The sequence below is a fragment of the Virgibacillus sp. genome, from assembly GCF_013393565.1.
Lineage (GTDB): Bacteria > Bacillota > Bacilli > Bacillales > Amphibacillaceae > Virgibacillus > Virgibacillus dokdonensis.
In genome coordinates, this window is the sequence record NZ_JABXHF010000001.1 from 1 (window position 1) to 57671 (window position 57671).

The window sequence follows — 57671 nt, forward strand, 5'->3', positions numbered from 1 at the left end:
AATAATGTAGAATGCCTTTCTTGAAATACATCGTTAAAATGTCCAATACTTTCTAGAAATGTGTTCATGGAAGGCTTTAAACTACTTGTCCAATACGTAGCGTTGTTTTTAGCATCGGCAAAATGATTGTTTATGTTACGTTTTAATTTGTCACTTACAGCATTTAAATTTGTTAAATTGGGTTTTGGTTCGTTTTGGATAGTTGTTGCATAGGAGTCTATACTCGCTATACTAGTAGCCAATTCTTCTAAATTCTTTATTATCTTTTCTGAATCGGGTTTCATTGTTTCTGTTTGTTCAGCTGCATAAATCATTGTTTGTGGTAACGAATAGGTTACTAAAAAAGTTGTTATGATGGAGCAAATAAATATTTGTTTCATTACTTTGGTTTGCATATTTATCACCTGTTATTCCGAATATAACGTGCTGTAATCTGCCTTTAGGTTAATCTAAGTGGAAGATTACAGCATGAACTGCGTGTTTTGTTAGCGTTCTTTAGATTTTAAAGTATAAGCAAAAGTTTAAGCTACCAACAATCAGTGAAGGAGGGATGAACTCCTAGACTGATTGTTGGTTCATTTTATATCCTAAGTTGCATTTTATTGATTATCGACAACTTTAATTTCTTCTACATATAATTTTTGCGCATAGTCTCGAATATTACTCCAACTCATTTTAGCAATAGATAAGTCTTCCTTAATAAGATCAAGGTCTTCAGGACTCATAAAATCAATATCGCTAAGTAAACTTCTATATTTTGCATCCATCGTACTCCACTGCGTTGAAATGTTTTGTAAAGAGTCAATTGCTAGATCAATCGTCTTGGTTAAATTATTCGTCTGTTGTTTTATTCCTGTTGCTAACGCTAATTGAATTTCTGTATCTGTTAATTCTTTGGTTATAGATTTAATTTCTGACTCTGCTTCATCAATTCCTTGTTTGGCTAATACAATACCCGTAATTCCTCCACCAGTTAGTCCAGTTCCGCCTGCTATAAGAGCAACACCAAGTGGCGTTCCTGCGCCTGTAGCAATTACAGCGATTCCTCCTGCAATAGCTATAGGTCCTAATGATGTAGAGACAGAAGAGGCTATTAATACTTTGTTATATTTACTAATCGCATCATGGTAAGATTCAATTTGTTGTTTTAAAAGCGGTATACCTGCATCTTCGCTCGTTAAAATAGAGGAAAGCCTATTTGTATCTTCTTTTAAATTTTGTGTATCAGACTGTAATTTTTGTCTGTATTCTTTTAAATCGACAATTAATTGGTCGACTTCTTGTTTGTTTTTGGAAACGCTCCTCGATAGTCTTTTTATTCTAGCTTCTAAGGCATCTTTATCTTTGTTTTCTGCGGCTTCTATTAGCTTATCATAGTACCCTTCGAAACGATTATCATAATTTATAATATTTTCATTCGTTTTAATTAATTGTGGTTTTAATTGATCTAACCATACTTTTGCATTCTCTCTTGCAATACTTTGATCCGATATGATTTTATTTTGTAAGTTATTGTCGATGATAACAACATTAGTAAACTTGATATCTGGCTGTTTTAAAACTGTCAAAGCATATAAATCCATAACCAGCGCATTAGATCCTGTTGTCTCGAGTGCTTGTCTTAGTCCTTCTGGCCCTAGTTCATATTTTTTATATTGATTGGCTAAGTCACTAACTTTGTCTGCTTGGTGATTATTTTCAGCTACACTAGCAGAAGCGTAGGAAGGAGCAACGCTACTAAATATTAATGTTGCTGCCACTGCTACTTGTAAAATAGGTTTTAAAAATTTTTTTGCCATTCGTATTCCCTCCTAACACAAAATGATTAGTATTTAACTGATGTAGTAAATTCTTCAAATTGTCCTGTTTGCTTATCTATTTCATCCATTATATCTTTGTAATATCTAAGTTGTCGCTTTATTTCAGATGGAGTAATGTTGCCTTCTATAATATCTTCTTTTAAATTGCCCATAATATGATTTAGTTCAGTAAATTCATTTACTATATAATTAAAGATAGTGATTTGGCGTTCAACCATGGAAGAAAATCCAAATAGTTGATCTTCTGTAATGGTAACCTCTGTTGCTTGATGTTCAATTTCCGATAGCTGTTTCATTAATGAAGTAACGGTTTTATGTTTTTGGCGAATAGTAGAATAAGATTCTTTTGTATCCAGATCTTCGGAACTCATTAATGTTTTTCCTAAAGCTTCAATAGACGCTACATCTACCGTTTTGGTTTCCGCTCCCGTTTTCACCGTGTTGTAAATCTCTGTACCTAGTTTAAAAGAGAAGTCATATACTTCGTCCGGGTTATTGAGTATTTTTACTAGTTCATTTTGAATATCTTCCATATTTGCTTTGATAGCTGATCTTATTGTTGTTGCTTTGCCATCTCCGCCGTTCAATGAAGCAATTGCTTGATCTGCTTTTTTGGAAAAATTGTTGCTATCTTCTTCTAATAGGTCATGATAAGCTTGTAAATTCATGGAGGTTCTTTCCATTTTGTATTGTACATCATCCATGACTCTCTGTAGTCGGTTATATCGACTTAAAAAGGAATTTTTAGCCTGTTCATTACTATCTATTTGTTCCGATAAATCATAAAGGCGGTCGTAGTAATAATCGACTCTTTGTGTTAATCCATTCATATTTTCATTAATGTAAATGAGTTTTGAACTGTATTCATCTAGCCATTCACGAACGTTATTCCTTGCTATATACTGGTTATTTGATAAGCTACTCATGTTTTTGACGTTTAGATCTGGCTGCTTTAAAATTACTAATCCATAAGCTTGAAGCAGTGGGTATTGAGAACCTAATGTCCTTATCCAATTGGAAAAAGTCACGTTCCGCAAACTCTCTTTTGATTCTGCAAATGCGCTTTGGGGTATAAAGACAGTAAATAGAACAACTAGAATCATTAAACATGATAGTATTTTTTTCTTCATAAAAAACGCTCCTTTCTAAGTTCAGTGTTTCTTGAATTGATGTAAAATGTTAGTTTAGTAGCAGCGATCATTTACTAACAAACGTTCGGCTTACAGGGGTTTTTACCTTTCAAACCCATAGTTATATTGTGATAAATTTCACAAATTATTTGTGCTTGAATTTAGGTGCTGAAATTAATTACCGTTTTAGTTCAATGAAAGTTGGTTTTGTATCATTATTCAGAAAAAATATTTTTATTTCACCTCCATTTGTTATTTAACCTTTGGATGCTTGCATTTGAAAGGAGAGGAGAGGTCAAGCCAAATCAACCCATCTGATTAAAAAATTCCTGCCAGTTAAACGATTCCAAAAGTTAATATCATGTTGTATAACACTTCACATTATAGCTTCATTTCACCTCTTTCTTTATCTTTTTATTGTTCAAAATTAATATACAATGGAATAAAAAGGTGAGTCAACCACTTTTTTTAGGTAAATAGAACTGTTTTTTATTATTAAATAGTTATATATACTTATATTTTTACATATAATTACATTTTTTTATAAAAAACATATACAATTTAAAGATTTTTTTCTGTTCTTTATTGAGATTTCCTAAAGTATGTAGAAGGAAAATAGTGAGTAGAGTAGTATGGAATGGTACATTTGAATGAAAATGTTTAATAAAAGTAAAAAAGTGGTAAATCTAACATATGGATCAAATTATACAATATATACGAGGGGGAGTTACACATGAAGATCCTAGCACTTTTTCCAGAAGCTACAACTGCTACACAATTATTATCCAAAGAAAAGACATTGGGGCTAGATGAATTCCTAAAGAATACAGAGCATAAATTAACGATTGTTACCAGTGATAAAGAAGTGGACGATTACATTGAAGATGTGGATGTAGTCATTTCATCACCATTTCTTCCAGCTTATATTACGAAAGAAAGGGCAAATAAAGCGAAAAACTTAAAGCTAGCTATTACTGCTGGAATTGGATCAGACCATGTCGATCTTGATGCTGCTATAGACAAAGGGATTACAGTAGCCGCAATACCTGGGAGTAATAATGTAAGTGTAGCGGAGCAAAACGTTATGGAAGCACTGTTGCTACTAAGAAATTATGAAGAAGGACATAGACAAGCTGAAGAAGGAGAGTGGGATTTACCTAAAGTAGGTGCTAAAGCACATGACATGTTTGGTAAAACAATTGGTATTTTTGGATTTGGTCGTATTGGCCAATTAACGGCAGAGAGATTAAAGCCATTTGAGGTACATTTACAATATAATGATCCTTATCGTAAAGAAGATATAGAAGAGAAGCTAGGAATTAAATATGTTGATTTTGATATTTTAGTAAAAACATCTGATGTAATTATTATTCAATCACCGTTAACAAAGGATACGAAAAATAAATTTGATAAAGACGTCATTTGTAACTTGAAAGATAGTGCTGTACTTGTGAATTGCGCTAGAGGTGGAATTGTAGAACGAAATGCTATTGCAGAGGCAGTTAATCGTGGTAAGGTTCGTTATGGTGGTGACGTTTGGTATCCACAACCGGCACCAAAGAACCATCCTTGGCGTTCTCTTGAACAAACAGGTCTTACTGTTCATTATTCAGGTATGACTGTAGAGGCTCAGGGGAGAATACAAAAAGGTGTTTTTGAAATATTAACAAGCTTTATGGAAAATAATCCAATTGAAGAAACCTATCTAATTGTTGCCAATCATAAGGTAGCAAATAAAAGCTATCAAACCCAAAACTAAGTTTCTAAGAAAGAACAGCGTTAATAAATGGTGATAAATAAAGGAATAAAGCCATCCGTAGTTTTAATGCGGGTGGCTTTGTTTACTCTATAGTAATTTTTAAGGTTGTAGTGTTTACCGTATTGTAGGTCATCATGGATTGTACTTGCAAAAACTCATCTTTTAGAATAGGCATTGCACGTACAGGCGAGTTTCTATTCAAGCTGAAAAGATTTGGAGATAAAGATGTTTTTTCAAAGTTTCAAAGAGAGTCGGGTAAAAGAAAAATAAAGGAGACGGCTTGGATTGCCGTTCACCTTTATTTAACTATAGGAAAGCATGAATTTTTTAGAGTTTTGACGCTTTATTGTCATAAAGATTTTGGCGATAGCCAAGTTTTATGAAATGTAAATGAATGACATCATTTAACGTAAATTTCGAATGATTTCTTGCTCAATACGTTCATTTTCTTTTTCGACCATACCTGGAACTAAGAATAGATCGATGAAAAGCCATATGCCCACGATAATAAGAGGGATAAACCCAATAAGAATGATTGCTGTAAGCCCACCTACAACACTGAGTATAAGTTGCGTAATAGCAGTCCCTTTTTTGTCAAGGTAGAATCGATGTATACCTAAGGTACCTAAGAAGATAAGTAATACATACGCTAAAAGCATGTTTTTACCTTTTCGGTTCAATTCTGAGCTTACGAGTAGTTTTTCGTGATCTGTTAATGCCAAATTCCTCTCCCCTTTTATTACTTCATTTATAAATGCCCATTCATTATATCATGAAATGAGCTATTATTTTTAGGGTTTTTCCATTTTTTTAGAGGCAATGGACTATAGGTATAGGAAGGAAAAAGTGCTTTAAAAATGTCTCTAGCTTATATATAGATCAAAGAATATTTAAACAGTAAAAATATAACCACTTCCATTTTTATGAGCGAGAATAACAAAGCATGATTTGTAAAATCGAATGATACCAATTCGATCCTTTTGTTCTTATTTTTGTCTATAGACAACGCAAATATTAGGCTTTATAGTATAAGTGAAACGATGGATTCAGCTTTAAAGATTCTGAGGTAGCCAGTTTAGGTATTTGGGTATTCTGTTATTCTTTAATGGAGGTGATAAAAATGGCAGAACATCGTTTTCATTTAACTGCAACGTGGCCTGGTGGAAGAAATTCTAGCGGTTATATTGCATCAGGAAATTTACGGACTAACGTATCTATCCCCCCGGAAATGGATGGGCCGGGTATTGGGACGAATCCAGATGAGATGCTGTTAGGGGCAGCGGCAACTTGTTACCTTATTACACTTGCGGCCATGATTGAACGTGCTGCGGCTTCCTTTAGAAGAAATGAGCTTAGACTCAGAAGGAATTGTTGATGTTACACGAGGTGTATTTACATATCAAAAAATTGTTCACCGACCAAAGGTTACCCTAAAGGTAGAAGCGACCGAAGAACAAAGAATTCAGCTGCAAAAGCTTGTTGAAAAAGCGGAGAAAAGCTGTATGATCTCAAGAGCTATACAAGGAAATGTAACAATAGAACTAGAGGCTGATTTAAAGTAGCATACAGGGGGGAATATTTTTCCGGTTGCTAGAATTTAAAATTTTTGACACAATGACTGCTATGTTAATTGTCTTCTACTTATTAATTAACGCCCTCATAATATATATTCCTAAAATGGCAGATTCTACTGTTAACCTTTGCAGTAATCCAGCATCCATCCAAAATGTAGTTTCAACGTTTGTTTTCTCTTCTTTATAGATGGACAACCTTTTGTTAAAGAGGTTTTTTGTTGTATGTTTTACCAGCAAGCTATTTTCCTGTAAAATCTTTTGTATAGGTGTTTTACAACCACTTGACGAGGGGGAGAACATAAGGCTGACAAAGGTATGTCATTAAAATTAGGAGGCTAAAAATGATTTCTATTAATGCTATTTTGGAAGAATTCTTAAATGAACAGAAACAACGGTTAAAACCGAAAACATTTCGTGATTATGAAAGTGTGGTGTCGTTATTTAGAATCTACTTAAATGATTACGCGCATAACTATTTAGATGATGCGAATTTGGAGTGTTGGGAGAAAGAGATAGAAGAGGATATGGAAAGCTTTACGCGTATATTTGGAGCAGAACAATTGTCAAGTAAAGTTTTTGGCGAGTTTTTAGATTACTTTATTATCCGTAAAGTGATGAGTAGCGAAGATTTTATGAAAAAAGCAGTTCGTGTTATGAAAAAGTTAGTCAAATGGTTATATGATAATCAATATATTCATCAAGCTGTTTATGCAGAACTGAAAGAATATTTCTCAGAGGCGAGTAATTTGCCTACCGTTGAAAAAGTATCCGATCTTATTTACGAGGAAACAAAAAAATCACCACAAGTAATGTATGAAGAAGAAGAGGAAGGGTACTTTTATATTGACCACATTGAAAGCGGGAAGCTGTGGCTACAACCAATGTTTGGTGGGAATAAGGTAATTGGACCATTGTCCGTACCAAAGAAAATAACAGATTTATGTGAGGAAGGCTGGCAACTAAGTGGAGTAGTCGGAAGAAGTCAGGGGAAATGGTATTTTATTGAAAGTGGTAACGTCTATCGTTAAAGAAGGTGCGGATATTTTTTTACACTACAGGAAAGAAAAGTAGTGTTTTTCTAAAGCCATAAAGATTAAAAACAATGTAAACAGAACTGCTGTAGGGAGGATAGCTATTTGGTAACGATTAAGGATATTGCAACAATGGCAAATGTGTCAAGGTCAACGGTTTCTCGTGTGCTAAATAATTCAGGCTATGTGAGTGAAGAGGCTAGAAAAAGAGTAGAAAAAGTAATTGAGGAAACGGGTTATGTACCGAGCGGGTATGCTAAATCTTTGCGAACAAAGCAAACAAAAGTAATTGGAGTTATTTTACCAACCATACAAACGGAAACGCCAAGCAGAGTTGTAACAGGTCTGGGAAGGGAATTATCTAAGCACGGATACCAAATCTTACTTGCGAATACGGATCATGATAAGGAGAAGGAACTTGAATATTTGGATCTCCTTGTTAGACAAGTAGATGGTATTGTATTAATAGCGACTAACACAGAACCAGAGCTCACGCAAAAAATAAAAAGCATGAACCTTCCATTTGTAATGGTAGGTCAGGAAGCAGAAAATGTGATATGCGTGACGTATGATGATTATCATGTTGCCAGAGACGTGACAGCTTTTTTAGTTGATAAAGGACATACACAAATTGGATTTATTGGCGTGGATGAAACAGATCAGGCTGTAGGCTGTTTTCGTAAAAAAGGTTTTTACGATGAAATGAAATCCCACGACTTGCCTATTGAAGAAGCTTGGGTGCAAAAAGGTGTGTTTGATATTGATTCTGGTTGTAAAGCGATGAAGAAAATTATAGAGGATTCCAAACAGCGACCAACAGCGATTTTTGCTGTTACAGACAGACTTGCAATCGGGGCGATGAGTTATGTAAAACGGATTGGTATGGAGATACCTAAAGATATTGCCATTGCAGGCATTGGTGCTTCTGAACTATCTCAATATGTCGATCCGCCTTTGACGACAGTGGATTACAAAAACGAAACAGCAGGAGAAGAAGCGGCTAAACAGCTACTAGCTTTTATTCAAGGTGAAGATTATCAAAAGAAATTTGTATTAGACTATAGACTTCTATCTAGAGATAGTGTATGATAAAGGTGAAATCGATTTCACCTATTTTTATGCGGTGTGGTATCGATCCCACAATGGAATCATGCACCGTTTTATCTTTAAATCCCTCTTTAAGAATAGAGAGGGAATAGTCAATATTCGTTTGTTCCACTATAGGAAAGTATAGAAACTTTAGGGGTATAGCGGAAAAACTAGGGCGTTTTTCCGCCATAAGATTTGCCCCAAGGTCAAGTTATTCTATTGAAAATTTCACTTATGCGAAGGTGAAGCGTTGCAATATTATATCTGCTTTGTGGGATCGATACCACAAAATTAGGAGGGATAAAATGTTAGATAACAAACAAATAGCTGAAGCACTGTTGGAAGCTGTTGGTGGGAAAGAGAATATTTCATCGATCGCACATTGTGCAACTAGGTTACGTTTACTGGTGATGGATGAGGACAAAGTTGACCGTGAACAGGTGGAAACCATACCAAAAGTGAAAGGGGCATTTTTTCATTCTGGACAGTTTCAAATTATTTTTGGAACTGGTACAGTAAATCAAATTTATGAAGAAGTAGAGATGCTTCATGTTTCTACGATTAATAAACAGGAGCAAACGAAGAAAGCTAGCAAGAGCGGAAATAAGTTACAACGTGCAATTCGTACATTAGGAGACGTGTTTGTACCCATTATTCCAGTACTTGTAGCAACAGGTTTATTTATGGGGCTACGTGGGTTACTTATGCAGGAGAAAATTTTAGCTTTATTCGGATTCGTTCCAGCAGATATTCCCAATAATTTTATCTTGTTTACGCAAATATTAACGGACACGGCTTTTATCTTTTTACCAGCACTCGTTGCTTGGTCCACGTTTCGTGTATTTGGCGGTACACCGATTATAGGAATTGTACTTGGACTAATGCTTGTTAGCCCCTCGTTACCAAATGCTTGGGGAGTTGCAGAAGGTGCTGAACCATTACTGTTTTTTGGCTTTATACCTGTAGTAGGTTATCAAGGATCGGTACTTCCAGCGTTTATTGCTGGAATTATTGGAGCTAAATTGGAGCGTGCAATTCGTAAGCGTGTGCCGGAAGCATTGGATTTAATTATAACGCCGTTTTTAACGTTACTTATAATGATAGGTGCAGCTCTGTTTATCATTGGACCCATTTTCCATGTGGTAGAAAATTATATTTTAGATGGTACACTTGCTGTTTTAAATTTACCATTTGGGTTAGCTGGTTTGCTTATCGGTTTTTTGCACCAAATTATTGTCATTACGGGTGTTCACCATATTTTTAATCTTTTAGAAATAAAACTGTTAGAGGATGTAGGAAGTAATCCATTTAATGCCATTATTACCGCTTCTATTGCTGCGCAAGGTGGTGCAGCACTTGCAGTTGGTTTAAAAACAAAATCAAAGAAATTGAAAGCTTTAGCTTTTCCATCTTCATTATCTGCCTTCTTAGGTATAACGGAACCAGCTATATTTGGGGTGAATTTACGCTATGTAAAACCATTTATTATGGGGTTAATTGGTGGTGGCGTAGGAGGTTTTTCCGCTATGCTATTAGGATTAAAAGGGACTGGAATGGCTATTACCGTAATTCCAGGTACATTATTGTATTTGGATGGGCAAATTTTATCCTATTTACTTGTTAATATCATTGCAGTTGGAGTAGCATTTGCGCTAACTTGGTTATTTGGATTTTCCGATAAGCAATTGAAAGACAATGGATAAAGGCTATCAAAATTAAAATAAGTGATTCCTGCTTTACTCTAATTTTGAAGGGGAGCACTTATAGATTGAAGTTTCATTGTATCATATATAAGTTTAGGAGTTTAGAATATGAATAATAACGTAACAAAAGATATGGTATGTAAACAAATGGAGAAAAACCAACCTTTAATAGCAAGAGATCCCTATCGTTTGCATTACCATTTAATGCCTCCAGTAGGACTATTAAATGATCCAAACGGTTTTGTCTTTTTTAAAGGAAAATATCATATTTTTTATCAGTGGAATCCTTTTGCTGTTGAGCATGGTGTGAAATGTTGGGGGCATTCTATATCTAAAGACCTTATTCATTGGCAAGAAGCACCTGTTGTTTTACTCCCTGATCAATGGTATGACCAAAATGGATGTTATTCTGGAAGTGCTGTTGTATACCAGAATCGACTGTACGTTTTTTATACGGGGAATGTGAGGGATAATGAAGGAAATCGGCAATCTTATCAGTGTTTGGCAATATCGAATGATGGAATCCATTTTGAAAAAAAGGGACCAATTATTCAAGTTCCAGACGGTTACACTGCTCATTTTCGTGATCCAAAAGTATTCTATATGAATGAAGCCTGGTGGATGGTGCTTGGTGCACAAACAGAGGAGAAAAATGGAGAGGTTGTGTTATATCGTTCTGCTGATTTATGGAATTGGACATTTGCAGGAACGTTAACTGGAAACGGACATCAAGGGTTAGATCACTTCGGTTATATGTGGGAATGCCCTGATTTGTTTCGATTAGGAAATAAAGATATTCTGCTCGTTTGCCCACAAGGAATACCTGCACAAGGCTTTCAATATCAAAATATTTATCAATCTGGTTATTTTGCTGGGGAGATAGAGAAAAAAACGATGTCTTTTGAGCATGATGCTTTTGTGGAATTGGATCGAGGTTTTGATTTTTATGCCCCTCAGACGATGCAAGATCAGGAGGGGAGAAGGATATTGATTGGGTGGATGGGAAATGCCGAGGAAGGGTCTTCCCAGCTTCCTACAGCAAATAATGGGTGGGTCCATGCTTTGACCGTTCCGCGTCAATTGGATTGGAAAAATGGAACATTGCTACAATATCCTGTGAAAGAGTTTCAGCAGTTACTGGAAAACGAAGTTCGTTTTAATGAAGTTGTATTAAATGCGCAACAATTGTTATCATTATGCGTTGACAAGGCATTTGCTGTATATTTAACTGTGGAAGATATGAAGCAATCCTGTTTAAATATACAAATAGCTGGGTCTCAAATTATATATGATTCGTTATTAAAAGTTTTCACTTTTAAACGAAAAAGCTTTACAAGTTATCAGACTATGGAAAGCAGACACTGCAAATTAGATACCCTAAGCGACATACTTATTTTAAAAGATACGTCCTCTATAGAAATTTTTCTAAATCAAGGAGAGGAAGTGTTTACTTCTCGGGTATTTGACGATGAGAACGAAGAGAATGTTCTGTTTACAGCGGACGGTGAAATAAAGCTTGATGTGAAAAAATGGGATGTACGTCGAGTTATGGATATTTAGACATGAAATGGAGATAAAATTAAGAAAAAAATGTTGATTTTCCCCGCTTATAGGAGGTAGATGTTTATGTTAATTGGAGCAATTGAAGCAGGTGGTACAAAATTCGTTTGTGCGGTTGGCGATGAAAATGGAAACATTCTTCAAAAGACGAGCTTTCCAACTGTTTCTCCAGAGGATACACTAGCTTCAGCAAAACAGTTCTTTTCTTCATTTGAGATGGAAGCGCTGGGTGTAGGTACGTTTGGGCCTGTTGATTTGAATAAGAACAGCAAAACATATGGCTCCATTTTAAATACCCCGAAAACAAAATGGCGTTACTATCCGCTTCTTGAAAAATTGCAAAGCGAATACAATATTCCTGTATATTTGGATACGGATGTGAATACAGCTTGTCTGGGTGAGTATTACTACGGTGCTGGTAAGCATGCGGAGAGCTGTTTATACATGACGGTAGGAACTGGAATTGGAGCAGGATTTGTTGGGGAAGGGAAAGTGTTTCAAGGAAAAAATCATCCAGAAATGGGACATATGTTACTAAAGCAACACCCAAACGACACTTTTGTAGGTAGTTGTCCGAGTCATAGGTCATGCTTGGAAGGGCTTGCTTCTGGGACGGCGATTGAAAAACGATATGGTAGAAAAGCAAATTTACTTACACATCTTGATGAGGTATGGGAGATAGAAGCGTATTATTTAGCGCAAGGGCTAATGAATATCTATGTTATTCTCTCCCCGGAGAAAATGGTTATTGGTGGCGGAGTATTGAAACAGGAAAGGCTTTATGCAATGGTTCGCGAGCAGTTTATGAAGTTGTTAAACGACTATTTGGAAGTGAACGATGTAGATGAATTAATTGTTCCACCGAAACTTGATGATGAACAAGCAGTTAAAGGTTCGATTGCTCTAGCAGTGAAAAATAAGAGATAGATGTTAAGAACTATTAAGAAATATAGGAAAATAAAAGACGGCTTATGTGCATGACGCTACTGGGTCGTCTTTTTTTGTACTATGAGGGAGTAAAATTCTATATTCTAAGTATAAGTAAACCTAAAGCTATTGCCATAAAAATTCGGTAATAAGCCAAGTTTTTTTAATAATTTCTACTTGTACTGGGAGGTTAGAAAATGGAAATTCATGTTTGTCCTTTAGAGCCTAGTCCGCTTTTAAGTCATTCATTTGTTAAAAAAGCATCTTTTGGGGAGATGAAATTATTTTATACGGAAACAACGATCTATTTATTGGTTTGTATCTGTCCGGTGAGTGAAAATATGGAAAATATCCGACATCTTGGTGGAGAATTACGAAAGAAGGTGGACAAAGAATTTTTGTCTCAGACAGTTACTATCAATTTTAACGGCTTGTTTAAAGGATTGGAACTTGTAATGGAGGGAAGCAATGTTGCAAGTTATGTTACCGCTCTTATGGAAGGTTGGTATCTGGCTGGTTATCGATTTCAGTACTATAAGCGTAATCGTTTAGAGATGGACTATGTGCTAGAATATAATTATTCATCTTATGGCGCATATGTTGCATTGGCCAAAACTAAAAGTGATGCTGTATGTTTAGCTAGAGACTTATGTAATGAGCCTCCTAGTAAACTGACGCCAGAAGCTTATGCAAGCAAAATAGTAGAAATTTTTAGAGATACAGATGTAGACGTGGCTATTTTGGATACAGCTGATCTTACGAAACATGGTTTAGAAGCTGTTAAAACGGTCGGAAAGGGAAGTGTTCATCCTCCTAAAATGGTCGTTCTTACATTAAAAAATACAGTAGGAAAGCATGTAGCGCTTGTCGGTAAAGGAGTGACCTTTGATGCAGGAGGTGTTAATGTAAAAACAGGGACTGGACTTTGGGAAATGAAAATGGATATGGGGGGCTCAGCGGCTGTCGTAGGTGCGATGAAGCTTTTATCTGATCTGAATAGCTCTGTATACGTTACCGCAGTTATTCCATTAGTAGAAAATGTAGTAGGGAAAAATGCATACTTGCCGGCAGATGTAATTTCTTATGCAAATGGAATGCATGTGGAAGTAGGTAACACGGATGCAGAAGGTAGACTAATTTTAGCCGATGGTATTTTATACGCTCAAGACGTAGGAGCGGAAACTATTATTGATATTGCTACACTCACAGGCTCTATTGGTCAAGCCTTAGGGTTAAAAACAGCTGGTGTTTTTACTAATAACGAGAAGGATTTGTGGACATATAAAGAAATTGGCGAAGAAACTGGGGATCATGTATGGCCTATGCCATTAATTGAAGATTATAAAGCATATTTGCACAGTGATTATGCAGACTTAAATAATAGGAGTGCTTCTAAATATGGTGGTTCGATTACGGCAGCCATTTTTTTGCAACAATTTATAAAGCGACATATGAAATGGGTACATATTGATATGGCAAATACGGTGCGACCTTGGAAGGTGTATGGCTATCATGTCGAAGGGGCTACTGGTTTTGGAGTCCGATTATTAACCAAATTGGTAGAAAAGGAGTTGGGGAAACGAAATGCAATTGGAATTGATTGTACAGAATAAACACGATGCATTGCAAGCTGAAAAGCTAGGAGCAGATCGATTAGAGCTTGTTTCAGCTATACAGGAGGGTGGTTTGACACCAAGCTTTGGAATGATAAAAACAGTCTTACGAAGTGTGCACATACCTGTTCAAGTCATGATACGGCCACATAGCCATGATTTCTATTATCAAGAAGAGGAATTTGCAGTTATTTGTGAAGATATAAAGGCACTGGAGAGCTTGCAATGTAATCAGATTGTATTTGGCGCACTAAATGAGGATCTTACAATTAACGAACAAATGCTTCATGATCTCATTGAACGCTTTCCGGGAGTAGATATTACGTTTCATCGTGCTTTTGATGAAGTGAAGGATATGTATGCAGCATACAAAACGTTAGTAAAGTATAAAGATCATGTAAAACGTATTCTAACATCTGGTGGAAAGCAAAGCTGTGAAGCAGGAAAAGAACAGCTCGCTCATTTAGTTCAGTATTCTTATGAAACAGGAGGACCTATCATTATGCCTGGTGCAGGCCTCACTCCGGATAATATTGCTGAAGTCAAACAGACAACAAAAGCAGAGCAATATCATTTTGGTAAAGCAGTTCGTGAAAGACAATCATTTGCAAACGCGATTTCAGCGCAAGCAGTGGAGAAAGTGCTATCGACTTTGAAATAAAAAGCAGTTACTTGTATTAGAAACCTTTATGGCTCGTATTGGGACAGCCGCCATCTAATATGAACAGCACTTGTAGGTGAGTTATTTCATGCAAAATTAAGCCAAAACGATAGCTATTGCTAAGTATCTATGCAAAAGCTATCGTTTTTTAAAACTAAAAAAGGCTTCAGTTATTATTTATAACTGAAACCTTCTAAACTAAACTTGCACCATTTTACGAATTGATGGTGGGACGTCTAAATAGTATAAATCTTGATATCGCTGTGAAGTGCTTAGTAGTTCTTGGTGCGAACCTTGCATTTCAATATAGCCGTTTTCTAAAAAGACAACTTCATCCATACGCTGCATACCAGCTAAATGATGTGTAATCCAAATAACGGTTTTATCATCAAGCGTTAAAAAAATGGTTTTTAACAAGTCAGCTTCTGTTTTTGAATCTAAGCCGACTGTCGGCTCATCGAGAATAACGACAGGAGAGCCTTTTAATAATATTCTTGCTAATGCTACTCGTTGTTGTTGACCGCCACTAAAGATTTGTCCTGATTCTTCCATCATCGTGTTATAACCTTTTGGCAGGCTCATAATATAATCATGGAGCTGTACCTTTTTAGCAGCTTCTACAATTTCTTGGTCTGTTGCTTTTTGGTTGCCGAGTCGTAGGTTATTGGCGATCGTCGTGTTAAATAAATGAGGTCGTTGATTTAAAATCGATACGATTTCAAATAGAGAATCGCCGTAAGCTGTTGCATCGATGCCGTTAAGTGTAACATTTCCTTTTGTCGGTGCATAAGAACCACAAATTAGTTGGATGATACTTGATTTTCCAGCACCACTTTTTCCCAACAAAGCTAATTTCTTTCCTTGAGGTATCGAAATGGAAGCATCTTTTAAAATTTGTTTGGCAAAACCCGGATATTGAAAGGCAACATGATCAAGCTGAATATCTACAGAATCAGATGCTTCTGGTAAAGATATGTGTGACTTAGTAGCAACCTTTTCTTGATCTGTTTCTTCGAGCGTTTCTAATCTTGAAAGCGATTCTGTGTATTCTGGAATTTGTTCTAAGGCTTCGGATACGGGCAAAAAAGCTTCTGCAATAGCCAATGTAACTAAAACGAAAGCAGCAATTAATGTCACGTGCATGTTTCCTTCAGCTACCATCGAACTTGACCAGTACACCATGGAAATCACCATCGCACCAATGATGAGCTGAAGGAATAAGTCGCGAATTCGTTGCTCACTTTTAACGCGTCGCTCAACAATGGCAACAGCTTGATCTTTTTTTGCATCATGCTTCGTAAATTCATCTGGTTTTCCAGCAATCATCCAATCTTTAATGCCAAGTAATCCATCTGTTAATATATGATATTGATCATAGCGCCCCTGTTTTATTAATGCTGTACGTTTTCGACTAGACCACAAAGAAAACAACGGAATGAACACAACGATACAAAAGAGATATATTGCCATAAGTGAAGCAAATACCATATCAAACCAGCCTAGACAAGCAATAGCGATGCCGTACATACCAAGTGCAGTGATACTCGGTAAAATCGTACGAATAAATAAATCTTGCAAATGGTCGATATCATCTGATAATACGCCTAGTATCCTACCAGTCTGGAAACGAGAACGAATAAAAGCTGCTTGTGGCTCTAAAGTCTGATACAATCTGCTACGCATATTTGCTAGTACGCGCAGAATCGTATCATGGCTCGCTAATCGAGAAAGATAGTGAAATACCGCTCGAAAAATACCAAAGGCTCGCACTGAAACAACGGGAATATAGACCATTAAAATATTTTCAGGTCTTAAGGCGGATTTGGAAATTAAGTACCCAGATGTAAACATAAGCGCTGCACCACAGGCTAAAGCTAATAAACCGATAATAATGCTGGCTGCTAGCCCTTTGTAATGCATTTTTACATATGGAATAATCCATGCTTTCATTGTACTCCCTCCAATTGTGATAGCACGAGGTCATAGTATTCTCCGCGACGAAGCAATAATTCATGTGGTGTCCCCACTTCTACGATGACACCATCTTTTAACACAATAATTTTATCCATTTGCTCCATCCAATGCAGCCGATGCGTTGCAAAAAAGACTAATTTATCTTTAAACAATGTTGTCATCGTTTGTTTCAATTCGTATTCCGTTTCAATATCCAAATGGGCAGTCGGCTCATCTAATAACAGGATAGGACGATTACCAAGAAAAGCTCGAGCCAAAGCGACACGTTGTTCTTGACCGCCGCTAATTGCACGTGCGCCAGTACCAATTTCTTGTTCTATACCATTTGGAAAGGTATGGATTAATTTATCCAATTCTGCATCTTGAACAGCTTGCCACACATCTTCATCCGATGCATTTGGTTCATAAAATCGAATATTATCTGCAACCGACTGACTAAAAATATATGGGCGTTGTGGAATGTATGTGATTTGACGCTGCCAAGCTTCTGTATTTAAGCTATCTAAAATTTGCTGATTGACGCGAAAACTCCCTTGATCAGGTGTTAAAAATCCACCTAATATATCAATTAAAGTCGACTTTCCTGCACCGCTTGCACCAACAATACCAATATTTTCAAAACCTTTTACTTGCATGGAAATGGTAGATAGAGCTTGTAAGCCGTTATCGTCATGGGAATGACTAACAGAAGAAAGCTTTAAGGTACTGTTAGCTGACCATGCAATGGAGTTGGTAATAAATGAATGATTTTCATGAACAGGCTCTGCTAAAATCCGATCAATTGCTTTGGCTGCTTCTTGTCCATTTAATGTTGCATGGTAGTCTGCTCCAACTTCTTTTATAGGAAGAAAAAACTCTGGAGCTAAAATTAATACGACTAATGCAATATCTAATAATAGGTTTCCTTCAATGAGACGTAATCCTAGTCCTACAGCAACAGAGGCAACCGATAACATCGTAAAAAAGTCAAGTGCAAAAGATGAAAGAAAAGCAATTCGTAATGTTGATATAGTGGATTTTCGGTATTCGTCACTCACTTTTTCAATTGTATCTCCATGTGATTTACTTTTACCTAAAAACTTTAATGTTTCTAACCCCCGTAAAGAATCAATAAAATGGTTGGATAATAAATGATAGGAATGCCATTGACGCTCCATTTTCTTATTCGCAGCTAATCCCAATAAAATCATAAATGCAATAATGATAGGAACGGTTAAGAGTAAAATGATACTTGACAGTTTATCCTGAAAGAAAACGTAAATGAGTACTATTGGTGGAATAATACATGCAGCAATCATCTTGGGAATAATTAATTCTAAATAAGTACGTTGTTGGTTTGCGCCTTCCATGGCTAAATTAACTAACTTGGCTGTACCATGTTTATTCGTGTAGCTAGGGCCAAGCGCAAAAAGCTTGGCCAATAATTGTTTTCTTTTTTCCACTCTTGTTTTTTCAGCAAACTGGAAGGTTATTTTTTTCTTTAATGTACCCATAAGATACCTTGTAACAAAGGCAATAAGAAAAAAAACGCCTAGCTTCCATGTTTCTTGAAATAATTCGCCGTTAAATAAGCGAAATAGCCATTCTGCTAACCATTTTGCTTGCAGAATGATGGCTATTGCTTCCACGATTGTAATGGAAATAACAATGGCAAGTGTCGGTCTTACCCCTTTGTACGTTAGTAAATGATTACGCATCATTTTCTTCATTAGTATTCTAAATGCTCCTCTTCTTTAATACGTTTACGGAATACATAATAACTCCAGATTTGATAACCAAGTACAAAAGGTAATAAAGTGACGGCTACAATGGTCATGACTTTTAACGAATAGTCTCCTGAAGCTGCATTGTGAATCGTTAAGTCAAAAGCATGATTTAAGCTACTTACCATTACACGTGGGAATAAACCGACGAATACAGACGTTACCGTGAGCGCGATAGTTAATCCGGTCATTGTAAATGCCCAGCCATCACGACTTTTCTTAGCAAAACTTCCAGCTAAAACAACTGCCAATACAATAAGCGCGAAAATGGGAATTAATATGGCACCTCTCACCTCGAAAATATCTGTGTAGAAATAAGATGCAACCACAAAGGTAATTAAAGCTATACCAACACCGTAAACAATTTTTTTGGCAGTTTCACGAGCTCTACTTTGTAGGTCACCTGTAGTTTTCAACGTGATAAAGAATAGCCCGTGTAAAAAGCAGAGCAATGTAATTGCAATTCCACCAATTAACGTATACGGTGTGATGTAATCAAAGACAGAAGCGTAAATATTCATCTCACTATCAATTGGTAAGCCTGCCATCAATGCGGCGAACACAACTCCCCATAATAATGGGTTCAATAGGCTACTAATAAAGATTGTCCAATCCCAAGTGTCCCGCCATTTAGGATTATCTAGTTTACTTCTAAACTCAAATGCTACTCCCCGCCCTATGAGCAAAAGAAGCATGATTACTAGTGGCATGTATAAGCCACTGAACAAAGTGGCATACCAATTTGGGAACGCAGCAAACATCGCCCCACCTGCTGTAATTAGCCAAACTTCATTTCCGTCCCAAACAGGGCCAATTGTATTAATTAATACCCGACGTTCAACTGGCGTTTTAGCAACAAAACGCATCGCCATGCCAACACCAAAGTCAAAGCCTTCCAAAAACAAGAATCCGACAAACAATACAGCGATTAAAATAAACCATACCTCACTTAGCATAGGAACCATACCCTTCCTCTCCAAAAGGATCTGTTGTTAGTTTGACATCTTTTTCTTCTTCAACAGGGCCTTTTTTGATTACTCGAACGAACAAGTAAGCCATCACAAGTGCAAGGATCAAATAGATTGCACTAAATGAGATGAGTGAGAATAGGACTTGCCCAGCGGTTACGTTCGGTGAAACTGCGTCTTGTGTTTGCATTTCTCCAAATACGACCCAAGGCTGTCTGCCAATTTCTGTCATAATCCAGCCGGCTGTACCTCCAATGAACGGTAAAGCAATTGCCCAAAGCATCGTTTTTAAATATTTCCTGCTTTGTTCTAGCTTTTTACGTTTTATTAAGTAAGCACCATAAAGTCCTAATACGATCATTAATCCGCCTGTGAACGTCATAATACGGAAGCTCCAGAATGTTGTTTTAACTGGAGGGATATAGTCTCCTTCTCCATACAACTCTTCATATTTGGCTTGGATGGATTTCATTCCTTCCACGCTTCCGCTAAATTCGCTGTAGGAAAGATAACTTAATATATATGGGATATTGACTTCAAATGAGTTTTCTTGATTTTCTGTATCAATGTTAGCAAAGACTGTCCATGGAGCTGGATCAGCACTGTCTTCCCATAAACCTTCTGCTGCTGCCATTTTCATTGGTTGTGTTTCTACTAAGAATTGTGATTGAGCATGACCAGTAAAGGCAATACCTAAACCAGAAATAATTGCAACGACTAAAGCGATATGAAATGATTTTTTAAAGAAATACGTATCTTGTTTTTTAAGCAATTTCCAAGCACTTACACCAGTAATTAGAAATGCTCCTGTGGCTAATGATCCAAACACAGTATGTGGGAACTCCACCCATACTTGACCGCTCGTAATTAATGCTAGGAAGTCATTCATTTCGGCGCGACCATTGTTAATTTCATAACCGACTGGATATTGCATAAATGAGTTAGCGACTAATATCCAAAACGCAGAAATAATTGTTCCAATGGACACGAGCCAAATACATAGGAGATGTACTTTTTTAGAAAGTCTTTTCCAACCGAAAATCCATAAACCTAAAAAAGTAGATTCCATAAAGAAAGCTAATAGTGCTTCAACTGCGAGTGGTGCACCGAATACGTCACCGACAAAGCGAGAATAGTTAGACCAGTTCATCCCGAATTGGAACTCCTGTAAAATACCGGTAACGACTCCGACAGCAAAGTTAATAAGAAATAAGTGTCCCCAAAACTTTGCCATTTTTTTGTACTTTTCTTGCCCTTTTACAACGTACAATGTTTCCATAAGTGCAATTAAAAATACTAAACCAATGGATAAAGGCACGAAAATAAAGTGGAAAATAGTTGTAGATGCGAATTGAATTCGCGATAACATAATAACGTCCATAAAGGTTCTCCTTCCTCCCATTTTTTGTGGGGTTAAGCTTTTTTCAGTAAATCTCATCATTCGAATAGTTAGTGGAATGTATATCTTGTTTGAACATCCCCTCATGGAGTGAGCCAAATGTGAAAAAGAAATAATTTATTACGTTCCGTATGTCTCACAATGTTCGCTATTGAACAATATGAATGAAAAGCATTCTGTTTATGAAGATATAGATTTTATAATCATTTCAGATGTATGGAAAGTTTTGCATGATACATGTATGTGATCGATAAGACCTATGTTCGGTTGCAAGCGAAAAAAATAATTTCCAAAAATAACATGCGAGCAAAATATAGTTAATGAGAATATCTCTAATATAAGGATATGTGGACATTAATCTCTCGCCTGCATGATTGCATCCTACTATGAAAGCAAAAATGGAACTTTATAAACAGAATTAGCCCAATTCTACTATGACATTTGGACCTCCTGTTAATACTATACAATTAAATCCCTGTTTGTAACGACGGAAATATTGAATTTTTTGTAACGTACTTTCGACAAAATTGTTAATGATTGTATTATGTATTAGCAAAAAGTGTTACTTTTGGGTTACTCAGTAAAGGTGTAAGTGATGAAAGAACAGTCACTATTTTAGAGACGTGTAATTAACACATGTCTCTAAAAGGAAATTATTGGTTGATGGTGTATGTGTAACGTGATATGATCAATTCAAAAGGCGTATAAGTGGAAATTTTAAAATAATTGAAAGGGGATTTTTAAAGGAAAGTATTTCAATTAAGGGGGAAAGCAATGAGTAAGGGAATAAAGAAAAAAGAACGGAAGGATAAGCTGCCATTTCGATTGAATTTGTTATTTTTTATTATGTTTATTATGTTTGCAGCTTTAATTCTTCAGCTTGGTATTGTGCAAATTCTGAAGGGCGAAGAATTTCAGAAAGAGATCGATCGCACGGTAAACGATACAACGAAAGTGCCAGTGCCGCGTGGACAAATATATGATAGAAATCATCAACTAGTTGTTGGAAACGAACCGCGATATGCCATTACTTATACTCCAGCTAAAAGAACACAGGCGAAAGAGAGATTAGAGGTAGCTGAAAAGTTAGCTAAGCTCATTTCAGTTGAAGTAAAAGATGTTGCAGACATTAATGAAAGACTGAAAAGAGAGTATTATTACTTGAATCATAAAGAGGATGTAATAGAAAGACTTACGGATGAAGAAAGAAAGAAATTAGATGATACAGAAGAATATGATCTTGCCCTAGAACGAATAAAGAAGCACGAGATGAATGACTTGTCAGAGCAAGATAGGTTAATTATTGCCATTAAAAAGGAATTAGATAAAGCATACGCATTAACGCCACAAATTGTTAAGAATGAAGGTGTAACTGCCGAAGAGTACGCCAAAGTGTCTGAAAATTTAAGTGATTTACCTGGCGTCAATGCGATTGCAGATTGGGAACGTAAATACCCATATGAAGAAACTTTTAAAAGCCTAGTTGGTAAGATTACATCTCAAGAACGGGGACTGCAAAAAGAAAAACTGGAATACTATTTAACAAGAGGATATAGTCGGAATGATCGCGTTGGAATTAGTGGGATTGAAGAATATTATGAACACGTTTTACGAGGTAGAAAGGAGCAAGTACAATACACTACGACGAAAGATGGAACCACAATAGGTTCAAAAGTAGCTGTAAAAGGAATAGCTGGGAAAGATCTTATATTAACCATTGATATGGATTTACAAAAAAAAGTAGATGAAATATTACAATCAGAGTTACAGAAAACCATTCAAAAGCATCCTTATCAGCATCAGTACATGTCAGATGCGATGGCGGTAGTTATGAATCCAAAAACAGGAGAGTTACTCGCTGTCAGCGGTGTATTGTATGATAAGGAAAAAAATGAATATAATAACGCTCCATATAAAGCAATTCATGATGCGCATTTGCCAGGATCTTCTATAAAAGGGGCGACCGTTTTAGCAGGTTATGAGTCAGGCGTTATTTCTCCAGGGCAAGTATTTCATGACAGGAAAATAAAGATTGCCTCTGGTGCTCCGAAAGGATCTTATAGTGATTTAGGTTCAGTAAATGATTTTGATGCACTACGTCGCTCATCAAACGTATATATGTTTTATATTGCATTAAAAATGGGAGGGGAACATCGTTATCCATTTCCCAATGGAGAAAGTGCTGCATTTGATGTAGCAGCATGGGATGAAATGCGTAGCTATTTTCAACAATTTGGTTTAGGTAGCCGAACCGGTATCGATTATCCTGAGGATCCAAAAGGAGTAATTGGCGATAAACAATTTCAACCAGGTTTATTGATGGACTTTGCCATTGGGCAGTATGACAACTTCACCGCATTACAGCTAGCGCAATATGTATCCACAATAGCAAATGATGGCAATCGTGTTCGCCCTCGTTTAGTAAGGGAAATTCGTAATCCGTCGCCAACAGAAGATCAATTAGGTTCTGTTTATGAAAGCAAGGGGACAGAAGTATTAAATCGTATTGATATGAGCAAATCAAATATTGAACGTATTCAAGAAGGATTTAGGCAAGTGTTCAATGAATCACAAGGAACTTCCGTTCGTTTTTTCGGAACATCCAAGTATCGAGGTTATAAAGTCGCTGGAAAAACAGGAACGGCTCAAAACGCTTATTATGCCGATGGAGAAAAGAAGGCTGATACAGAAAATCTCACGCTTGTTGGCTATGCACCTTATGATGACCCTGAAATGGCTTTTGCTATTATTGTACCTCACACAGGGATTGTTAGTGGAAAACATCAAATTAACCAAACAATCGGGCAACGGATTATAGATGCTTATTTTACTGATAAAGAAGACTAGTAATCGTTTAATAACAGTAGCATACGTGCAATATAAGTTTTTTTGGTTGCGAAAATGCACTCTTTTAGGGGAAGACGACAACAGTTTTCCTAAGAGAGTATTGTATTATATGAAATGAGGCTTCTCATTCACAGGAGCCTCATTATAATAACGGGAAGAGGAGATAAATCCATGCGTGAAGTAGTAGTTATTCCATACCAAAGTCAGTGGCAGCAACTTTTTGGACAAGAAGCAACATATATAAAAGAGTTATTTCAAACGGAATTAGTTACGATACATCATATTGGTAGTACGGCTGTGCCGGATTTAGCTGCTAAACCAATTATAGATATAATGCCAGTAGTAAAGTCCATTGAGTAAGTAGGTGAGTATATAGAAGGAATGGAAAATCTAGGGTATCATGCATTAGGTGAATATGGTATCGAAGGAAGAAGATTCTTTATTAAAGGTGAGTACAAGCGGACGCATCATGTACATATGTTTCAACAAGGAGACCAGCATATCAAACGGCATATCGCATTTAGGGATTATTTAATCCATCACCCCTCGACAGCTATAGAATATGGAAACTTAAAACTGACTTTGGCAAAAAACTACCCAAATCAAATGGAAAAATATATGAGCGGAAAAAATGATTTTGTAAAAGATGTAGAGCAGCGGGCATTAAGTTGGTATAAACAGTAAAGAAGAAATGGAAAGGTGTTATGCTTGCTACTCATTTTTTGTACGCGGTAGGGCTTGAATGGATGAGTAACCATCGATTAGAAAAATGGCGTCCTGATCGATGTATTTTTTTCCTCCTGCAACTTGTTCGTAGCCCATAGATAAAAAATGTGGCAATAAACTAAGTTTTTCTAAAACTGCTTGCAATCGATGTGAGATGGAAGCATTTCTGTTGTTTGCGGATGTACACCATCTACAGGAGAAGTACGTTCTAAATCATAATCAGTAATTACATCTTGCAACCAAAACCAACATAATATAAGTACAATCATTGTAAAAATAATTACTGCGAAAACAGCTATCTTTCCTTTCATAACAATTTATCCCCCAATGTATCTTCATGTTCAATGGTATTAAATATAAAGTTAGCTTACCAAACCTTTATGTTAATGTAAATATGTTAATAAGATTACTTTTAACAAATGAGGTAGTATATCAAAGTAAATCAAAGTAAAATAAATATAGGTAAAAATGTACCCGCTTTCTTGCGTGTTTAGTGAAAGGTAATCTTATGCTATAATGCTAAGGTTAATTACGGATTTAAGCTAGGAGAGGCTTGAAGAATACTCATAGAAAGAGGTAGAACTATTTGATAGTACAAGATTGGAAGCGGGAGTGGTTTGGTAACGTTAAAGGGGATATTTTAGCTGGAATTGTGGTTGCCTTAGCATTGATTCCAGAAGCAATTGCTTTTTCTATTATAGCTGGAGTTGATCCGATGGTTGGATTATATGCATCCTTTTGTATCGCAGTAGTGATTGCTTTTGTCGGAGGGCGTCCAGGTATGATTTCCGCTGCAACTGGAGCAATGGCTCTTCTAATGGGGGGATTAGTTGCTGAGTATGGGTTAGATTATTTATTAGCAGCAACCATTTTAACTGGTATTATTCAAATTATTTTTGGGGTTTGCAAGCTTGCTAAAGTGATGAAATTTGTTCCCAGGTCAGTAATGATTGGTTTTGTAAATGCGTTGGCAATCTTAATTTTCACAGCGCAAATCCCACATTTTCAAGGTGAAAGCTGGGTAATGTTCGCGTTGGTAGGCGTAACTTTAGCGATTATCTACCTATTACCAAGAATTACGAAAGCAGTTCCGTCAGCTTTAGTGGCAATTGTGGTCGTAACAGCCCTTGTTATTTTCGGTGATATTCAAGTTGGTACAGTTGGCGATATGGGAGCACTAACGCAAGAGCTACCTGCATTTTTAATTCCATCTGTCCCATTTACATGGGAAACATTCATGATCATTTTACCTTATTCCTTTGCGTTAGCTGTTGTCGGGTTATTAGAATCACTACTCACATCAAGTATTGTAGATGATATGACAGATACAGAGAGTGATAAAAATAAAGAAAGTCGCGGACAAGGTATTGCCAATATTGCTGCGGGTTTCTTTGGTGGCATGGCAGGTTGTGCCATGATTGGACAATCGGTTATTAATGTGAAGTCTGGAGGGCGTGGGAGATTGTCGGCTCTAGTAGCAGGTGTGTTTCTCATGTTTCTTATCATTGCGTTAGGCGAGTTAGTAGTGCAGATTCCTATGGCCGCTTTAGTAGGCGTTATGATTATGGTATCTGTCGGCACATTTGATTGGAAATCTGTCAAGCATATACATCGAATCCCACGCACAGATGCCATCGTTATGCTTACAACGGTAGCTGTAGTTGTTTATACGCACGATTTATCTAAAGGTGTACTTGCAGGTGTTGTTCTTAGCGCCATTTTCTTTGCGGCGAAAATTTCCCATGTTACTGTACGGAGTAAACGAGTAAATGGTGAAAACAAGCGCATCTATTATGTGGTAGGACAGCTTTTCTTTGCTTCTGTCAGTGATTTGCCAAGCAAGTTTTCGTATACGGAGAATATTCAATGTGTAGAAATTGATTTGTCACAAACCCATTTATGGGACGACTCAGCAGTAGGCGCATTAGATAAAATAGAAGCCAAATTCGCTCAACAGGATATTCGTGTGGAAATCACAGGTTTAAATGAAGCAAGCAGAAATTTAAAGCAGAGAATTGGCGGTGTTTCTAACGCATCTGGACATTAAAACAATGTTTTTAGACTTTAAAGTATAAGTAAAACTTGACAGATAGCCAAGTTTTTTAAAAGAAATAGCGTATGTAACCGAAATCTGTAGTTCAGCAAAGTACGTTATTCTCTACGTTATACTATAGGGTTTATAGTATAAGAAAAAAGATAGCGTTTTTCCGCTATAAAGATTTGGCAATAAGCCAAGTTTTTATAAAAAATAATATGTGAGGTGAAAGCTTTGTTTCAAAATATTTTATTAGCAGCAGACGGATCTTCTCATTCGGTGAGGTCTGCTGAGTATACTGTGGAAATAGCTAAAAAGTTTGCTTCTAAAGTAGAAGTGGTATATGTGGTTGACGGTGAGACTGCAAAAGCAGATGTGCTACATGCTACAGATCATACGCAAGTAGAAAAAAACAGGCAAGAAAGGATGCAACCTGTAACAGAGGTGCTACAAGAAGGAGAAATAGACTATACGGTTACTGTTTTACATGGCGAACCAGGCCCGAAAATTGTAACTTATGCCAATGAACATGATGTTGATTGTGTCATTTTAGGGAGTCGTGGCAGGAATAACCTACAAACGTTTTTGTTAGGTAGTGTCAGTCACAAAGTTGCTAAAAGAGTGGAATGCCCTGTGTTAATTGTAAAATGAACGGGTTACTAGATTTTTAAGTAAGGTCGGATGGAATCAATAGATTATCTTTGATTTCATCCGACCTATTTTATTCTTAAAAACTCGATTCGTTCAGATGCATTAAGGTCCTACCTTTGGGATTCTAGACAATGAGTGGGGATGAAAGAAAAACGAAAATTGAATATGAACTTTATTTACCTATTTTACAAAACATACCCGCGAAGCTATTCCGTGGCTTCCTCAGATTAGATTAGGCTCGGTTTCTGATAGCGTTTCGTACATCATAAGGAGAGAAATCAATCTCTGGTTGTATATTCATTGCTAAACTTGCTAGCTGAGAACCAATAAATGGCCCCATCGTTAGACCTGTTGCTCCAAGTCCATTTGCTAATAGCAATCCTTGAAAACCAGCGAGAGCCCCAACAACTGGTAGATGTCCTGGCGTTACAGGACGAAAGCCAACTCGTGCTTCTACAATTGACGCATCCTTTACATGTGGTGCGAATTCCATCGCTTTTGTAATTATTTCATGCATTCCACCGACAGTTACCCGCCAATCGTAACCAACATTATTTTCATATGTTGCACCGAGGACAATTCGATTGTTTGGAAAGGTGAGCATATATTGGTTATTGGGTGGCTTTACAACGGGTGCAGTAGACAAGTCTACATTTTGGTTTGCAAGTTGTACGTGTAAAATTTGTGCTCGTTGCGCTTCAACTTGAAAGGAAATTCCTAAAGGAGAAAGTAATTCACGCATCCAAGCACCTGTTGCAGCAATAACGATATCTGCTTTTATCTCTTCTCCATCCTGTAGAGTAACTCCTGTAATTCTTTGTCCAATGTTTTGTAAGATTGCTTCTCCTTTGATTAGCTTTGCTCCGTGCTTTTGTGCTCCTCGAAGAAGTGCATCACGGAGCTTTCTTCCGTCAACACGTGCTGCTCCACTAACATATACAGAACGGTAGCTGTCGTCTAATAGAGGAAACTGTGCTTTCGTTTGTTCGGGAGATAATAGCTCTATATCCCCAATTTCGGGTGCATCTGCTTTTCGTTTTTCTGCTCGTTCTTTCATTGCGATTAATTTTTGCTCATCTCGATGTAAATGTAATGCCCCAACTTGTTGATACCCAGTTTCATTTTCTCCATCCTTAGCAAGCGATTTCACTAAGTTTGGGTACATTCTAGCACCTGCTTTGACCAATTCATACCATGCCTTATTTCTTCGTTGGGACAGCCACGGGCAAACGATCCCTGCTGCTGCGTCTGTCGCTTGTCCTTTTTCTTTACTATCAACAATGGTGACATCCCAATTGCTTTTGGTAAGGTAATAAGCAGCAGAAGCACCAACAATGCCACTCCCAATGATAATTGCTTTTTTTTTCATTAAAGATATTCCTTTCGTTTTCATACTGTATCTAAAAATAGTATTCTATACCATCATAAAAATAAGTGTGAAAAAAGTAAATCCATGGCTATTCTTTACGACTATTCTAATGAATTTTTGTTAAATTGCTATTCAAGCTAAATGAATTTTGATAAGCTAATAGTGGTAAAAGCTTATTAGAAGGAGAAATGATTGATGGCAAAGACGATAATTTTTGGACATAAAAACCCAGATACAGATGCAATTTGTTCTGCAATCGGATATGCGAATTTAAAACAGCAATTAGGAATGGATGTAGAGCCTGCTAGATTAGGTGCAGTTAGTAAAGAAACGCAATATGCACTTGATTATTTTGTAGCAACAGCACCTGCGCTAATGGAGGAAGTAGAGCCAGGAACGAATGTAATTCTCGTTGACCATAATGAATTTCAACAAAGTGTAGCGAATATTAAAGATGCTCGTATTACGGAAGTGGTTGACCACCATCGAATTTCCAATTTCGAAACAAGTGAACCGTTATATTTCCGTGCTGAGCCTGTTGGATGTACAGCTACTATTTTAAATAAGATGTATAAAGAAAATGGGGTTGCTGTTCCAAAGCAAATTGCTGGTTTATTACTATCAGCCATTATTTCTGATTCTTTACTTTTGAAATCTCCAACGTGTACACAAGAAGACATTGATGCGGCTTATGAATTAGCAAAAATTGCTGAAGTAGATGTGCATACGTATGGTCTTGATATGCTAAAAGCAGGTGCAGATTTAGGAGATAAGTCTATTTCCGAATTAATAACCATGGATGCAAAAGAATTTTCTATGGGTGGTGCAAAAGTAGAAATTGCCCAAGTAAATGCTGTTGATACAGAACAAATCTATGCAATGCAAGCAGAAATTGAAGCGGAAATTTCCAATATTATCAAAGAAAAAAATCTTGATTTATTTTTATTCGTTGTTACGGATATCTTGAACAATGATTCGGAAGTACTTGCTGTTGGGATTGGAAAAACAAAAGTAGAAGACGCATTTAACGTTGACCTTGACCAGCGTAGCCGTGCGTTGTTAAAAGGAGTTGTCTCACGTAAAAAGCAAATCGTAACAGCATTAACAGATGCCTATGAGAAATAAATAAGAATGCATAAGGGAAAAGGAATATACGCAAATAGACTAAATAAAAAAAGATATTATGCTCCACATGGGCATATATCTTTTTTAATTTAGAAAAGCTTCTTATAAAGTGTATGTTAGTTAGGATGATGCATATGAAGGGGAAACAGCTGAAAGCAAGTTCTGTAGAAAAAAATTCTATTTTTTGAGTTCATGTCAATAAATAATTTTAGGGAGAATTTGTATGAAAATAAGAACAGAAAGATTGCTTATACGTAATTTTGAATGGGGTGATTGATTATGACGGGTCTCGTTTAATTGAAATTTTTTTATACCTTTTTCTAATTCTATTCCTTATACATATTATTATCCCAAATGATCCTAAGACCATTATCTAGAACATCACGAAACGTCCAAGATATTTGACATACTATTTAAGGTCTTTACTCATTCGTGAATCCAAACCAAGTTACTTAGAACGGAGGGCGCGACTCCAGCGGAATAGCATGAGTCTTGAGACCCCACAGCGAAAAATTTTTGTGAGCGAAGAGGCTCAAGTAGCCCTGAGGAAAGCGTCCGCCTGCAGTGGAAAGTAACGGGTGCAAGAGCAGATACAATTTTTATGAATTAATCAGATTAAGAAGGCGAAAAAGTAATGCCTTAACATACTATCCGAGGAGGTATGAAATGCAAAATAATCTTTCCATTCGGCCGTTAAACAAGAAGCATCAAGCACTGCTAAGGAGTTGGTTGTGTGATCCTTCTGTTTTAAAATTTTATGGGGGGAGGGATAAATCCTATACTATGGAAATGATAGAGGATAAATTCTATACAAATAATGCTTTAATATCCCGCTGTATTATATATTGTAATGAAATTCCAATTGGTTATTTGCAGTATTATCCAATTAATAGCTGTACAAGTAATTTGATGCCCCTTGTAGGTTCAAGCGCTTACGGTATGGATCAATTCATTGGTGAAGGTAATTATCGAAATAGAGGAATTGGAACGGAGCTTATAAAAAAAGTAACGGCATTTCTCATGGAAGCGTACGGTGCGTCCAAGGTTGTCCTCGACCCACATGTAGAGAACGTTAGGGCAGTAGCTTGTTATGAAAAAGCAGGATTTCAACGTGTGAAAAAATTATTGCATTATGCGTTTCATGAAGGGAAATATCACGACTGTTGGCTATTGATGTATACCACTGATAAAAAAGCTCATCGTTCATAGTGTGGTGATATTTATTCTGAATTGCTAGAAATTAGAAACCTGGACAAATCCTATAATAGAGGATGGACGACACTTACAAGAGGAGGTAATTGATTTACAAAGTACAAAAGTATTAGAACAATTTCAAATAGCTGCTGAAAAAGAGCCCAAAAGTATTTACCCTTTTTCTCCCGTTTACCATGCCTCATATAAAGGGGAAGAGGTTATTGTGAAGAAAACGCAAAAACCACTTGAACGTGCCGAAGCATTAGCGAGATACACACGATTTTTACAAGAGAACGGCATTTATATTGTTACACCGATTAAAATGAACACAAATAATCAGCAAGAACTGGGAGATGCGTGTTACGTTGTGTACCCATTTATCCATGGAAAAGCGTATACAGCGACACATACACAAATATATGCATCGGGTTGTTTATTAGGGCATATTCATGCGTTATCACCAAAAGGAGAGCTATTTCAACTTCCAGAATATGATGTGTATGATTTCACAAATGAAGAAGTAGAGGAAAGCGTACGAGCGATCACAAATCATGCTAAACGGAACCGTGTTACTTTTCCTATAACTCAGTTAGAAGAAAAATTACTTTCCTGTGTAACCAAACAATCTTGTTTGAAGGAACTTTCCTTGCCCCATGTTTTAACACCGCATGATTATAAAGCGAATAACCTAGTCTTTACACCTGAACCTTATTTGATTGATCCCGACAATGCTGCAAAAGTTCCGCGTGTTTTTGATTTAGCTTTAGCATTACTATTATTTCATAATGAATTATCTTCTGCACCTGATCACGTATTTACCTTAGAACAATGGAAGGCGTTTTTATCTGGTTATTATCAGTTTGTACAATTGACAGAAGCAGAAAAAAGAGTATGGAAAATGGCTTTAGAGCATGTGTTTTTAGACGAAGTATTGTGGCTGATGGCGGAAGTTCCTGAAGACTGGGAAAAGCCATCGCAACGTCAGCTCTTTTTAAGTGTTGTTCATTTGCTTTTACATAGCCAGGCATATGAAATCTGAGATCGACAGGAGTAACTTTCGTGAAAAATTCCAATCGTGTTCTGCATCCTACTTACCATGATGAGCATGTTGCTAACAACCTGCACGGAGGATTATCTATAAAAGTAAGTAAAGGAAGTGACTACTCTCAGAAAAGCGTGTCAATAGTAAGCATTAAATGAGGAGAATAAAGGTACTTTGTAGCAAAAGTTAAGAGAAAGTTACCACATGAGCCAAGCGACAACAATTGTGGCAACTCTCTGCATTTGCTTAGTTTGAAAGTTCGTCAATGCACTCCTGAACGAGCGTTACTGCTTGGCTCATAGATGCTCCACCACCAAATGCTGCTGTAACAGCTGCCGCTTCTAAAATTTCCTGCTTTGTGCAACCTTGGTCCAAGCATCCTTTTGTGTGATAAATAATACAATACTCATCTTGTGCATGTAAGCTAATACCTAGACCTATTAACTGCTTTGCTTTAGCAGAAAGCTCTCCTTCTTGAAAGCAAGCTTCTGTAAAATCATGATACTTTTTCGTAAATGCAGGCATTTGTTTTAAAAAGGTGTCTACACCCTTTTTGTACGCTAATAACGTCTGTTCAATCGAATTTCGATGATGTGCCATATATTACCACTCCTTTTTCGCTATAGATGTATAAAATTTTTTGGTATATCGTATAAGAAAAACTACAGCTTTCGCTATGCGACTTAGCGACAGTTTTTCTAATAGTTGTATGTTATTAGTATGACCAATTAAACAGCGAATATTTGCGAGGATTTGTTTGGTGGCGGTTAAAAAAGGGAATGAATTTTTAATACATAACGAAGGTTTGTCAAACAAGATTTCATTTAATTGTAATTTGCGATAAACTAAAGTATAAATGGGAGGGTTTGGGATGAAGAAATTAATTCGAAAATTAATTAAATATGGACCAGTCATATATCCAGTAGTGAAGAAATACCTTGATAAACGTAAATCGACTAAAACTTATCATGGTGAATGATGCTATATACATACTTCCTGTTATAGTAAATAGTGTATAGAAAAAAATATATAGACCATATTTGGATAAAGTGACGATCACTTCATTTAAAGCAAGTTATTCAGGCAAATGATGACTCGCTCTTTAAAAAAACGTATGCGCTTTTATCCAATAGGAAACAATCACTCCATATACATATTTGAGCGGAGGGGAAAGATGATGAAGGGAATAAATCACGTTTTATTTTCTGTTTCCGACTTAGAAAGGTCGGTTATATTTTATGAACAAGTCTTCGGGGCAAAGCTGTTAGTTAAAGGGAGGAGCACTGCATATTTTGATACGGATGGGCTGTGGCTTGCGTTAAACGAAGAAAAAGATATTCCGCGGCAAGAAATCCATCAATCTTATACGCATCTCGCATTTTCCATTGATGAAGCAGAGTTTGACAGAGCATATGATTTATTATGTAGGTTAAATGTGAATATTTTGCAAGGAAGAGAAAGAGATGTGAGGGATAAAAAATCCATCTATTTTACAGATCCTGATGGGCATAAGTTCGAATTTCACACAGGTACTTTAGCAGATCGATTAACTTATTATAAACAAAATAAACAGCATATGGAATTCTTTGAATAATTTTTTTCAGAACCAGACGGATTTAGTGAAAAGCCAAGTTATTCTGTATGTCACTAATTGAAGGCTCCCTTAATATAAGTAACAGCATCTCTATAAGCGCAAGATGCTGTTACTTAAATGGGCTATCTGCGGTAGTTATAAAACTTCCAAAATATTACTTGAAACTCGCTTTGAAGTCTCCATTAAAGAACAGTTCACCCGACTACAGTTCCAATTGTTCAATTTGATTTTGCAGTGATTGGATATTTTCAATCGTACGATAAAGCTCTGTATCTGTAAAACTGTTCAACTGTTATCTCCCCTTGATCCATTAAATTGTTCGTTGTATCTAATAATTGTTCACTTCTACTTTTTAATTCTTGGTGTATGTCTTCAGCGATGGCAGGTGGGTCGATATCAATAAAGTCAGTTATTGTAGTTTGTAGATTTTTCAGTTCTGTTCTTAATTCATCTGCTTCTAAAGTAGAAGCTTTTTCTAAAAAATTGTTTAAATCATTAACGTAGGCAGTTGCTTCCTCTGCATAATTTAAAGAATTCGTCGTTTCCTCTAATAGGGCACAACCACTCAACAATAACAAGGATAGGCTTAACAAACCGAGCATTACTTTTTTCATATGTATTCCAACCTTTCTTTGTTCGCTATAGAAAAACATAAAATCTTTAGGATTTATAGCAAGTTTTTCTAAGATTATCGCATAACCAATTTTGGGAATTATTTCTGAATTAAATGGAAGGCATTTTGGTAATAAGTAGATTTTTTAAAAAACTTAAAAGTATTTATCGTATATTCTATTCTAATTACCATTGAAAATAATTCCGCTTTAGCGAGTATGGAAGTATCTGTTATTCCTTACTATTACTATGTACGAATAATCATCCAGAAGGTTTCAAGTAATTGGTATAATTGTGGCTGACTAATTTGGCAAAACTACATATTTGAGAGCACTAACAACAAAGGATGGTTCGTATGCAAAAAAAAATGTGTGTATCGATATGTGTGATTTTGATTTTGCTTTTAACAGGTCAACAAGCAATAGAAGCTTCTCTTCATGAACTGTTAACAAAATCCGATCCAACTAACAATAAAGAACAACAGCGTTATAATAAAATGTTATTGATGTATACGGCGAAGGAAATGGGCATTCAAGTGGAAGGGAAATCTAAAGGAACATTACAAAAGGAAGTAGAGCAGCTAATTATAGAACAAGCTAGGAAAAAATATGCCATTCAGGCAGAAGGAAGAAGTAAAAGAGAGCTACTAGAAGCGATTCATTATACGCTAGTGGTTCAAAAAGCAAAACAGCTTGGTTTAAAAACAACTGGAAAATCGGCAGAACAATTAGCGAAAGAAGTATATGATAAACAATTAAGGAAGAAAGCCAACCAATTGGGGGTTGTATGTGAAGGTAAAACGACAGAACAATTAAAACAAGCATTAATCCAATTTGAGGTAGAGGTAGAAGCCAGGCGATTAGGAATAAAGCAACGTGAAAAAGGCATAGATCAGCTAATTAAAGAAGTACATGAAGCTAAATTATACCATACTGCCGAACAATTAGGGTTACTTACAATGAATAAAACTCCTGTTGATTTAATGGAAGAAATTATTGTTAACCATGCAACAGAAGCAAAAGAATTACAGTTATACCCATTTCAAAATGGGGAACTTCATAGCTACCTTCACTTTAAATTTGAACTAGAGGATCGTTTTATTATGATATTTACAAACAACTGAAAAAATTTTTGTGAACAAGATTGAGTAGGCGTATGCAATTGCCCTTTAAAGGTGTGATTTCCATATTTTTCATTTTGTATGGAACGTTTAGCTAAGAATTCAGATCCAACTACTTATGGCTACTGATTTCTTGTCAATGAATGTTATTATAAATAAATAGAAATTCTACAACGTTACACTACTAAAAGTATCCTTCCTGTAATTTGGATTTTATACTTTTAAACCATAAAAACGTATTGGTTTGTATCATTTTTATCATATGGTATGATGTTAATTATGTCACATAGTGAGTGAATGTTGATTATGATTAAGTTTTTCCTAATAAAAGTGGGCTTTAGAATTGGGAGATATAAAATGCGAGGTAACAACATCTAAATCTCCTATCTCTTTAGCTACCTTTAGTTCATACGATTGCTCCCATAGAAAAACATAGGACAAACAACAGCGTGGTTATCTTACATTATAGGAAAGTTAGGGTTTATCGTATAAGCAAAACGACCATGTTTTTCGTCATAAAGACTTGACAATAGCCAAGTTTTTTAAAAAAAGAATGAGGGATAAATCAAGTTTTCTAACAAGCAGTGGGATGATAAGTATCTCACTGCTTGAAGACTCACTTTATCGTATAAGAAATGAATTTTTTCACTGTGCAATGTGTTTCTGGAATAAACACAAGTATTTCACGTGCTCCATTATGCAGGAGCAAGCAAAAGAACACGTGCATACGGAAAATATTTTTTATGCATGAAGAAAGGGGAGGTATGGTGACTTCAGAAAATACAACAACAAATAATCCGAGAGAAGTAAATAAAGTACCACTGCTTATCGTTTTAATTTCAGGTGCATTTGTTGCCATTTTAAATCAAACTTTATTAGCAACTGCTTTGCCAAAGATCATGCAAGATTTACAGTTAGACGCCAATACAGTTCAGTGGTTACAGTCTATATTTATGTTAGTAAATGGCATTATGATTCCAATTACGGCATTTTTAATTGAACGATTTACGACAAGAGGACTCTTCCTAACAGCATTAAGTATATTTGCGGTAGGTACACTTATTTGTGCAATTGCTCCAAACTTTTCTGTGTTAATGGTTGGGAGAATCGGTCAAGCGGCGGCAGCAGGCATTATGATGCCGTTAATGCAAACGATACTGTTCCTCATATATCCAATTGAAAAAAGAGGTACAGCGATGGGGATGTTCGGTATGGTGATTGCTTTTGCGCCAGCTATAGGGCCGACATTGTCTGGATGGCTAGTAGAGCACTTTCCGTGGAGAAGTGTATTCTATGTCGTATTGCCAATTATTATTATCGACATCGTTGTTGCCTATTTTATTTTAAAAAATATTACGAAACAAACATTTCCGAAAGTAGATGTGATATCGATTATCTTGTCTACATTGGGCTTTGGTGGTTTATTATATGGATTTAGTGTGGCAGGTAATAGCGGTTGGGGAAGCGCACAGGTAATTATATCGTTAGTTGTTGGTGCCATTACATTAACCATGTTTATTTTAAGGCAGATGAAATTGGAACAACCTATCTTAGAATTTCGCGTATTCCGTAATGCTGTTTTTTCTTTAACAACAGCGTTAGGAATGGTTACTTTTATGGCAATGATTGGCGCAGCAGTTATCATTCCTATTCTTGCACAAAATATGCTTGGGTTTACCGCCTTGGAATCTGGTTTAATGATTTTGCCTGGTGCCATTGTTATGGGAGTAATGAACCCAATTACTGGAAGATTATTTGATCGATTCGGTGCACGTTGGTTAGCCATTATTGGTCTGTCTATTGTCACGATAACGACATTTATGTTTACAAATATATCTATGAATACGTCATTTGGCTATATTGCAACAGTAAATGCGGTTCGTATGCTTGGGATAGCCATGGTCATGATGCCTGTTACAACGGCAGGATTAAACCAATTACCATTCCATCTTATACCGCATGGAACTGCGATGAATAACACGATGCGCCAAGTTGCCGGAGCTGTTGGAACAGCTTTACTAGTAACAGTGATGACAAATTCCGCATTACCAGAACAAGGTGTTCAAGGAATGATTCATGGAGTAAATGTTTCATTTATTGTAGCTGGAGTGTTTGCGATTATAGCACTTGTCTTATCTCTATTTATCAAAACGGAATCAAACAAAGAGTCGGTTAAACTTAGTAGATAAAGAGAGTTTTAGATGATGCTTTTTCGTCTAGAAGCAACCAAATAAATAAAATAGTTGACATTCTTCGCTTTTGTATCCATAATATTATAAAAACAAGTTGAACGGTAAAAAAGGATTAGTATGTGGATGATTCAGTGCCAGAGATGGGGAGTTAGAAGCTGGGAGCTTTCCACGCTTGAAGCCACAGAACCTGCCTTTTGAGTCCCATGAAAAATGGGCGCTATATTCGGCGTTATCGAAGCAAGCGGGATGTTATTCTAACATCTAACATAGGTGGTACCGCGGAAGAAGCTCTTTCGTCCTTGATTTAGAGGGATGAATAGGGCTTTTTTCACTATAGGTAAAAATTTCTAAGGTTTATTATAAGTAAAACAACGGTGTTAAGATCATGTTATATATCCATGTGATAGATACATATAAAATATAAAAGATATGGGAATAGGAGCATGTAAAGTGAGGAAACAGAGAGTTGTTGTAAAAATAGGAAGTAGTTCGTTAACAAATGCACATGGTGAAATGGATGAGGCAAAGTTAACCGAACATGTGGCAGCGATTGCCAAGCTTCGCGAATTAAAGCATGACGTTATTTTAGTTTCATCAGGTGCAGTGGCCGCAGGTTTTCCACAAATTGGCTATGCATCAAGGCCTGTAACCTTAAAAGGAAAGCAAGCTGCTGCGGCTGCAGGACAGGGATTGTTAATTCAAACATATATGGAAAAATTTTCAGAATATGATTTACGGGCTGCCCAATTATTATTGACGAGAGACGATTTTAAAGATCGAGAACGATATAAAAATGCGTTTAATACGTTAATGGAACTATTAGAACGGCGAGTTATTCCAATTATTAATGAAAATGATACGGTATCCATCAAAGAACTTACATTTGGAGATAATGATATGTTGTCAGCTTTAGTTAGCGGTATTGTTCATGCAGACCAGCTCATTATGCTTACCGATATTAACGGCATCTATGATTTAAATCCACGTCAAAATCCAGCAGCTAGAAAATATGACCATCTTGCCCAAATTACAGAAGAAATGGTTGACCAGACAGATCAACATGGGTCTTCAGTAGGTACTGGAGGGATGAAATCGAAGTTGGAAGCTGCAAAGATGGCTTTATCATTAGGTGTTAGTGTGTTTATCGGAACTGGAAAAGGCGCTGAAAAATTATCGCAAATCATGGAAGGAAGTGGAGATGGTACTTATATTTCTAATCCTGCTAAAGGCTCGATTACGACCAATAAGCAATGGATTGCACTTCATTCAGATCCGGTAGGTCAACTTTACGTGGATAAAGGTGCAGAAGAAGCAATCCTTTATCAAGGAGCAAGTTTATTAGCTGCAGGGATCCGGAGAGTGCAAGGGCAGTTTAAGGAGGGGGACGTTGTAGAAGTATATGGAGAAAATGGGTTAATTGGCAAGGGGGAGGCAAGTTGTTCAGCAGATGTAATTATGAAAGAATTGCAACTAAGGAGCGTGGACAAAGATTGCTTATCATCTAGGGTAATTCATCGAGACCGTTGGGTGAGATTAACATAATTTAAATGAAACAGGGAGGAATGACGATGGCAGAAGTACAAGAGAAAGGGAAGTTGGCAAAAGTTGCAAGCTACCAGTTGAATGGTATAACAACAAAGGAAAAGAACGAAGCGTTGGAATACATTGCAAAGCAGTTGGTAGAAGACAAGGAGAAGATTCTAAAAGAGAATCAGAAGGATTTACAGGTCGGAGAAAAAAGTGGCATCTCAACATCGATCTTAGATAGAATTATGTTGGATGATACGAGAATTGAAGCCATGTATGACGCTATATTTCAACTTATTGCATTAGATGATCCAATTGGTGAAGTTCTTGAGCGTCTTGAAAAAGATAATGGTCTTCGTATGGAAAGAAAACGCGTTCCCATCGGCGTAATAGGTATGATTTATGAAGCACGACCAAATGTAACGATTGATGCGGCCACATTAGCTTTAAAAACAGGAAATGCGGTTATTTTAAGGGGAAGCTCATCTGCTACGTTTTCCAATCAAGCTATCGTCGCATCGATTCACCAAGCTTTGGCTAAATCAAAGCTTCCAGCAGATGCGGTCCAACTCATTACGGATACAAGTAGAGAGACGGCACAACAATTATTTACGTTAAATGAATACTTAGATGTATTGATTCCTCGAGGAGGGAAAAACCTCATTCAAAAAGTTTTACAATCTTCAACAGTACCAGTAATTGAAACTGGAGCTGGTAACTGTCATATGTATATTGATGCTTCTGCTAAGCAAGAGCTAGCTTTTAAGCTTGTTTTAAATGCAAAATTACAGCGTCCGTCTGTATGTAATGCAATCGAATCATTGCTCGTTCATCAGGATTGGTTTAAGGAACATGGAAACTCTTTACTAGAAAAACTGGACAAAGAGCAGGTGAAAATTTACGGGGACGAAAATGTTTGTAAGGCTTTTTCAAAAGCGAAATTAGCCACAGAAGAAGATTGGTATACAGAATATCTTGATTTAGCAATTAGTGTTAAATTAGTTTCTACATGTGAGGAAGCGGTCAATCATATTAATAAGTATGGTACACGGCATTCAGAGGCTATTATTACGCAGGACAATGAACATGCTGATTATTTCCAGCAGCACGTCGATGCTGCCGCTGTCTATCACAATGCTTCTACAAGATTTACAGATGGTTTTGAATTTGGGTATGGAGCGGAAATTGGTATTAGTACCCAAAAATTACATGCTAGAGGGCCTATGGGGTTACCGGCACTTACTTCAAGTAAGTTTTATATCTATGGAGACGGTCAGGTTAGGGAATAATAGGAGTGGGAAAAGGTGTGCTATGTGCTTAAAAGTAGCACGTCTTTTTCTCAAATACAAGATGTGTGTTTGAGTCAATAAGGGAGAAAAACAGCCCTACATGCTTTATTTCGTTGTCTAGGATAATATAAAATGAGGTGCTTGTTATAACAAAATAATCGAATGGTCATGTCTAGAAGGTGGAAGAGAGAATAGGATAAAAAACGAGATTTTAATGTTGAAATAATTAGAGTGGGATGAAAAATTTTTGCGAATTGAAAATTCACTTTATTAAAATATTGGAGGCGTTAATATGGCTCATATAGAAGATTTTAAAAAAATAGATATGCGTATTGGAACAGTGAGAAACGCAGAACCTTTTCCAGAAGCAAAGATACCAGCAATTAAACTATATATTGATTTCGGGGAGCTAGGAATAAAACAAGCATCTGCTCAGATTACGAAACGATACGAACCAGAAGATTTAGTAGGGAGGCAAGTACCAGCAGTTGTTAATTTTCCGCCTATGCGAATCGCAGGCTTCAAGTCTGAAGTGCTCGTATTAGGTGGAGTGCCAGAAAAAGGGGACGTTATTTTATTAGCACCTGATGTTGAGGTGGCAAATGGAACAAAGATATCGTAGTGATAAGTAAGTACTTGAATGTTGTAAAAAATGGTGTATGCGAGTAAACAGTAAAAATGTTCAAAAGCGATATTCTACGTAAAAAAATCTGAATTGAGCTACTTATTTGTCTAGTATAAACAATGTGAAGGATTTTGCCATGTGAACTTAGCTAAAAGCCAAGTTCTTAAGACTAAAAACGTATAAAGAATATAGTATAGCAAAACGATCGGGTTTTTCCGTCACAAAGTGTGGTGATAGTTTTAGCTTTTCTAAAATAAAGTAAAAACATATTGAACTATTTGATAATTAGGCATATAATATTCCGAAAGAAAGGTGGGGTTTCATTGGATAAAGATTTACGAATTAAAAGTCATGTTTTTAGTGATGGTGTTATGCGGGCGCCGAACCGAGCAATGCTTAGAGCAGTTGGTGTATCAGATGAGGATTTTAACAAGCCGATGATAGGTGTGGCGAGTACGTGGAGTGAAGTAACCCCGTGTAATATACATATTGATGAGCTAGCTCGTCAAGCAAAAGATGGGGCGCGAGAAGCGGGGGGTGTTCCATTAATTTTTAATACGATCACAGTGTCTGATGGAATATCAATGGGAACGCAAGGAATGCGCTATTCCTTGCCTAGTAGAGATCTAATTGCAGATTCTATTGAAACAGTAGTAGGCGCGGAGAATATAGATGGGTTAGTAGCTATTGGTGGATGCGACAAAAATATTCCGGGATGTATGATTGCGATCGCTAATGCGGAAGTACCTGCTGTTTTTGTATATGGTGGTACGATTGCACCTGGTTCTTTAAAGGGGAAAGATATAGATTTAGTGTCGGTTTTCGAGGGTGTTGGAAAGCATAATAATGGTTCCATTGACGATGAAGAGTTACGCCAAATTGAATGTCACGCATGCCCTGGAGCAGGTTCATGTGGTGGTATGTATACGGCAAATACGATGGCTTCAGCAATAGAAGCGCTAGGTATGAGTCTTCCAGGAAGTTCTTCTAATCCTGCAGAATCAAAAGAAAAAGTAAATGATTGTAATAAAGCTGGTAAAGCAGTTTATCACTTATTAGAAAAAGGCATTTATCCAAAAGATATTATGACGAAAGAAGCTTTTGAAAATGCCATTACGGTTGTAATGGCATTAGGTGGCTCAACAAATGCAATATTACATTTGTTAGCTATTGCACACGCTATAGAAGTGAATTTAACCATCGAGGATTTTAATCGCATGCAAGTAAAGACGCCTCATTTAGCTGATTTAAAACCAAGTGGTAAGTATGTTATGCAAGACTTACATCGGGTAGGCGGTGTACAAGCTGTAATGAAGTTCCTTCATGAAAATGGGTATCTTCATGGCGATTGCTTAACGGTAACTGGTAAAACAATTGCAGAGAATTTGCAAGAAGCGCCGTCCTTACAAGAAGGACAAGAAGTGATAATGCCTTTTCATAATCCGAAACGTAAAGATGGACCACTTATTGTGTTAAAGGGTAACCTTGCCCCAAAGGGCGCTGTAGCAAAAGTATCTGGTGTAAAGGTAAGTCGACATGTAGGGCCTGCGCGGGTTTTTAATACAGAAAAAGAAGCAACAGAAGCGGTAATGGATAATAAGATTAAAGAAGGAGATGTACTTGTCATACGCTACGTCGGACCAAAAGGAGGCCCGGGTATGCCGGAAATGCTGTCTATTTCAGCTATTTTAGTTGGAAAAGGGCTAGGTGAAAAAGTAGCTCTATTAACCGATGGTAGATTCTCTGGCGGAACACATGGGCTAGTCGTCGGGCATATCGCACCAGAAGCGCAGGTTGGTGGTGCAATTGCTTTCTTGCAAGAAGGGGATATGGTGACGATTGATTCTACGCAAAAAGAGATATCGTTTGCAATATCAGATCAAGAATTAGCGGAAAGACAGAAACATTGGACTGCTCCTCCATTGTACAAAAAAGGTGTGTTAGGTAAATATGCTCATAATGTATCCTGTTCTTCGTTAGGAGCTATTACCGATTATTTAAATAAATAGTCAAGTGAGATACCAATATATTTGTTAATGAAATACTTTTTCAAATTCATAACTTGCGCAATATATGCTAAAAATATATTGCGCATTGTTATTTTTATATTAAACCTATAATAATAAAGTTTTAACTGATATATTGCTTTGTAAAGAAATTGTAATAAAAATAGCTAAATGAAGTCCGACAACTCTGTAAGCGTATACAAATGAACAATAAAATTATTAATACCAAAAAACTTTAAAAAAGCTGTTGACGTCTGAATAAAAACAGTATATTATTAACGGCAATATCAAAAAAACAAATAAATGGAAACAATGATTATTTACAAAAGAATATGAATTTAATGCGATGAAGGGAAAAAAGGAGTATGACTACTGTATTCACAGAGATTCGGGGACGCTGGAAGCCCGGAAATACAATATACTCTGACATCATCTCTGAGTGCTGGACTGAACAGGCAACCTAATAGGCCAGCCAGGTGCAATTTGTATGTACCTGTTATCCAAAAGAGTTTAGGTTATGTTTCTAATACCGTAACCGATGATACTCGTCGAGTTAGTATTCGTGAGGATACTAAAAAGCTGGGTGGTACCGTGAAGAGCAGACGCTTTTCTCCCCAATTACTGTAATTAAGCTTGCAGTCTTATGGGGGAGGAGGGCGTTTTTTATTTGTTGTACAATAGGAAACCATCTGAGCTAACACGAATGCTTTCGCCCAATAGACTTTGGTGATAAGTTAACTTTCTCTAAGATTGGTGGCAACTATCTCGCTGAAAACAAACGATATATTTTCAAAAGATTTGGTCTATCTTGGAGGGAAAGGAATGATTGAGAGTTAGAAATGATATGTGTAGAGCTTAATTTTATGCGTTATATAATTTTAGGCATTATCGTATAAAAAAATGATAGCTTTCACAATAAAAAGTTGGCGGCAAGCAAAATTTTCCTAATATTTACTTTTTAAAAGGAGGCACGAGAAGTGAAAGTGCAGGTAAAGCATGAATTGGAAAGTACAAAAGAAATAGTTACAGGTGCTGATGTGTTAATTAATGCCTTAGTAGAAGCAGAAGTGGATACAATTTTTGGTTACCCGGGTGGTGCGGTCTTACCGATTTATGATGCTATTTATCGCAGCAATGCACCATTTGAGCATGTTCTCTCCCGTCATGAACAGGGTTCCATTCATGCGGCGGAAGGATATGCTCGAGTTACAGGGAAGCCGGGGGTAGTTATTGCTACATCTGGTCCAGGAGCTACCAATTTAATTACTGGAATTACAGATGCAATGATGGATTCATTACCAATTGTTGTTTTTACTGGTCAGGTAGCTAACAGCGTCATAGGTACCGATGCTTTTCAGGAAGCAGATGTCATGGGGATTACCACTCCAATTACGAAGTACAATTATCAAGTAACAAATCTTTTGGAGCTACCAAAAATTATTAAAGAAGCCTTTCATATTGCTTCTACTGGTAGACCAGGTCCTGTAGTCGTAGATATTCCGAAAAATATTTCTTCTGAGTTATCTGATGCTGTTTACGATGATCACTTTGCGCTTCCTGGCTATCAACCAAATAAAAACCCAAATCCATTGCAAATTACGAAACTAATGGATGCATTAAGCAAATCTAGCCGTCCATTAATTTTAGCTGGTGCAGGAGTTATTTTTGCAAATGCAAGTGAGAAATTAATCGCATTTGCAGAAAAGTTTCAGCTTCCAGTTGCGAACACGTTATTAGGGCTTGGAGGGTTCCCAAGATCGCATGAATTGTCACTTGGTATGGCAGGTATGCATGGGAGCTATACAGCAAACATGGCAATCTATGAATGTGATTTTTTAATTAATATCGGTGCTCGTTTTGATGATCGTTTAACTGGTAACTTACAGCATTTTGCTCCTTTAGCCAAAGTAGCACATATTGATATCGATCCAGCGGAAATTGGCAAAAATGTCTCAACGGAAATACCAGTGGTGGCAGACGCAAAAGAAGCATTAATAGCGTTACTAGCAACTTCTAATGAGCCTGTAGAGCGATCAGCTTGGCGAGATCAATTAACTTCGTATAAAAAGCAATATCCGCTTTGGTACGATCGATCGGAAGCATTTATTTCACCACAATGGTTGATGGAACAAATTCATGATTTGTCAAAAGGAGAAGCGATTGTAACTACGGACGTTGGGCAGCATCAAATGTGGGCAGCACAGTATTACGCGTTTGAAAAGCCAAACCGCTGGGTAACATCAGGAGGCTTAGGGACAATGGGATTTGGATTTCCAGCAGCGATCGGCGCACAATTGGGAGCGCCAGATGATGTCGTCATTTCGATTGTAGGGGATGGTGGATTCCAAATGACGTTTCAAGAATTATCCGTCGTAAAAGAGAAAAAATTGCCCGTAAAAGTTATTATTGTCAATAATCAAGCTTTAGGCATGGTGAGACAGTGGCAGGAAAGCTTTTATGAAAAACGTTATTCAGAATCCTTGTTTATGGAAAATCCGGATTTTGTAAAATTAGCTGATAGTTATGGCGTGCGCGGCATGCGTGTTGAAAAGGAAAAAGACGTTCCAAAAGTATTACAAGAAGCGTTAGCTTTCGATGGTCCTGTTGTAGTTGACTGTCGTGTTGTACAGCAAACTTCTGTTTACCCAATGATCGCACCTGGTAAGGGAATTCATGAAATGATTGGGGTGAGAAAATGAGGCGGATTATTACGGCAACCGTACAAAATCGTAGCGGTGTCCTCAACCGAATTACAGGAATGCTATATCGACGACAGTTCAATATTGAGAGTATTTCTGTAGGTGCCTCAGAAACAGAGGGTATTTCAAAAATGACGTTTGTTGTTGAAATTGAAGACCATCAGAAGTTAGAACAGCTAACAAAACAGTTAAATAAGCAAATCGACGTATTGAAAGTTTCTGATATTACAGAAAAAGCAATTGTAGCGAGGGAACTAGCATTAATTAAAGTTGGCGGAAGTGGTCAGTTACGTGCAGAGATACAAGGAATGATTACCCCGTTTCGGGCTTCTGTGATTGATGTGAGTAGAGACAGCTTAACTATTCAAGTAACTGGAAGGCCAGATAAGGTAGAAGCACTTATCTCATTATTAAAGCCGTATGGGATTAAAGAACTAACTAAAACTGGTGTAACAGCTTTCTTACGTGGACAGCAGCCAACACAGGTGACAGAACTTAATGCATTTACGATTTAAAATAGGGAGGAATAAAAATGTCAAAAGTACTTTATGAGCAGGATGTAAACACAGAGGTTTTAAGAGAGAAACGAATTGCTATTATTGGGTATGGTTCACAAGGCCATGCACATGCTCAGAATTTAAGAGAGAGCGGGTTTGATGTTATCGTAGGACTGAGACCAGGAAAGTCTCAAGTAAAAGCAGAAGAGGATGGGTTTAGAGTCCTGTCGGTAGCAGATGCTGTAAAACAGGCAGAAGTAGTCATGATTCTTTTACCAGATGAAATGCAAACTACCGTTTATACAGAGAGCATTGAACCGAACTTGCAACCTGGAAATGCGATCGCTTTTGCCCATGGATTTAATATTCACTTTAGTCAAATTGTCCCGCCATCTAATGTCGATGTTTTTCTTGTAGCACCGAAAGGGCCTGGTCATTTAGTTCGTCGTACGTATGAAGAAGGAGCCGGAGTTCCTGCACTTTATGGCATTTATCAAGATGTGTCTGGAAAGGCAAAAGAAATTGCATTAGCATATGCTCAAGGGATTGGCGCTGCTCGAGCTGGAATTTTAGAAACGTCTTTTCAAGAAGAAACAGAAACGGATCTTTTTGGCGAGCAGGCTGTATTATGTGGAGGCGTGACAAGTTTAATTAAAGCAGGATTTGAAACATTAACGGAAGCTGGTTATCAGCCAGAAGTAGCCTATTTTGAATGTTTGCATGAGATGAAGTTAATTGTTGATCTTCTCTATGAAGGTGGTTTGGAAAATATGCGTTATTCTATTTCTGATACAGCCCAATGGGGGGACTTTGTATCAGGGCCACGCGTAGTAAATGAAGAAACGAAAGCTAGAATGAAAGAAATTTTGCAAGATGTGCAAACAGGAGCTTTTGCTAAAGGCTGGATTTTAGAAAATCAAGCGAAACGACCGCAATTTAATGCAATTAATGCGAAAGAGAACCAGCATCCAATCGAGCAAGTAGGAAAGGAGTTACGTGCATTAATGCCTTTTGTTTCAGAGCCGTTACAGAAAAAGCAAAATAAACAAAAGGATGTGAAAGTTCATGTCAACAATTAAACTATTCGATACGACACTGCGCGATGGAGAACAATCACCAGGCGTCAATTTGAATAAGTTAGAAAAAATAGAAATCGCCAAACAGTTAGAACGGTTAGGTATGGATCGGATTGAAGCAGGTTTTCCTGCTTCGTCCGAAGGCGATTTTCAAGCGGTCAAGGAAATTGCAGACACGTTAAAAAATACGTCCGTTATCGCTTTAGCAAGAACAGTCAAGTCGGATATTGATACTGCTTGGGAAGCATTAAGAGGTGCAGATGAACCGCGAATTCACATATTTCTAGCGACGTCGCCAATTCATATGACGTATAAGCTGAAAAAGACGCCGGAAGAAGTAATTGCAACAGCAACAGAAATGGTAGCATATGCAAAGCAAACATTTTCACAAGTGCAGTGGTCAGCAGAAGATGCGTCACGCTCAGATTGGGGATTTTTAGCACAAATTATTGAAAAGGTCATTGATGCTGGTGCGACTGTTATTAATTTACCAGATACGGTAGGTTACACAACACCTAAGGAATATGGGGATATGTTCCATTATATTAGAAAGAATGTTCCTAATATTGAAAAAGCAATGTTATCATGCCATTGTCATAATGACCTTGGGATGGCAGTTGTAAATTCTATTGCTGCTGTAGAAAATGGTGCGACACAAATCGAAGGAACAATTAACGGTATTGGTGAACGGGCAGGAAATGCATCCTTAGAAGAGATTGTCGTTGCTTTAAAGATTCGTTCTGATTTTTATCCTTATCAAACAAATATAAAGCTTGATGAAATAAAAAGAACGAGTGATATGGTGGCAAAACTGACAGGAATGCATATTCAAGCAAACAAGGCCATTGTTGGAAGAAATGCATTTGCCCATGAATCTGGAATCCATCAGGATGGTGTGTTAAAACATGCTTCTACGTATGAAATTATTACTCCAGAGTTGGTTGGCGTTCAAGCAAATACGCTGTTTTTGGGGAAACATTCGGGGCGTCACGCTTTTAAAGATAAATTAAAAGAACTTGGAATGCGCGTAACAGAAGATAATATGAAGCAAGCGTTTGAGGCGTTTAAGCGATTAACAGATCATAAAAAAGAGGTAACGGATGACGATATCTTTACTATTGTAACGGAGATCCAAACCAACACTGCTACAGTGGATAAATATACGTTGGAAATGTTTCAACTACAATATGGATCCAATAACATTCCGACTGCTGCTGTTGAATTAAAGACCCCGTCTGGTAAAAAGGTGAAAACGGCGTGTACAGCACAAGGGAGTGTCGAAGCATTATATAAAACACTAGAGTCATTAACCGAAGAAGAAACAAGATTAATTGATTATCAGATTAACTCTGTCGGAGGTGGAAAAGATGCGTTAGCGGAATCGCGCGTTCAACTTACAGTGAATGGAGAAACTGTAAATGGCCGGGGTTCGGCACAAGACGTCATGGAAGCTTCCGTGCAAGCGTATCTAAATGCAGTCAATCGGTATATTATTCAACAGGTGAATGCAGAGAAGAAAGAAGTTGTAAAAACTCAGTGAAAAGGAGAAGAAATGTATGAATAAGCAAATTGTTATTCTTCCTGGTGACGGTATTGGTAAAGAGATTATGGATGCTGCCGTACGTGTTTTACAAGCAATTGCTGAAAATTTCAATCATCAATTCACCTTCTCAGAGCATCTCATAGGTGGTGCTGCAATTGATGGAGAACAATCGCCTTTACCGGAAACGACGATTCACGCGTGCAAAAAAGCGGATGCCGTTTTATTAGGAGCAGTGGGAGGGGAAAAATGGGATGCCTTACCTGGAGAAAAGCGACCAGAGAAAGGATTGTTAGGTATTCGCAAAGAGTTAGGTTTATTTGCAAATTTGCGGCCAATTAAGGCATTTACTCCTTTACTGCATGCCTCTCCTTTAAAGGAAGAGATAGTAGAGGGAAGCAACATTTTAATTATTCGTGAATTAACAGGTGGATTATATTTTGGCGAACCGAAAAAACGTATTCCAGAGGAAAATGCAGTGGTAGATACATTGTATTATACTCAAACAGAAATAGAGCGAATCGTTGATAAAGCTTTTCAAACAGCTAGAACGAGAAAGAAGCGCGTCACTTCTGTGGATAAAGCAAATGTTTTAGAATCAAGCAGGGTGTGGAGAGAGGTTGTGGAAGAAAAGAGCAAACAATACCCAGACATCGCTGTGGATCATTTGCTTGTCGATGCTGCGGCAATGAAACTCATTACAAATCCAAAGCAATTTGACGTCATTGTGACGGAAAATATGTTTGGAGATATTTTAAGTGATGAAGCGTCTGTTTTAACGGGTTCCTTAGGAATGCTTTCCTCTGCAAGTGTTCGAACGGATGGCGTAGGTCTTTATGAACCTGTTCATGGATCAGCACCAGATATTGCTGGCAAAGGAATTGCCAATCCACTCGGGATGATTCTCTCTGCAAGCTCTATGCTCCGTCAATCCTTTGGTATGGAACAGGAGGCTGACGAAATAGAGTACGCTGTACAAATGACACTTGAACAAGGCTACCATACGCCTGATTTATCTATTAAAAACGGTACGGTCGTTGGAACAAAAGAAATGACAGATATAATATTAGGAAACCTTGCTACGAATGATGCTTCACAATGTATTTGTAATTCTTATGCATAACAAAGAGGGGGTGAAAAATTGGCTGCAGGAAAAACGATTATTGAAAAAATTTGGGAACAACATACCGTGCATCAAGAAGCAGGGAAACCAGATTTATTATATATTGATTTGCATTTAATTCATGAGGTAACTTCCCCACAAGCGTTTGAAGGTTTACGATTGAATAATCGCAAAGTCCGAAGACCAGATTTAACTTATGCGACGATGGATCATAATGTACCAACCAAAAACAGAGATGAAATAAGAGATGCGATTTCGCAGAAGCAGATGGAAACATTGCGGCGTAATTGTAAGGAAAACCATATATCATTAGCAGATATGTTCCACCCTGATCAAGGGATTGTTCATGTGATTGGGCCAGAGTTAGGTTTAACACAACCGGGAAAAACGATTGTTTGCGGGGATAGTCATACGTCCACACACGGAGCGTTTGGAGCTTTAGCTTTCGGAATTGGTACGAGTGAAGTGGAGCATGTATTAGCGACACAAACGGTATGGCAAGAAAAACCAAAGACATTAAATGTCCATGTGGAAGGTGATTTAGGATCTGGTGTAACTGCTAAAGATTTAATTTTAGCAATCATTGCTAAATTTGGTGTTCGTTTTGGAACGGGGTATGTTATTGAATACACGGGAGAAGCAATTCGTAATCTTCCCATGGAAGGTCGGATGACCGTTTGTAATATGTCCATTGAAGCTGGTGCGCGTGCAGGTTTGATTAGCCCTGACGAAAAAACGGTGGACTATTTACGCGGAAAGGCGCATGTCCCGGAAGGAGAAGCATTTAACCAACAAGCGCAACAATGGCTAGCTTTAGCTACAGATGAAGGAGCAATATATGACCATTATGTCAGCATCCGAGGTGACGAAGTAGAGCCACAAGTAACATGGGGAACGAATCCAGCTATGTGTGTACCTGTAAGTGGATCAACGCCAAGTTTAGAGGAGACAGATTACCCTGAAGATGTAGAACGTGCGCTTCAATATATGGGGTTATTGGAGAACCAGCCAATTTCTTCTATTCATATTGATCATGTATTTATTGGCTCGTGCACGAATTCACGATTAGATGATTTACAAAAAGCTGCTTCTATTGTAAGCGGGAGAAAAGTCCATCCTGAAGTACGTGCCATTGTTGTTCCAGGTTCGTTTAGCACCAAATTACAAGCGGAGAAACTTGGAATAGATAAAATCTTTCAAGAAGCTGGGTTTGAATGGCGTGATGCAGGTTGTAGCATGTGCTTAGCTATGAATGATGATGTAGTTCCTTCTGGTGGGCGCTGTGCTTCTACTTCCAATCGTAATTTTGAAGGCAGGCAAGGAAATGGTGCTAGAACACATCTAGTTAGTCCAGAAATGGCAGCTATTGCTGCGATTGAAGGGAGATTTGTAGACGTTCGAGACTATGCAAGCACGAAAGTTTCTTCTTAACTTATTTTTATGCATAAAAGAGGGAGGGGAGCCAGTGGAAGCTATTCAAAGGCATAGAGGTGTAGTATACCCATTAAATCGAACGAATGTAGATACGGACCAAATTATACCGAAGCAATTTTTAAAACGAATTGAGCGTACTGGATTTGGGCAATATCTTTTCTACCATTGGCGATTCGATGATGATGGAGAGCTTAGAAAAAATTTCAACTTAAACGATAAACGGTATGAAGACGCCTCGATAGTAGTGGCAGGTGAAAATTTTGGTTGTGGTAGTTCAAGAGAGCATGCTCCATGGGCACTATTAGATTTTGGGTTCCGAGTTATTATAGCGCCAAGCTTTGCGGATATTTTCTATAATAATGCTTTAAAAAATGGCATCATCGTTATCCAAGTAAAAGAAGAGCTTGTAAACCAATGGTTAAAAAAAGCGGAACGAGAGGAACTTATTTTAGATGTAGATTTGGAAAAGCAGCAAATTATGGACCGAGAGATGGTTTATCCGTTTCAAATTCCAGAGTATCATAAGCAAAAATTAATGAACGGATTGGACGATATAGCTTTAACATTACAACATGAGGAAAAAATTGCACGATACGAAAAAAGTATGTGATAAAAATCAAGGAAAAATTTTAATTTCGATAGGGAGTGTGGAGATATTGGGGATTGCTTAACAGGTGAAAAGGTATATAATGCGTTGCAGCGACTTGCTCCGCTTGTTCATCGAACACCTTTATTAACATCACAGACAACGAATCAAGCTTTAGGGAAATATGTTTATTTTAAAATGGAAAATCAACAGAAAACAGGTGCTTTTAAATTTAGAGGTGCTACCTATAAATTAATGCAATTAAAGCGACGGCAACTGGATCAAGGTGTGGTTACTGCTTCAGCTGGAAATCATGCACAAGGAGTGGCCTATGCAGCTCGTAAATTAGGGGCAAAAGCGACAATTTTTATGGCAGAGAAAACGCCACAAGCAAAAGTAGATGCAACACGCAATTATGGAGCAGAAGTCGTTTTGTCTGGAGAAACTTTTCAAGAAGCATATGAGGCTTCTATGGATCATCAGCTTCGTACAGGTGCAACATATATTCATCCATTTGACGATTATGATGTCATGGCTGGTCAAGGGACAGTTGCAATGGAATTATTACGTCAAGAAGATCGGGTTGACACGATATTAGTTCCAGTAGGTGGAGGAGGATTAATTAGCGGTATTGCTGTTGCAGCAAAGCATGTGAATCGAAATATGAAGGTGATTGGGGTGCAAGCTGAGGGAGCAGCTGCTATTTATAAAAGCTTCCATACTGGTAAAACAGAAAATCTACATGCCGTCCAAACGATTGCTGAGGGAATTGCAGTGAAAAAGCCAGGTGAACGAACATTACCGTTAATCAGACAATACGTGGATGATATGATAACCGTTTCTGACGAAGCGATTGCATCATCTATTGTTTACATGCTTGAACGAAATAAAACATTAATGGAAGGAGCGGGTGCTGCAGCAATTGCCGCCTTATTCACCCATAATGAGCAATTAAAATCCCGACATTGTGGGGTCATTGTAAGTGGTGGAAACATGGATATTAGCACCATGCCCAAAATACAGGAACTAGCTGCACGTTTGTCTCACCGTGAGCTTGTTTACTCATAACGCTAGTTTAGGGAACCTCATAAAAACGGTTTTCAAAATTTATCCCCGTACCATATGAACAAAAATGGTGCGGGGAGTGCTATGTGAAGAAGCACATTAAAAATGGTTTAGAGTTTTTGTCCATAATATTTATCAAGTGAGAAACCTCTACCTAGTATTTCGGAAGCATTCAAGAAGATGACAAATGAATCGGTTTCCTCTCGCTGCAATATCTTCTTTAATTGAACGGCCTCTTGCTGTTCTGCAACACAAAGAATCATTGTTTTCTTTTTATCTGAATAACCTCCAACAGAACGTACTTTTGTTAAACCTCGATCCAATTCCGTTCGAATTATGGATTGAATACGCTCTTCATTATCCGTAATAATCATCACCAATTTTGTGGCAGAGGTTTGTAGTTGAACAATATCGATCGTTTTACTTGTAATATAAATACACATGAGTGCAAAAAGTGTTAATTCCAAGTTAAATACAATAATGGAAGAAATGACAACTACTCCATCCACAATTAATTGGGAGTATCCACTCGATAATCCAGTAAATTTCTTTACAATTTGCGCAATAGCTGCTGTACCACCAGTTGATCCATTTCCTTTATAAACAATCCCTAACCCAACTCCAAGGATAATCCCTCCGTAGATGGCACTAAGTAAAGGGTTTGTTAATGTAATGGGAATGTCGGAACTTAACCAAATAATAAATGGAACCCAAAATGTACCTACCAGCGTTTTCGAGCTGAAGTCTTTGCCTAATGCTATCCATCCTATAATAAAGATAGGGATATTTATTAAAAATTGAACGAAAGAAGGACTAATTTGGTACAACTCAAATAAAATGGTACTTACACCAGATATGCCACCTGCTGCCAATTTAGCAGGTAATAGAAAAATATTATAAGCTAAGCCTACTAGCGTAGCACCAAGGATAATTTGTATGTATGCTAGTACGGTTGGATTCATTTTTTCGTAATAGTCGTCATGTATATAAATCCCTCTCTTTAAAAAGCAAAGTAAACACGCATACCATTCTAACATGTAGGAAATATGCTGTCGACTTTCTCTAGAAAAGGGGATGTGTCAAGTTTTTCTAATGATTTGTTAAGAATTAGCAATAGCAACTGCTTCGTAGTATAGGAAATGGTAAACGGAGGTGCTTGTGAATAATGAAATAATCGAATAGCCACGTCTAGCTCCATCGCCTTGCAGCTAGGCGACTTCACCAAGTCGTTCTACAATAAGTCATCGTCGATTCGTCACTAAGAGGAAGGTCGACTTAAAAATGGGCTTGCTACCCGACGTCGACATAACCTTTTTTTAGTGGCAGGATTCCTAAATCTTTCGTTGATTCGTTCCCGTCGCTCTATTACTAAACGAGCGCTTGCGCCTTTGTTCCGTACATATGACGAATCATTGCATCTATGAAGCTTGAAGTTAGTTTCGGTAGAAATGCTCTTAATGAGCCATTTACCATTTTTCCAGCCAACCCTTTTGCATGGAGTGTAAGAGAAAAAGTAAAATTGGTTTCTCTATCACTAAGTTTATTGGCGCAAACGGTTCCATTCCCTGTTAGCATTTGGTTGCTGCTGGATAGTTGGAAAGAGATTTTTTCTGGTTCATTCCATTCGGTAATGACCACGGTTAATTGAACCGTTTTTTGGAACGATCCAACTTTTCCTTCACATATCCAGATAGATTTCTTTTGGTTCACCATTTTATGCTGTTCATATCCAGGAACCAGTGGTGCCCAGTTATTAAGGTCACTAATAAATGACCACATGTTATCAATATTTATCTTGATGTTCCTTTCGCAAATGGTGTTTGGCAATGCATAACTCCTCCTCATTGTAGTTTTACTATAATTCAAACGTACACCAAAAGATATATATGCAAAAAATAAGGGATTAGAAGTAACTATTTGGTCCGTTATATGTAAAAAATGCGACTAATTTTTGTGTAAATGATGTATTTACTTGTTTGGAAGTCATAAGCGATGTAGGATATAGTTGAAATGAAAAAAGTTAATGTCATCTTGAAAGCGCGTACTTTAAGAATGCTGTTAGATCAAGTATGTAAGACAAAAGATGATGATATTAGTCGTTAATGGCGCTATTTGCAACACCCATTACATACAAAAGGAGAGACAACAAAATGAGTATATTAGTATTAGGCGGTGCTGGTTATATAGGTTCTCATGCGGTATACCAATTAATGGATCAAGGAAAAGAAGTAATCGTAGTAGATAACTTAGAGACAGGTCATCAAGAGGCAATTCATCCGAAAGCTGTATTTTATAACGGAGATATTCGTGATATTCATTTTTTACGCACGGTTTTTGCTAAAGAATCCATTGAGGCTGTGATTCATTTTTCTGCCAATTCTTTGGTTGGTGAGTCGATGGAAAATCCATTGAAATATTTTGATAATAATGTGTATGGCACGCAAGTTTTACTACAAGTCATGACTGAATATAACGTGAAACATATCGTTTTTTCATCTACTGCCGCTACATATGGAGAGCCAGAAGCCGTTCCAATTACAGAAACAATGGCTACTCATCCAACTAATACGTACGGCGAAACAAAATTAACAATGGAAAAAATGATGAAATGGACTGAACAAGCACATGGAATAACATATGTATCGTTAAGGTATTTTAATGTTGCTGGAGCAAGAGAAACAGGCGAGATAGGGGAAGACCATCATCCAGAGACACATTTAATACCAATTGTGCTACAAACAGCGTTGGGACAACGAGACCATATAACCATTTTTGGAGATGATTATGCTACGGAAGATGGTACATGTATTCGTGATTATATTCACGTACAAGATTTAATTGATGCACATTTACTTGCATTAGATTACTTACAGCGCGGAGGAAAAAGCGATATATTCAATTTAGGAAGTAGCCAAGGGTTCTCGGTGAAAGAAATTATTGATACAGCTAGACAAGTAACTGGTAAGAAAATACCTGCCAAAATTGGGAAACGGCGTGCAGGCGATCCTAGTACACTAATTGCAAGTTCACATAAAGCGAAAGAGATATTAGGATGGAATCCAAAGCGCACCCTAATAACAAAAATTATAGAGGATGCCTGGAATTGGCACGTGGGAAATCCTGATGGATATCGTAAATAAATATAGGAATGTACTCTGAATGCGTAGTGTACTTGTCTTTGTTGGACAAGTACATTTTTTTGTAAGATAAGAAAATATAAAAAATAGATGCTTTGGGGCAAGGAAATAACAGAATAAGCCACGTCCGACTTAAGCGTCCAGCAACTAGGCGACTTCACTCCATTGCCCTAAGATAAGTCATCATCGGTTCGTACTAAATAGGAAGGCCGACTAAAGACGAGCTTGCCGGAGGGCACCTGCATACTCCTGTTGCAGGAACATGATTCCTAAAACTTTAGTTGATTCGTTCCACTATAGAAAAATTAAAGTATCACCCACGTTTTTCTAACTGTTCAATGACGCGTCATGGACAACGAATATAAAACGTAAAAACTGGTAAGTCTTTTGTTCTATATGAGCCATTTTGCTAGTTCTTTTATCTTATTTCACTGCAGAGAAAACAATATCTCTAAAAAATCTAACAACATTCTTATTGTGAAAGCGCTTCATTAAGGATAGGCTTAACTTAGTACTAGTACTAAAACATAGACATTTGGAGGAGGTTGCTATTTTGAGTAAAAGCTTGCAAAAAAGACTAGCCATTTTTCTTACTGTACTGATGCTCGTATCGACAGGAATAATAACAAGTATGTCTCCATCTCGTGTTGCGGCTGAAGAGTCTGATGCTAACTTAGATGTAAAGGATTCAAAAGTACAAGTGGAGAAGCAATCAAAAGCTGAAAAAAAATCAGAATCTGTCCATATTACTGATTCCAAACTGGAAGATGGCGATTTTGAAGTTTTACAAGGAGATGGGACGCTAAAGTATAACAACGATGGTTCCGTTACGTACGGTGTAACATCTCATGGAAAGAACAAAATTGTCTATCGTAACATGCCTAAAATAAAGAATGGAGTTTTTGAGGCGGATATTACAGCAGATTCGGATTTAAAGCGTTTTGGCTTTATTTACCGAGTTCAAGACAATTCTGCTTATACGTATGTTGGAACCGGAGATAGTAATAATCAGTATTTTGGGGAAATCTTTGGTCCGACAAATAAGTGGACTTCCATGACAAATAGTGTGGCGTTAGAGGCAAATAAAACTTATAAGCTTCGGGTTAAATTTATGGATGACACTGCAAGCCTATATATTAATGGTGACAAGATAGGTGCTTGGACACAAGCAGAAGGTGTTGATTCACCAGGGTTGCTCGGTTTGGAAAAGAGCCGAGGTGAAGCAAATATAAACATTTCGAATGTGAAAATAAAAGAATATGTACCACCAACACCACCAAGTAAAGATCCTATATTAGAAACGTTAAGCTCTGATTATATGGATGTAACCGTTGATCAAGTCTATCCTCGAGTAGTGGAATATGATGTAGACGGGAAAATGATGTATGGACAAGAAACGCCGGTATATGGATTAAAGGTGAATAACATGCTTTACTATCCAGAAGTGGCATTTGAAAAGGTAAATGATCAGGAAGCGATCTATTCATTACATGTAAAAGATGAATATGAAAATATAGACGTGCATGTGAAGCTTTCATTAAAAGTAGATGGCAACCAAGTCGTTTACCAAATACAGAAAGTAGATTCGA

Annotated in this window: 47 protein-coding genes and 2 pseudogenes (1 of these 49 running past the window's edge); 33 read left to right on the forward strand and 16 right to left on the reverse strand. The window is 37.2% G+C overall.

Features of this window, described 5'->3' with window-relative positions:
• The 3 genes from HLX49_RS00005 to nheA all read right to left on the reverse strand — a co-directional run.
• A partial coding sequence (locus HLX49_RS00005; RefSeq protein WP_296360309.1) for an HBL/NHE enterotoxin family protein occupies positions 1–395 on the reverse strand: 395 nt, incomplete at its 3' end.
• Between the two features lie 204 nt (positions 396–599).
• Positions 600–1799, reverse strand: coding sequence for a non-hemolytic enterotoxin subunit B (gene nheB / locus HLX49_RS00010; RefSeq protein ID WP_101932479.1), 1200 nt, complete (start codon positions 1797–1799; stop codon positions 600–602).
• Between the two features lie 26 nt (positions 1800–1825).
• Positions 1826–2950, reverse strand: a complete 1125-nt coding sequence (nheA, locus tag HLX49_RS00015; RefSeq protein ID WP_101932478.1) for a non-hemolytic enterotoxin subunit A — start codon at positions 2948–2950, stop codon at positions 1826–1828.
• Between the two features lie 733 nt (positions 2951–3683).
• On the opposite strand from nheA, the gene HLX49_RS00020 reads away from it, so the two are divergent.
• A complete protein-coding gene (locus tag HLX49_RS00020; RefSeq protein ID WP_296360315.1) occupies positions 3684–4709 on the forward strand; it encodes an NAD-dependent formate dehydrogenase in 1026 nt (341 codons plus the stop codon).
• Between the two features lie 404 nt (positions 4710–5113).
• On the opposite strand, the gene HLX49_RS00025 is transcribed toward HLX49_RS00020, so the two are convergent.
• A complete protein-coding gene (locus HLX49_RS00025) occupies positions 5114–5431 on the reverse strand; it encodes a TM2 domain-containing protein (protein ID WP_237342776.1) in 318 nt (105 codons plus the stop codon).
• A gap of 398 nt (positions 5432–5829) precedes the next feature.
• Here HLX49_RS00025 and HLX49_RS00030 point away from each other — a divergent pair.
• Positions 5830–6271, forward strand: a pseudogene (locus tag HLX49_RS00030) (OsmC family protein).
• A gap of 75 nt (positions 6272–6346) precedes the next feature.
• Here the strand turns inward: HLX49_RS00030 and HLX49_RS00035 are convergent.
• Complete coding sequence (locus tag HLX49_RS00035; protein ID WP_296360320.1) at positions 6347–6478, reverse strand: hypothetical protein; 132 nt, start codon at positions 6476–6478, stop codon at positions 6347–6349.
• 146 nt (positions 6479–6624) lie between these two features.
• Between HLX49_RS00035 and HLX49_RS00040 the strand changes: the two genes are divergently transcribed.
• From HLX49_RS00040 to HLX49_RS00070, 7 genes are all read left to right on the forward strand, one after another.
• The gene (locus HLX49_RS00040; RefSeq protein ID WP_296360322.1) at positions 6625–7311 is read left to right on the forward strand and encodes a hypothetical protein; all 687 of its coding nucleotides are present in this window, start codon (positions 6625–6627) and stop codon (positions 7309–7311) included.
• Between the two features lie 108 nt (positions 7312–7419).
• On the forward strand, positions 7420–8403 hold the full coding sequence (locus HLX49_RS00045) for a LacI family DNA-binding transcriptional regulator (RefSeq protein ID WP_077705804.1): 984 nt from the start codon (positions 7420–7422) through the stop codon (positions 8401–8403).
• Positions 8404–8708: 305 nt separating this feature from the next.
• Positions 8709–10106, forward strand: coding sequence for a sucrose-specific PTS transporter subunit IIBC (locus tag HLX49_RS00050; protein ID WP_296360326.1), 1398 nt, complete (start codon positions 8709–8711; stop codon positions 10104–10106).
• Between the two features lie 108 nt (positions 10107–10214).
• Positions 10215–11666 carry a glycoside hydrolase family 32 protein gene (locus HLX49_RS00055; protein ID WP_296360328.1) on the forward strand — a complete coding sequence of 484 codons (1452 nt, stop codon included), beginning with the start codon at positions 10215–10217 and terminating at the stop codon, positions 11664–11666.
• A gap of 66 nt (positions 11667–11732) precedes the next feature.
• Positions 11733–12593, forward strand: coding sequence for an ROK family protein (locus tag HLX49_RS00060; protein ID WP_077705792.1), 861 nt, complete (start codon positions 11733–11735; stop codon positions 12591–12593).
• Between the two features lie 197 nt (positions 12594–12790).
• Positions 12791–14206 (forward strand): M17 family metallopeptidase, encoded by a 1416-nt coding sequence (locus HLX49_RS00065; RefSeq protein ID WP_296360330.1) that lies wholly within the window; start codon positions 12791–12793, stop codon positions 14204–14206.
• Positions 14178–14867, forward strand: coding sequence for a copper homeostasis protein CutC (locus HLX49_RS00070; RefSeq protein WP_077705784.1), 690 nt, complete (start codon positions 14178–14180; stop codon positions 14865–14867). The genes HLX49_RS00065 and HLX49_RS00070 overlap by 29 nt, the downstream gene beginning before the upstream one ends.
• 198 nt (positions 14868–15065) lie before the next feature.
• Here HLX49_RS00070 and cydC read toward each other — a convergent pair whose 3' ends face one another.
• From cydC to HLX49_RS00090, 4 genes are read right to left on the reverse strand one after another with little or no spacing between them, the layout of a single operon-like run.
• Positions 15066–16817 (reverse strand): thiol reductant ABC exporter subunit CydC, encoded by a 1752-nt coding sequence (gene cydC / locus HLX49_RS00075; protein ID WP_296360334.1) that lies wholly within the window; start codon positions 16815–16817, stop codon positions 15066–15068.
• On the reverse strand, positions 16814–18538 hold the full coding sequence (gene cydD, locus HLX49_RS00080) for a thiol reductant ABC exporter subunit CydD (protein ID WP_101934176.1): 1725 nt from the start codon (positions 18536–18538) through the stop codon (positions 16814–16816). The genes cydC and cydD overlap by 4 nt, the downstream gene beginning before the upstream one ends.
• A gap of 11 nt (positions 18539–18549) precedes the next feature.
• A complete protein-coding gene (cydB, locus tag HLX49_RS00085; RefSeq protein ID WP_101932472.1) occupies positions 18550–19569 on the reverse strand; it encodes a cytochrome d ubiquinol oxidase subunit II in 1020 nt (339 codons plus the stop codon).
• The gene (locus HLX49_RS00090) at positions 19550–20953 is read right to left on the reverse strand and encodes a cytochrome ubiquinol oxidase subunit I (protein WP_296360416.1); all 1404 of its coding nucleotides are present in this window, start codon (positions 20951–20953) and stop codon (positions 19550–19552) included. Before HLX49_RS00090 ends, cydB begins: the two co-directional genes overlap by 20 nt.
• A gap of 792 nt (positions 20954–21745) precedes the next feature.
• On the opposite strand from HLX49_RS00090, the gene HLX49_RS00095 reads away from it, so the two are divergent.
• Together HLX49_RS00095 and HLX49_RS00100 are read left to right on the forward strand one after the other, a co-directional pair.
• Positions 21746–23818, forward strand: a complete 2073-nt coding sequence (locus HLX49_RS00095; protein ID WP_101932471.1) for a peptidoglycan D,D-transpeptidase FtsI family protein — start codon at positions 21746–21748, stop codon at positions 23816–23818.
• Between the two features lie 171 nt (positions 23819–23989).
• Positions 23990–24502: pseudogene (locus tag HLX49_RS00100) on the forward strand (GrpB family protein).
• A 27-nt stretch (positions 24503–24529) separates the two neighbouring features.
• Here the strand turns inward: HLX49_RS00100 and HLX49_RS00105 are convergent.
• Together HLX49_RS00105 and HLX49_RS00110 are read right to left on the reverse strand one after the other, a co-directional pair.
• On the reverse strand, positions 24530–24688 hold the full coding sequence (locus HLX49_RS00105; protein ID WP_176087346.1) for a hypothetical protein: 159 nt from the start codon (positions 24686–24688) through the stop codon (positions 24530–24532).
• On the reverse strand, positions 24673–24855 hold the full coding sequence (locus tag HLX49_RS00110; RefSeq protein WP_077705770.1) for a hypothetical protein: 183 nt from the start codon (positions 24853–24855) through the stop codon (positions 24673–24675). Before HLX49_RS00110 ends, HLX49_RS00105 begins: the two co-directional genes overlap by 16 nt.
• A 275-nt stretch (positions 24856–25130) precedes the next feature.
• Here HLX49_RS00110 and HLX49_RS00115 point away from each other — a divergent pair, with 275 nt between their 5' ends.
• Complete coding sequence (locus HLX49_RS00115) at positions 25131–26591, forward strand: SulP family inorganic anion transporter (RefSeq protein WP_101932470.1); 1461 nt, start codon at positions 25131–25133, stop codon at positions 26589–26591.
• Positions 26592–26813: 222 nt separating this feature from the next.
• Positions 26814–27230, forward strand: coding sequence for a universal stress protein (locus HLX49_RS00120; RefSeq protein WP_077705765.1), 417 nt, complete (start codon positions 26814–26816; stop codon positions 27228–27230).
• A gap of 232 nt (positions 27231–27462) precedes the next feature.
• On the opposite strand, the gene HLX49_RS00125 is transcribed toward HLX49_RS00120, so the two are convergent.
• A complete protein-coding gene (locus HLX49_RS00125; RefSeq protein WP_101932469.1) occupies positions 27463–28599 on the reverse strand; it encodes an NAD(P)/FAD-dependent oxidoreductase in 1137 nt (378 codons plus the stop codon).
• Between the two features lie 195 nt (positions 28600–28794).
• Here HLX49_RS00125 and HLX49_RS00130 point away from each other — a divergent pair, with 195 nt between their 5' ends.
• The 3 genes from HLX49_RS00130 (at position 28795) to HLX49_RS00140 (ending at position 31957) form a co-directional block, all read left to right on the forward strand.
• Positions 28795–29724 (forward strand): manganese-dependent inorganic pyrophosphatase, encoded by a 930-nt coding sequence (locus HLX49_RS00130; protein WP_101932468.1) that lies wholly within the window; start codon positions 28795–28797, stop codon positions 29722–29724.
• Positions 29725–30390: 666 nt separating this feature from the next.
• Positions 30391–30933: a GNAT family N-acetyltransferase gene (locus tag HLX49_RS00135; RefSeq protein WP_296360348.1), complete on the forward strand. Its 543-nt coding sequence runs from the start codon at positions 30391–30393 to the stop codon at positions 30931–30933.
• A gap of 154 nt (positions 30934–31087) precedes the next feature.
• Complete coding sequence (locus HLX49_RS00140) at positions 31088–31957, forward strand: phosphotransferase (RefSeq protein ID WP_296360417.1); 870 nt, start codon at positions 31088–31090, stop codon at positions 31955–31957.
• A gap of 249 nt (positions 31958–32206) precedes the next feature.
• On the opposite strand, the gene HLX49_RS00145 is transcribed toward HLX49_RS00140, so the two are convergent.
• Positions 32207–32560 (reverse strand): carboxymuconolactone decarboxylase family protein, encoded by a 354-nt coding sequence (locus HLX49_RS00145; protein ID WP_077705707.1) that lies wholly within the window; start codon positions 32558–32560, stop codon positions 32207–32209.
• 574 nt (positions 32561–33134) lie between these two features.
• On the opposite strand from HLX49_RS00145, the gene fosB reads away from it, so the two are divergent.
• A complete protein-coding gene (gene fosB / locus HLX49_RS00150) occupies positions 33135–33554 on the forward strand; it encodes a metallothiol transferase FosB (RefSeq protein WP_077705704.1) in 420 nt (139 codons plus the stop codon).
• Positions 33555–33802: 248 nt separating this feature from the next.
• Here the strand turns inward: fosB and HLX49_RS00155 are convergent, their stop codons facing one another.
• Positions 33803–34168: a DUF6376 family protein gene (locus HLX49_RS00155; RefSeq protein ID WP_296360349.1), complete on the reverse strand. Its 366-nt coding sequence runs from the start codon at positions 34166–34168 to the stop codon at positions 33803–33805.
• A 353-nt stretch (positions 34169–34521) separates the two neighbouring features.
• On the opposite strand from HLX49_RS00155, the gene HLX49_RS00160 reads away from it, so the two are divergent.
• The 14 genes from HLX49_RS00160 (at position 34522) to ilvA (ending at position 52948) form a co-directional block, all read left to right on the forward strand.
• The gene (locus tag HLX49_RS00160; protein ID WP_101932453.1) at positions 34522–35289 is read left to right on the forward strand and encodes a hypothetical protein; all 768 of its coding nucleotides are present in this window, start codon (positions 34522–34524) and stop codon (positions 35287–35289) included.
• 761 nt (positions 35290–36050) lie between these two features.
• Complete coding sequence (locus HLX49_RS00165; RefSeq protein ID WP_077705695.1) at positions 36051–37475, forward strand: MDR family MFS transporter; 1425 nt, start codon at positions 36051–36053, stop codon at positions 37473–37475.
• A 453-nt stretch (positions 37476–37928) separates the two neighbouring features.
• Positions 37929–39020: a glutamate 5-kinase gene (gene proB, locus HLX49_RS00170; RefSeq protein WP_296360350.1), complete on the forward strand. Its 1092-nt coding sequence runs from the start codon at positions 37929–37931 to the stop codon at positions 39018–39020.
• A gap of 26 nt (positions 39021–39046) precedes the next feature.
• Entirely contained in the window at positions 39047–40294 is a 1248-nt protein-coding gene (locus HLX49_RS00175; RefSeq protein ID WP_164085271.1) for a glutamate-5-semialdehyde dehydrogenase, read from the forward strand.
• Between the two features lie 292 nt (positions 40295–40586).
• Positions 40587–40916, forward strand: coding sequence for a chaperone CsaA (gene csaA / locus HLX49_RS00180; RefSeq protein ID WP_101932450.1), 330 nt, complete (start codon positions 40587–40589; stop codon positions 40914–40916).
• A 326-nt stretch (positions 40917–41242) separates the two neighbouring features.
• The gene (gene ilvD / locus HLX49_RS00185; protein ID WP_101932449.1) at positions 41243–42928 is read left to right on the forward strand and encodes a dihydroxy-acid dehydratase; all 1686 of its coding nucleotides are present in this window, start codon (positions 41243–41245) and stop codon (positions 42926–42928) included.
• Positions 42929–43902: 974 nt separating this feature from the next.
• The gene (gene ilvB / locus HLX49_RS00190; protein ID WP_101932448.1) at positions 43903–45624 is read left to right on the forward strand and encodes an acetolactate synthase large subunit; all 1722 of its coding nucleotides are present in this window, start codon (positions 43903–43905) and stop codon (positions 45622–45624) included.
• Entirely contained in the window at positions 45621–46139 is a 519-nt protein-coding gene (gene ilvN, locus HLX49_RS00195; RefSeq protein ID WP_073008515.1) for an acetolactate synthase small subunit, read from the forward strand. The genes ilvB and ilvN overlap by 4 nt, the downstream gene beginning before the upstream one ends.
• A 17-nt stretch (positions 46140–46156) precedes the next feature.
• Complete coding sequence (gene ilvC / locus HLX49_RS00200) at positions 46157–47200, forward strand: ketol-acid reductoisomerase (protein WP_296360351.1); 1044 nt, start codon at positions 46157–46159, stop codon at positions 47198–47200.
• On the forward strand, positions 47187–48737 hold the full coding sequence (locus tag HLX49_RS00205) for a 2-isopropylmalate synthase (protein ID WP_077705675.1): 1551 nt from the start codon (positions 47187–47189) through the stop codon (positions 48735–48737). Before ilvC ends, HLX49_RS00205 begins: the two co-directional genes overlap by 14 nt.
• A gap of 16 nt (positions 48738–48753) precedes the next feature.
• On the forward strand, positions 48754–49860 hold the full coding sequence (leuB, locus tag HLX49_RS00210; RefSeq protein ID WP_077705672.1) for a 3-isopropylmalate dehydrogenase: 1107 nt from the start codon (positions 48754–48756) through the stop codon (positions 49858–49860).
• 18 nt (positions 49861–49878) lie between these two features.
• On the forward strand, positions 49879–51291 hold the full coding sequence (gene leuC / locus HLX49_RS00215) for a 3-isopropylmalate dehydratase large subunit (RefSeq protein WP_077705669.1): 1413 nt from the start codon (positions 49879–49881) through the stop codon (positions 51289–51291).
• 34 nt (positions 51292–51325) lie between these two features.
• Positions 51326–51904 (forward strand): 3-isopropylmalate dehydratase small subunit, encoded by a 579-nt coding sequence (gene leuD / locus HLX49_RS00220; protein ID WP_077705666.1) that lies wholly within the window; start codon positions 51326–51328, stop codon positions 51902–51904.
• 84 nt (positions 51905–51988) lie between these two features.
• Complete coding sequence (gene ilvA, locus HLX49_RS00225) at positions 51989–52948, forward strand: threonine ammonia-lyase (RefSeq protein ID WP_237342772.1); 960 nt, start codon at positions 51989–51991, stop codon at positions 52946–52948.
• A 107-nt stretch (positions 52949–53055) separates the two neighbouring features.
• Here the strand turns inward: ilvA and HLX49_RS00230 are convergent, their stop codons facing one another.
• A complete protein-coding gene (locus tag HLX49_RS00230) occupies positions 53056–53907 on the reverse strand; it encodes a YitT family protein (RefSeq protein WP_077706942.1) in 852 nt (283 codons plus the stop codon).
• Positions 53908–54313: 406 nt separating this feature from the next.
• On the reverse strand, positions 54314–54772 hold the full coding sequence (locus HLX49_RS00235) for an SRPBCC family protein (protein WP_077705661.1): 459 nt from the start codon (positions 54770–54772) through the stop codon (positions 54314–54316).
• Between the two features lie 323 nt (positions 54773–55095).
• On the opposite strand from HLX49_RS00235, the gene galE reads away from it, so the two are divergent.
• Positions 55096–56085, forward strand: coding sequence for a UDP-glucose 4-epimerase GalE (gene galE / locus HLX49_RS00240; RefSeq protein ID WP_077705658.1), 990 nt, complete (start codon positions 55096–55098; stop codon positions 56083–56085).
• A gap of 598 nt (positions 56086–56683) precedes the next feature.
• On the forward strand, positions 56684–57671 hold the start of the coding sequence (locus HLX49_RS00245; protein ID WP_483372437.1) for an endo-alpha-N-acetylgalactosaminidase family protein. 2816 nt of this gene lie beyond the right edge of the window; 988 of the gene's 3804 nt are visible here — the first part of the coding sequence; its start codon is at positions 56684–56686; its stop codon lies off the right edge, out of view.

Excerpts from the sequence above, each read along its gene's own strand:
- nheB (WP_101932479.1), bottom strand. The coding sequence starts at position 1,799 with ATGGCAAAAAAATTTTTAAAACCTATTTTACAAGTAGCAGTGGCAGCA.
- nheA (WP_101932478.1), bottom strand. The coding sequence starts at position 2,950 with ATGAAGAAAAAAATACTATCATGTTTAATGATTCTAGTTGTTCTATTT.
- HLX49_RS00020 (WP_296360315.1), top strand. The coding sequence starts at position 3,684 with ATGAAGATCCTAGCACTTTTTCCAGAAGCTACAACTGCTACACAATTA.
- HLX49_RS00040 (WP_296360322.1), top strand. The coding sequence starts at position 6,625 with ATGATTTCTATTAATGCTATTTTGGAAGAATTCTTAAATGAACAGAAA.
- HLX49_RS00050 (WP_296360326.1), top strand. The coding sequence starts at position 8,709 with ATGTTAGATAACAAACAAATAGCTGAAGCACTGTTGGAAGCTGTTGGT.
- HLX49_RS00055 (WP_296360328.1), top strand. The coding sequence starts at position 10,215 with ATGAATAATAACGTAACAAAAGATATGGTATGTAAACAAATGGAGAAA.
- HLX49_RS00060 (WP_077705792.1), top strand. The coding sequence starts at position 11,733 with ATGTTAATTGGAGCAATTGAAGCAGGTGGTACAAAATTCGTTTGTGCG.
- HLX49_RS00065 (WP_296360330.1), top strand. The coding sequence starts at position 12,791 with ATGGAAATTCATGTTTGTCCTTTAGAGCCTAGTCCGCTTTTAAGTCAT.
- HLX49_RS00070 (WP_077705784.1), top strand. The coding sequence starts at position 14,178 with ATGCAATTGGAATTGATTGTACAGAATAAACACGATGCATTGCAAGCT.
- cydC (WP_296360334.1), bottom strand. The coding sequence starts at position 16,817 with ATGAAAGCATGGATTATTCCATATGTAAAAATGCATTACAAAGGGCTA.
- cydD (WP_101934176.1), bottom strand. The coding sequence starts at position 18,538 with ATGCGTAATCATTTACTAACGTACAAAGGGGTAAGACCGACACTTGCC.
- cydB (WP_101932472.1), bottom strand. The coding sequence starts at position 19,569 with ATGGTTCCTATGCTAAGTGAGGTATGGTTTATTTTAATCGCTGTATTG.
- HLX49_RS00090 (WP_296360416.1), bottom strand. The coding sequence starts at position 20,953 with ATGGACGTTATTATGTTATCGCGAATTCAATTCGCATCTACAACTATT.
- HLX49_RS00095 (WP_101932471.1), top strand. The coding sequence starts at position 21,746 with ATGAGTAAGGGAATAAAGAAAAAAGAACGGAAGGATAAGCTGCCATTT.
- HLX49_RS00110 (WP_077705770.1), bottom strand. The coding sequence starts at position 24,855 with ATGAAAGGAAAGATAGCTGTTTTCGCAGTAATTATTTTTACAATGATT.
- HLX49_RS00125 (WP_101932469.1), bottom strand. The coding sequence starts at position 28,599 with ATGAAAAAAAAAGCAATTATCATTGGGAGTGGCATTGTTGGTGCTTCT.
- HLX49_RS00130 (WP_101932468.1), top strand. The coding sequence starts at position 28,795 with ATGGCAAAGACGATAATTTTTGGACATAAAAACCCAGATACAGATGCA.
- HLX49_RS00135 (WP_296360348.1), top strand. The coding sequence starts at position 30,391 with ATGCAAAATAATCTTTCCATTCGGCCGTTAAACAAGAAGCATCAAGCA.
- HLX49_RS00145 (WP_077705707.1), bottom strand. The coding sequence starts at position 32,560 with ATGGCACATCATCGAAATTCGATTGAACAGACGTTATTAGCGTACAAA.
- fosB (WP_077705704.1), top strand. The coding sequence starts at position 33,135 with ATGATGAAGGGAATAAATCACGTTTTATTTTCTGTTTCCGACTTAGAA.
- HLX49_RS00155 (WP_296360349.1), bottom strand. The coding sequence starts at position 34,168 with ATGAAAAAAGTAATGCTCGGTTTGTTAAGCCTATCCTTGTTATTGTTG.
- HLX49_RS00160 (WP_101932453.1), top strand. The coding sequence starts at position 34,522 with ATGCAAAAAAAAATGTGTGTATCGATATGTGTGATTTTGATTTTGCTT.
- HLX49_RS00165 (WP_077705695.1), top strand. The coding sequence starts at position 36,051 with ATGGTGACTTCAGAAAATACAACAACAAATAATCCGAGAGAAGTAAAT.
- HLX49_RS00175 (WP_164085271.1), top strand. The coding sequence starts at position 39,047 with ATGGCAGAAGTACAAGAGAAAGGGAAGTTGGCAAAAGTTGCAAGCTAC.
- csaA (WP_101932450.1), top strand. The coding sequence starts at position 40,587 with ATGGCTCATATAGAAGATTTTAAAAAAATAGATATGCGTATTGGAACA.
- ilvN (WP_073008515.1), top strand. The coding sequence starts at position 45,621 with ATGAGGCGGATTATTACGGCAACCGTACAAAATCGTAGCGGTGTCCTC.
- ilvC (WP_296360351.1), top strand. The coding sequence starts at position 46,157 with ATGTCAAAAGTACTTTATGAGCAGGATGTAAACACAGAGGTTTTAAGA.
- HLX49_RS00205 (WP_077705675.1), top strand. The coding sequence starts at position 47,187 with ATGTCAACAATTAAACTATTCGATACGACACTGCGCGATGGAGAACAA.
- leuB (WP_077705672.1), top strand. The coding sequence starts at position 48,754 with ATGAATAAGCAAATTGTTATTCTTCCTGGTGACGGTATTGGTAAAGAG.
- HLX49_RS00230 (WP_077706942.1), bottom strand. The coding sequence starts at position 53,907 with ATGAATCCAACCGTACTAGCATACATACAAATTATCCTTGGTGCTACG.
- galE (WP_077705658.1), top strand. The coding sequence starts at position 55,096 with ATGAGTATATTAGTATTAGGCGGTGCTGGTTATATAGGTTCTCATGCG.